Annotated in this window: 52 protein-coding genes and 1 riboswitch (2 of these 53 cut by a window edge); of the genes, 25 read left to right on the top strand and 27 right to left on the bottom strand. The window is 43.6% G+C overall.

The annotated features are described in order from the left end of the window. The 3 genes from AFM12_RS06580 to secDF form a co-directional block, all read left to right on the top strand. Positions 1-209, top strand: partial view of a hypothetical protein gene (locus AFM12_RS06580; RefSeq protein ID WP_131458234.1) — the final stretch only. 211 nt of this gene lie to the left of the window's left edge; the window shows 209 of its 420 coding nt (coding positions 212-420); its start codon lies off the left edge, out of view; its stop codon occupies positions 207-209. Between the two features lie 79 nt (positions 210-288). After that, a complete protein-coding gene (locus tag AFM12_RS06575; RefSeq protein WP_131458232.1) occupies positions 289-636 on the top strand; it encodes a hypothetical protein in 348 nt (115 codons plus the stop codon). Positions 637-773: 137 nt separating this feature from the next. Beyond that, positions 774-3,725: a protein translocase subunit SecDF gene (gene secDF / locus AFM12_RS06570; protein WP_055145595.1), complete on the top strand. Its 2,952-nt coding sequence runs from the start codon at positions 774-776 to the stop codon at positions 3,723-3,725. A 71-nt stretch (positions 3,726-3,796) separates the two neighbouring features. Here secDF and AFM12_RS06565 read toward each other — a convergent pair whose 3' ends face one another. Both AFM12_RS06565 and AFM12_RS19975 read right to left on the bottom strand, forming a co-directional pair. After that, on the bottom strand, positions 3,797-4,399 hold the full coding sequence (locus AFM12_RS06565; protein WP_157687313.1) for a porin family protein: 603 nt from the start codon (positions 4,397-4,399) through the stop codon (positions 3,797-3,799). A gap of 104 nt (positions 4,400-4,503) precedes the next feature. Continuing rightward, a complete protein-coding gene (locus AFM12_RS19975) occupies positions 4,504-4,638 on the bottom strand; it encodes a hypothetical protein (RefSeq protein WP_262489872.1) in 135 nt (44 codons plus the stop codon). A 141-nt stretch (positions 4,639-4,779) separates the two neighbouring features. On the opposite strand from AFM12_RS19975, the gene AFM12_RS06555 reads away from it, so the two are divergent. Further along, on the top strand, positions 4,780-5,403 hold the full coding sequence (locus AFM12_RS06555) for a hypothetical protein (protein WP_055145587.1): 624 nt from the start codon (positions 4,780-4,782) through the stop codon (positions 5,401-5,403). After that, positions 5,403-6,095, top strand: a complete 693-nt coding sequence (locus tag AFM12_RS06550) for a nucleotidyl transferase AbiEii/AbiGii toxin family protein (protein WP_055145584.1) — start codon at positions 5,403-5,405, stop codon at positions 6,093-6,095. Before AFM12_RS06555 ends, AFM12_RS06550 begins: the two co-directional genes overlap by 1 nt. A 2-nt stretch (positions 6,096-6,097) precedes the next feature. On the opposite strand, the gene AFM12_RS06545 is transcribed toward AFM12_RS06550, so the two are convergent. From AFM12_RS06545 to mutL, 5 genes are all read right to left on the bottom strand, one after another. Continuing rightward, positions 6,098-6,895, bottom strand: coding sequence for an AAA family ATPase (locus AFM12_RS06545; protein WP_055145581.1), 798 nt, complete (start codon positions 6,893-6,895; stop codon positions 6,098-6,100). Then, positions 6,895-8,826: a 1-deoxy-D-xylulose-5-phosphate synthase gene (gene dxs, locus AFM12_RS06540; RefSeq protein WP_055145578.1), complete on the bottom strand. Its 1,932-nt coding sequence runs from the start codon at positions 8,824-8,826 to the stop codon at positions 6,895-6,897. Before dxs ends, AFM12_RS06545 begins: the two co-directional genes overlap by 1 nt. Before the next feature lie 100 nt (positions 8,827-8,926). Then, positions 8,927-9,835: a rhomboid family intramembrane serine protease gene (locus AFM12_RS06535; RefSeq protein WP_055145575.1), complete on the bottom strand. Its 909-nt coding sequence runs from the start codon at positions 9,833-9,835 to the stop codon at positions 8,927-8,929. A gap of 15 nt (positions 9,836-9,850) precedes the next feature. Further along, positions 9,851-10,522, bottom strand: coding sequence for a rhomboid family intramembrane serine protease (locus tag AFM12_RS06530; protein ID WP_082391227.1), 672 nt, complete (start codon positions 10,520-10,522; stop codon positions 9,851-9,853). 15 nt (positions 10,523-10,537) lie between these two features. Then, on the bottom strand, positions 10,538-12,400 hold the full coding sequence (gene mutL / locus AFM12_RS06525) for a DNA mismatch repair endonuclease MutL (RefSeq protein WP_082391226.1): 1,863 nt from the start codon (positions 12,398-12,400) through the stop codon (positions 10,538-10,540). Positions 12,401-12,618: 218 nt separating this feature from the next. On the opposite strand from mutL, the gene AFM12_RS06520 reads away from it, so the two are divergent. Genes AFM12_RS06520 through AFM12_RS06510 form a run of 3 tightly spaced genes read left to right on the top strand, consistent with a single transcriptional unit; the run spans position 12,619 to position 18,916 of the window. Then, a complete protein-coding gene (locus tag AFM12_RS06520) occupies positions 12,619-14,688 on the top strand; it encodes a hypothetical protein (RefSeq protein WP_055145567.1) in 2,070 nt (689 codons plus the stop codon). An 8-nt stretch (positions 14,689-14,696) separates the two neighbouring features. Next, the gene (locus tag AFM12_RS06515; protein ID WP_157687311.1) at positions 14,697-18,344 is read left to right on the top strand and encodes a hypothetical protein; all 3,648 of its coding nucleotides are present in this window, start codon (positions 14,697-14,699) and stop codon (positions 18,342-18,344) included. Positions 18,345-18,391: 47 nt separating this feature from the next. Further along, complete coding sequence (locus AFM12_RS06510) at positions 18,392-18,916, top strand: DUF2911 domain-containing protein (RefSeq protein WP_055145562.1); 525 nt, start codon at positions 18,392-18,394, stop codon at positions 18,914-18,916. A 128-nt stretch (positions 18,917-19,044) separates the two neighbouring features. On the opposite strand, the gene AFM12_RS06505 is transcribed toward AFM12_RS06510, so the two are convergent. Beyond that, positions 19,045-19,665: an OmpA family protein gene (locus AFM12_RS06505; protein WP_055145559.1), complete on the bottom strand. Its 621-nt coding sequence runs from the start codon at positions 19,663-19,665 to the stop codon at positions 19,045-19,047. A gap of 150 nt (positions 19,666-19,815) precedes the next feature. Between AFM12_RS06505 and AFM12_RS06500 the strand changes: the two genes are divergently transcribed. Further along, positions 19,816-20,193 carry a hypothetical protein gene (locus AFM12_RS06500; RefSeq protein WP_055145556.1) on the top strand — a complete coding sequence of 126 codons (378 nt, stop codon included), beginning with the start codon at positions 19,816-19,818 and terminating at the stop codon, positions 20,191-20,193. A gap of 66 nt (positions 20,194-20,259) precedes the next feature. On the opposite strand, the gene AFM12_RS19680 is transcribed toward AFM12_RS06500, so the two are convergent. The 5 genes from AFM12_RS19680 to AFM12_RS06480 form a co-directional block, all read right to left on the bottom strand. Continuing rightward, positions 20,260-20,418, bottom strand: a complete 159-nt coding sequence (locus tag AFM12_RS19680; protein ID WP_157687308.1) for a hypothetical protein — start codon at positions 20,416-20,418, stop codon at positions 20,260-20,262. 127 nt (positions 20,419-20,545) lie between these two features. Continuing rightward, entirely contained in the window at positions 20,546-21,568 is a 1,023-nt protein-coding gene (locus AFM12_RS06495; RefSeq protein ID WP_055145553.1) for an MlaD family protein, read from the bottom strand. 6 nt (positions 21,569-21,574) lie between these two features. Beyond that, positions 21,575-22,342 carry an ABC transporter ATP-binding protein gene (locus AFM12_RS06490; protein ID WP_055145550.1) on the bottom strand — a complete coding sequence of 256 codons (768 nt, stop codon included), beginning with the start codon at positions 22,340-22,342 and terminating at the stop codon, positions 21,575-21,577. A gap of 15 nt (positions 22,343-22,357) precedes the next feature. Further along, entirely contained in the window at positions 22,358-23,140 is a 783-nt protein-coding gene (locus AFM12_RS06485; protein WP_055145547.1) for an MlaE family ABC transporter permease, read from the bottom strand. Positions 23,141-23,276: 136 nt separating this feature from the next. After that, positions 23,277-24,113: a DUF547 domain-containing protein gene (locus tag AFM12_RS06480; RefSeq protein WP_131458228.1), complete on the bottom strand. Its 837-nt coding sequence runs from the start codon at positions 24,111-24,113 to the stop codon at positions 23,277-23,279. A gap of 182 nt (positions 24,114-24,295) precedes the next feature. Between AFM12_RS06480 and AFM12_RS06475 the strand changes: the two genes are divergently transcribed. Beyond that, positions 24,296-25,261, top strand: coding sequence for an endonuclease/exonuclease/phosphatase family protein (locus AFM12_RS06475; protein WP_055145541.1), 966 nt, complete (start codon positions 24,296-24,298; stop codon positions 25,259-25,261). 59 nt (positions 25,262-25,320) lie between these two features. On the opposite strand, the gene AFM12_RS06470 is transcribed toward AFM12_RS06475, so the two are convergent. Beyond that, complete coding sequence (locus AFM12_RS06470; protein ID WP_055145538.1) at positions 25,321-25,791, bottom strand: hypothetical protein; 471 nt, start codon at positions 25,789-25,791, stop codon at positions 25,321-25,323. Positions 25,792-25,937: 146 nt separating this feature from the next. On the opposite strand from AFM12_RS06470, the gene AFM12_RS06465 reads away from it, so the two are divergent. Both AFM12_RS06465 and AFM12_RS06460 read left to right on the top strand, forming a co-directional pair. After that, positions 25,938-26,648 (top strand): OmpA family protein, encoded by a 711-nt coding sequence (locus tag AFM12_RS06465; RefSeq protein ID WP_055145535.1) that lies wholly within the window; start codon positions 25,938-25,940, stop codon positions 26,646-26,648. Positions 26,649-26,827: 179 nt separating this feature from the next. After that, positions 26,828-27,166 (top strand): response regulator, encoded by a 339-nt coding sequence (locus AFM12_RS06460; RefSeq protein WP_082391225.1) that lies wholly within the window; start codon positions 26,828-26,830, stop codon positions 27,164-27,166. 63 nt (positions 27,167-27,229) lie between these two features. Here AFM12_RS06460 and AFM12_RS06455 read toward each other — a convergent pair whose 3' ends face one another. Continuing rightward, positions 27,230-27,805: a DinB family protein gene (locus AFM12_RS06455; RefSeq protein ID WP_055145529.1), complete on the bottom strand. Its 576-nt coding sequence runs from the start codon at positions 27,803-27,805 to the stop codon at positions 27,230-27,232. Positions 27,806-27,918: 113 nt separating this feature from the next. Continuing rightward, positions 27,919-28,308 carry a DUF4890 domain-containing protein gene (locus AFM12_RS06450; protein ID WP_055145526.1) on the bottom strand — a complete coding sequence of 130 codons (390 nt, stop codon included), beginning with the start codon at positions 28,306-28,308 and terminating at the stop codon, positions 27,919-27,921. A 210-nt stretch (positions 28,309-28,518) separates the two neighbouring features. Here AFM12_RS06450 and AFM12_RS06445 point away from each other — a divergent pair, with 210 nt between their 5' ends. The 8 genes from AFM12_RS06445 to AFM12_RS06410 all read left to right on the top strand — a co-directional run bounded on the left by AFM12_RS06445 (position 28,519) and on the right by AFM12_RS06410 (position 39,335). Further along, positions 28,519-31,662 carry a PVC-type heme-binding CxxCH protein gene (locus AFM12_RS06445; RefSeq protein WP_055145523.1) on the top strand — a complete coding sequence of 1,048 codons (3,144 nt, stop codon included), beginning with the start codon at positions 28,519-28,521 and terminating at the stop codon, positions 31,660-31,662. Positions 31,663-31,672: 10 nt separating this feature from the next. After that, complete coding sequence (locus AFM12_RS06440; RefSeq protein WP_055145520.1) at positions 31,673-32,626, top strand: ThuA domain-containing protein; 954 nt, start codon at positions 31,673-31,675, stop codon at positions 32,624-32,626. Positions 32,627-32,681: 55 nt separating this feature from the next. Further along, a complete protein-coding gene (locus AFM12_RS06435; protein ID WP_055145517.1) occupies positions 32,682-33,569 on the top strand; it encodes a sugar phosphate isomerase/epimerase family protein in 888 nt (295 codons plus the stop codon). Positions 33,570-33,656: 87 nt separating this feature from the next. Then, positions 33,657-34,826: a mandelate racemase/muconate lactonizing enzyme family protein gene (locus tag AFM12_RS06430; protein WP_055145514.1), complete on the top strand. Its 1,170-nt coding sequence runs from the start codon at positions 33,657-33,659 to the stop codon at positions 34,824-34,826. Between the two features lie 2 nt (positions 34,827-34,828). Beyond that, a complete protein-coding gene (locus AFM12_RS06425) occupies positions 34,829-35,320 on the top strand; it encodes a VOC family protein (RefSeq protein ID WP_055145511.1) in 492 nt (163 codons plus the stop codon). Further along, positions 35,317-36,270 carry a 2-hydroxyacid dehydrogenase gene (locus AFM12_RS06420; RefSeq protein ID WP_055145508.1) on the top strand — a complete coding sequence of 318 codons (954 nt, stop codon included), beginning with the start codon at positions 35,317-35,319 and terminating at the stop codon, positions 36,268-36,270. Before AFM12_RS06425 ends, AFM12_RS06420 begins: the two co-directional genes overlap by 4 nt. Beyond that, positions 36,267-38,870: a c-type cytochrome gene (locus tag AFM12_RS06415; protein ID WP_055145505.1), complete on the top strand. Its 2,604-nt coding sequence runs from the start codon at positions 36,267-36,269 to the stop codon at positions 38,868-38,870. Before AFM12_RS06420 ends, AFM12_RS06415 begins: the two co-directional genes overlap by 4 nt. A 30-nt stretch (positions 38,871-38,900) precedes the next feature. Then, on the top strand, positions 38,901-39,335 hold the full coding sequence (locus AFM12_RS06410; protein ID WP_055145502.1) for a DsrE/DsrF/DrsH-like family protein: 435 nt from the start codon (positions 38,901-38,903) through the stop codon (positions 39,333-39,335). A 144-nt stretch (positions 39,336-39,479) separates the two neighbouring features. Here AFM12_RS06410 and AFM12_RS06405 read toward each other — a convergent pair whose 3' ends face one another. From AFM12_RS06405 to AFM12_RS06395, 3 genes are read right to left on the bottom strand one after another with little or no spacing between them, the layout of a single operon-like run. Further along, positions 39,480-39,935, bottom strand: coding sequence for a barstar family protein (locus tag AFM12_RS06405; protein ID WP_055145499.1), 456 nt, complete (start codon positions 39,933-39,935; stop codon positions 39,480-39,482). Positions 39,936-39,960: 25 nt separating this feature from the next. Continuing rightward, complete coding sequence (locus tag AFM12_RS06400) at positions 39,961-40,320, bottom strand: guanyl-specific ribonuclease (RefSeq protein WP_082391224.1); 360 nt, start codon at positions 40,318-40,320, stop codon at positions 39,961-39,963. Between the two features lie 4 nt (positions 40,321-40,324). After that, a complete protein-coding gene (locus AFM12_RS06395; RefSeq protein ID WP_055145493.1) occupies positions 40,325-40,621 on the bottom strand; it encodes a hypothetical protein in 297 nt (98 codons plus the stop codon). A gap of 116 nt (positions 40,622-40,737) precedes the next feature. Then, positions 40,738-40,835: riboswitch (TPP riboswitch) on the top strand. 101 nt (positions 40,836-40,936) lie between these two features. On the opposite strand from AFM12_RS06395, the gene AFM12_RS06390 reads away from it, so the two are divergent. Further along, positions 40,937-43,192: a TonB-dependent receptor gene (locus AFM12_RS06390; RefSeq protein WP_082391277.1), complete on the top strand. Its 2,256-nt coding sequence runs from the start codon at positions 40,937-40,939 to the stop codon at positions 43,190-43,192. A gap of 92 nt (positions 43,193-43,284) precedes the next feature. Here AFM12_RS06390 and crcB read toward each other — a convergent pair whose 3' ends face one another. Next, on the bottom strand, positions 43,285-43,644 hold the full coding sequence (crcB, locus tag AFM12_RS06385) for a fluoride efflux transporter CrcB (RefSeq protein WP_055145490.1): 360 nt from the start codon (positions 43,642-43,644) through the stop codon (positions 43,285-43,287). A 139-nt stretch (positions 43,645-43,783) separates the two neighbouring features. Between crcB and AFM12_RS06380 the strand changes: the two genes are divergently transcribed. Both AFM12_RS06380 and AFM12_RS06375 read left to right on the top strand, forming a co-directional pair. Continuing rightward, positions 43,784-45,121 (top strand): APC family permease, encoded by a 1,338-nt coding sequence (locus AFM12_RS06380; protein ID WP_055145487.1) that lies wholly within the window; start codon positions 43,784-43,786, stop codon positions 45,119-45,121. Then, a complete protein-coding gene (locus AFM12_RS06375) occupies positions 45,121-46,086 on the top strand; it encodes a polyprenyl synthetase family protein (RefSeq protein ID WP_055145484.1) in 966 nt (321 codons plus the stop codon). The genes AFM12_RS06380 and AFM12_RS06375 overlap by 1 nt, the downstream gene beginning before the upstream one ends. A 34-nt stretch (positions 46,087-46,120) precedes the next feature. Here the strand turns inward: AFM12_RS06375 and AFM12_RS06370 are convergent, their stop codons facing one another. From AFM12_RS06370 to AFM12_RS06340, 7 genes are all read right to left on the bottom strand, one after another. Further along, positions 46,121-46,504 carry a DUF3037 domain-containing protein gene (locus AFM12_RS06370; RefSeq protein WP_055145481.1) on the bottom strand — a complete coding sequence of 128 codons (384 nt, stop codon included), beginning with the start codon at positions 46,502-46,504 and terminating at the stop codon, positions 46,121-46,123. After that, positions 46,494-47,252 (bottom strand): HipA family kinase, encoded by a 759-nt coding sequence (locus AFM12_RS06365; protein ID WP_055145478.1) that lies wholly within the window; start codon positions 47,250-47,252, stop codon positions 46,494-46,496. Before AFM12_RS06365 ends, AFM12_RS06370 begins: the two co-directional genes overlap by 11 nt. Continuing rightward, on the bottom strand, positions 47,252-47,962 hold the full coding sequence (locus AFM12_RS06360; protein ID WP_055145474.1) for an ATP-binding cassette domain-containing protein: 711 nt from the start codon (positions 47,960-47,962) through the stop codon (positions 47,252-47,254). Before AFM12_RS06360 ends, AFM12_RS06365 begins: the two co-directional genes overlap by 1 nt. Before the next feature lie 12 nt (positions 47,963-47,974). After that, a complete protein-coding gene (locus AFM12_RS06355; RefSeq protein WP_055145471.1) occupies positions 47,975-48,616 on the bottom strand; it encodes a GDSL-type esterase/lipase family protein in 642 nt (213 codons plus the stop codon). Next, on the bottom strand, positions 48,589-50,583 hold the full coding sequence (locus AFM12_RS06350) for a 1-acyl-sn-glycerol-3-phosphate acyltransferase (protein ID WP_055145468.1): 1,995 nt from the start codon (positions 50,581-50,583) through the stop codon (positions 48,589-48,591). Before AFM12_RS06350 ends, AFM12_RS06355 begins: the two co-directional genes overlap by 28 nt. A gap of 244 nt (positions 50,584-50,827) precedes the next feature. Beyond that, the gene (locus AFM12_RS06345) at positions 50,828-52,624 is read right to left on the bottom strand and encodes an acyl-CoA dehydrogenase FadE (RefSeq protein WP_055145465.1); all 1,797 of its coding nucleotides are present in this window, start codon (positions 52,622-52,624) and stop codon (positions 50,828-50,830) included. Positions 52,625-52,737: 113 nt separating this feature from the next. After that, positions 52,738-54,666, bottom strand: a complete 1,929-nt coding sequence (locus tag AFM12_RS06340) for a 3-coathanger stack domain-containing protein (RefSeq protein ID WP_082391223.1) — start codon at positions 54,664-54,666, stop codon at positions 52,738-52,740. 96 nt (positions 54,667-54,762) lie between these two features. Between AFM12_RS06340 and AFM12_RS06335 the strand changes: the two genes are divergently transcribed. Together AFM12_RS06335 and priA are read left to right on the top strand one after the other, a co-directional pair. Next, positions 54,763-55,665: a DMT family transporter gene (locus AFM12_RS06335; RefSeq protein ID WP_055145459.1), complete on the top strand. Its 903-nt coding sequence runs from the start codon at positions 54,763-54,765 to the stop codon at positions 55,663-55,665. A 30-nt stretch (positions 55,666-55,695) separates the two neighbouring features. Continuing rightward, a protein-coding gene (priA, locus tag AFM12_RS06330) for a replication restart helicase PriA (RefSeq protein ID WP_055145455.1) crosses the window boundary here: on the top strand, positions 55,696-57,671 show its 5' portion. The gene runs 511 nt beyond the window's last position; 1,976 of the gene's 2,487 nt are visible here — the first part of the coding sequence; its start codon is at positions 55,696-55,698; the stop codon falls past the right edge of the window.

Raw genomic sequence — 57,671 nt, 5'->3', positions numbered from 1 at the left:
TTTCTTTTTCTGATGGATCTCAATTTGAGAAGGAAGAAGGTGTTTTACAGGCTTTGCAATACAGTGTGGAGAACGGTCAAACAGTGGAGCCAACTCCTCAAAAGCTGAATGATACCCTTTATGCGTACTATTTTTTGCTGGACTGCGACTCACTCAAAGCCTTTAAAGTAGAGGTATCAAAGGGTGACTTAATACGGTCGATGGATTGATTTGAGAAAATTTCTCAACCGATTAAATGGTACACTTCTTGACATTTTCTTAGAAAAGATTGTAAGTTTGCCGCCTGAAATGAAGCAAAACAAGCACATATTCAAAGCCTTTGGTCTCTTTTTGAGCCTCTTTATGCTGACTACGGTTTTCACTGGAAATCTGATAGAGCAGCAGGTAGTGGCAGAAAGTCAGACGCAGGCTAATGATGAGCAGGATGAGCAGCAGGCTCACTTTTCTGAGCTTTCGTCAGATTATGTAATTCCTTCATTTGCATTTGATTTTGGTTCCGACTTTGTGCTGGTACCTGCAGCAGACTTCGCTGTTCTGCTCATTGAAAACACTTTTAAGGCTGTTTCAAAGCCTGTTTATCGAATTTCTTATTTCGAAAAACTATTTGAGCATCATATCGCCATAAATGCTCCCTGATATTGTGGCATTGAACTTCTTCAATGCACTCTCTTCGATATTACTTACTGACCAATAAACATTATAATCGACTGTACCCGGCAGTTGATTTATCACATTAAAATCGTCTTTGTTCGGGACCAAAGACATCATTTACTATGAGAAACAGAGGTGGAATTTTGGCACTTGTCGTCATATTACTTTCCGTGAGTGCCTACTATCTGATCAGAACATTTAAAGCAAACAGTATTCGTAATGATGCTGAGGCTGCAGCCATGACGGTTGATGGCAATATTGACCCACAATTAAAGCAGCGTTACCTGGATTCCTTGTGGAAGCAACCTGTATTTTTAGGAACTACTTTAGAAGACCTGACAAAACAGGAGCTTGGTCTTGGCCTTGACCTTCAGGGTGGTATGCATGTTATCCTGGAGGTTTCTCCTAATGATATCGTGAAATCACTAGCCAGCGGAACACGTGATCCTCGTGTTGGACAGGCCATTGACAATGCAGCAGAGAGAGCAGTAACAAGCTCAGATCATTTCGTTGATCTTTTTGTGGAAGAATTCAAAAAACTGGCTCCAAACACCAGCCTTGCGAGAATTTTCTCAACAGCAGCTAACCGTGGTGAGTTAAGCCTTAACTCTTCAGATATTGATGTATCAAATTATCTGAAAGCTGAAGTAGACGGAGCTTTTGACCGTGCGTTTAACATTATTCAAACACGTGTAGATAAGTTCGGTGTAGCTAACCCGAACCTTCAAAAACTGCCGGGTACAAACCGTATTCAAGTGGAATTGCCGGGTATTGATAACCCTCAGCGTGTTCGTAAGTTACTGTCTGGGGCTGCCAAGCTTGAGTTTGTAGAGGTTTATGAGCCAAACGAAATCGGGCCATCTCTTGATGCGTTTTCCGGTTACCTGAATCAGCAGGATCTTGAAGCAAGATTAAGCAGCATTGAAGACAGAGCTGACGAGCAGGAGGCTGCTACAGACACTTCGGCTTTAGCAAATGACCTTGCTGCTCAGTTAACTGGTTCTGGTGCTGACTCTACAGGAGCTGCAACTGATTCATTGTTCAACAGCAATTCATTGAGCAATTTGTTTATCAACACGGGCAACGGTCTTGCTGTTAGAGTTAAAGACACTACCCGTGTAAATGAACTATTGAACAGAAATGCTGTAAAACAGCTTTTCCCGAACGACTTAAGTTTTGTTTACGACGTTAAGCCTTTCATGAATACATCAACTAATGAAGAGTTGGTGAGTTTGTATTTTGTGAAAAACCTTGGCAATGCTCCTCTGGAAGGTGATGTGATTACAAACGCCCGTCAGGATTATGATCCTACAACCGGTCGCCCTGATGTTAGTATGCAAATGAATGCTACTGGTTCAAGAAAGTGGAGAGAGCTTACTGCAGCTAATGTAGGCCAGCGAGTAGCTATCGTTCTTGATGGTTTTGTATACTCTGCACCAAACGTAAATCAGGAGATCACTGGTGGCAACTCGTCTATTTCCGGAAACTTTACGCTTGAAGAAGCCAGTGACCTTGCAAACGTATTGAAAGCAGGTAAACTTCCTGCCCCTACCAACATCATTGAGGAGGCCGTAGTAGGTGCCTCAGTAGGTAGCAGTGCCGTACGTGCCGGTGTTATTTCATCAGTAGTTGGTTTGTTGGCGGTACTTATTTTCGTGTTGATTTACTATAATAAAGCCGGTTGGATTGCCAACGTGGCTCTTGTGGTTAACCTTGTGTTGCTTTTGGGTGTGATGGCCTCTTTTGGTGCTACCCTTACACTACCAGGTATTGCGGGTATGGTACTTTCAGTAGGTATGTCGGTGGATGCCAACGTACTGATCTATGAGCGTGTGAAGGAAGAGCTTAATGAAGGCAAGCCTTTTGCAACTGCAGTAAGAAACGGTTTCAAATTTGCGATGCCGTCAATCATTGACTCCAACGTAACGACGTTGATTACGGGTATAATCCTCTTCATCTTCGGTACAGGTCTGGTACTTGGTTTCGCAACGACTCTTTTGATCGGTATCTTCACTTCCCTTTTCTGTGCAATTTTCATCTCAAGATTGATTTTTGAACACTATATCAAAAAGGGTAAGACAGTTACTTTCTTTACCAACTGGTCTGAGAAACTTTTCAAAGACACGAACATCAACTTCGTGGATAACCGTAAGAAATTCTACATGGTTTCTGCGGCTATTATCATTGCCGGTGCTATCTCTATTGGTATAAGAGGTTTTGGTCTGGGTGTTGATTTCAAAGGTGGTCGTACGTATGTAGCCAAGTTTGAAAACACTGTAGCTACCGAAGACGTAAGAAAAGCCATGGAAGACGCTGGCTTTACGGCTGAGGTGAAAACTTTCGGTGGTTTTGATCAGGTTAAGATTACAACGGCTTACCAGATTGAGAATACTGACCCGAACGTAGAGCTTGAGATTCAGGAGCAAATCAACGGTGTTGTTGCCAATATTGACGGTAACGCTGGTGAGGTAGTGAGTTCCTCAAAAGTAGGACCTACTATTGCAAACGATACGATTTGGTCTTCATTGAAAGCCATTTTCTACTCCTTGATTCTGACGTTTATTTATATCTACATTCGTTTCCGCAGTGTGGCCTTTAGTTTTGGTGCTGTGGTGGCGGTGTTCCACGATGTATTGGTGATTTTGGGTATCTTCTCCATCTTCAATGGTATTCTTCCATTCTCATTGGATGTAGATCAGGCCTTTGTGGGTGCGGTATTGACTTTGATGGGTTACTCCATGAACGATACCGTGGTAGTGTTTGACCGTGTTCGTGAATACCTCAATGATAAGCGTAAAGCCAATGAAAGTATCGCAACGGTTATCAATAATGCCTTGAACAGCACATTAAGCCGTACTGCGGTTACGGGTATTGCAACGCTTTTGGTACTCCTTATCCTTTTGATTTTCGGTGGTGAGACCATCCGTGGTTTCATCTTCGCGATGTTCCTTGGTGTAATTGTGGGTACGTACTCTTCACTTTATATTGCTGCTCCTATTGTAGTAGATGCGATGCAAAGACAGCTAACCAAAGAGAAAGAAGAAGGACTTAAAGCAGCGGAGGCAAAAGCCTAAGTTTATCAGCCTTTTAAATTGAAAATCCCTCATCCGGTAACGGTTGAGGGATTTTTGTTTGTCAATATCTTTTAATTCAAAGGGAAGCTTAGTCCTGCATTCAACCCAAAGCTTCGGTTTTTGATATTGATAATATCTGTTTTGTAAATGTTAGCGAAGCTGCCCCCAACATAAAACTCAGAGTTTAACCAAACTCTCGGGCTAATCTTCCAATTAAAACCGAAGGCTCCTTTTCCTCCGAAATCCAAAGAGTTAAAGTTTTCAGTAATAAATTGATTATCTGTCGTATTACTTCCTGTAGCGTTCATCAGAAAGCCCACATATGGCCCAATCATCAGCTTAGGCCTGAAATCATTTCCGCGGTCATTTAGATACCACACTCCGTAAAGGGGTACCTGAATGTAGTGCATTTCAACTCGCTGGTCAAAACCATTAAAGAGGGTTCCCATTTGACTATAGGTAGCCTCGACCTTGATCCCCGTTCTCTCCCTGTTTGAATGGTTCAGAAATAGACCAAGGTTAACGCCAGGCTTGTAAGTATTAAGTGGCATATCGACCAATGTTGCAGCATTTAGGCCGACCATTGGACCCCAGGATGTATCCTGAGCTTTTGAAATAGAAGTAGAAAAAAGAAAGGCGGTAAGTACAGCGATTCCGGTAATTAACTTTTTCATGATTTGTGTTATTTGTTTGATAACACACCAAAAAAGCACGTACCATGGCATTTCTCTATAAAAAAGTGTGGAAAAGCTACCACAATTCTTTTAGAAAGGGACTCTCACAACCTCCTCAAAAACGCCTCCGGCCTGTCCAGAAACTGTTTCGTGATCTGATAATGTTCGGTTTCGCGGTAGCTAACAGGAGTGATTTGCCCGTCTTTAAATTCAAGGATATCCGCTTCGGGCTTGGCCATGATGATGGGGAATAGTGTTGACCATTTGTGATATAGAATTGATTACTTCGGTGAAAACCGTATACAGGAGTTGAGTTATTTTAGACGAAGCTTGAATTTGTGATTCGCAATTTGCAAATTGCGAATCACAAATAAGTAAACATGAGAAAACATAGTGGAATGCGGCCTCAGGACGTCCTGATTATTCTGGCAATTCTGGCAGATTGGAAAAAAATTCGGGTATGGAACGAATCCCAAAAAAAATTATCGAAAAAAGGGGGTGCTTCAGATTCAAACCTTGAAATACACTTTGCAGACCTCTCGCCTTTTGCCAACATTCCCGTTACAAATAAAGAAATGGCATATAATTTACAGTTAAGTGAATCTGAAATTTCTGAATCGCTACGCCGCTCTGAATATTCTGGTTTAATACGTGATGTAAGTATGAAGTCTGTAAACAAACAGGCTTTTTTAGATTTTCTAATCTATGGCCTTAAGTATGTTTTCCCAACAAGACCTTCAGGAATTGGCCGTGGATTTGCTACCGCCCATTCGGCACCTCCGTTGAAGGAAAAAATATTTTCCGATGAAAATTATGTCTGGGAGCATCCAGAGGGTAATGTGAGGGGGTTAATTATAGAGCCTTTATATAAAACCGTACCGAATGTAATTAAGAACAAAACTCACCTATATGAACTACTGACTTTAACGGATGGCCTTAGAACAGGCAATACCAGGGTTTTCAACCTTTCAGCAGAATTGCTAAAAAATAGAATAATGGAGTAATGGTGAATAACTACAAGAATATTATACGCCTGAAAGTTGTGGCAAAAGCTCTCTCTGAGCTTAAAAATAAAGCCGTTTTTGTAGGTGGGGCTGTGGTTGAACTTTACACTGATGATCCTGCAAGGGGAGAAGTAAGGCCTACGGATGATATAGACGTTCTTATTGAAATTATAAACCGATCAAACCATGCTATTCTTGAGGAAAAACTAAGAGCAATTGGTTTTAAAAATGATATGGATTCAGGAGTCATATGCCGCTACAAATACCATGACATAGTTGTAGATGTGATGCCGGAAGATAGTAATGTTCTTGGTTTTACGAATTCATGGTACAAAGAGGGACTGAGGAATACTTCGACGATAACTTTTGATGAAGATATTGAAATCCTGATTTTCAATCTTGAGTATTTTCTGGCATCAAAGTTTGAGGCGTTGAACTCGTTTCGTCACGGTAAAGATTTCCGATTTAATAGTGATTTTGAGGACATCATCTATGTTTTTGATAATCGGTTAAACATTATTGAAGAGCTTCAATTAAGGGAAAATCCGGCGATCGGATATCTTAGAATTGAAATTAGGAGCTTATTGGAAAGACCGAATATTGAGGAGGAAATTATAAGTAATATTGAACCCTCAAATTCCTCTTTGAGAGCAGGTAGGATAATCCAAATTATGGAAACTTTTATTCAATAACTTCACAACCCCCTCAAAAACGCCTCCGGCCTGTCCAGAAACTGTTTCGTGATTTGGTAGTGCTCGGTTTCGCGGTAACTAACCGGGTTGATTTGTCCTTCTTTGAATTCAAGAATATCGGCTTCTGGCATGGCCATGATGATGGGGCTGTGCGTGGCAATGATAAACTGGCAGTCCTGCGTTTCGGCTTTTTGGCGGATGAGGGAAATCAATGAAAGCTGTCGTTGTGGAGAAAGGGCAGCCTCGGGTTCATCGATTAGATAAACGCCTTTCGCCGTGATTCTGGAAAGGAAGAATTTCAGGAAACCTTCGCCATGGCTCATGGCGTCAAGGTCCCCGCCATACCTGTTGATCAAAGCTTGCTTTTCTCCTTTGAGTGGGCCAAGTGCCAATGTAATATCGCCGCCCTGCCAGGTGTTTTCTATGTCCTCTATTTCTCGGTTGAGTTCGGCAATTTGGCGTTGAATATTTTTGACAAACCCTATGAAGTCTTCAGCTCTGGAGAAAAAGCCGTGTGTGGTCTTGATGGTTTGACCTAAGCTCAGAAATCTTCCGAGAAATCGGGCAGCTTCCAGTGAGGGGTCAAAATCTACACTTTCTGAACCAGCGGCTGGTAACCGCATTTTCGCTGCTATAGCTTCAAGCAGTGTGCTTTTGCCAGCTCCGTTTTCACCAACAAAAAAGGTGATGTTCTTTTTGAATTGAACAACACCCAAATTTTGAATCAATGGTAGATTAAATGGAAACTCCTGCGACGGAGGATAATTTCTTATACTGACTGACTTTAATAGAGGAGGCATCAGGCCAGCATTTTGGCCGAAACCATCTCCCGAACAGCATCCGCTATACCTTCTGCATCAAAACCACATTCTCTTTGAAGCTCCAGTTGCTCGCCATGCTCTACCAGTCTGTCAGGGATACCAAGGCGTTTTACCTGAGCCGAATAACCGTTTTCAGCCATAAACTCAAGTACAGCAGAACCCATACCACCTTGCAGGCAGCCATCTTCCACGGTGATCACTTTATTGAAATTTTGGAAGACTGCATGAAGCATTTCTTCATCCAGAGGCTTCACAAAACGGAGGTCGTAATGAGCGACATCAAGCCCCTCTTTTTCCAGTTCTTTGGTGGCTTCGACGGCGTAATTACCGACATGACCAATTGTTAGAACAGCGACATCTTCACCATCCTTTATTTTGCGGCCTTTGCCGATTTCTATTTCACTGAAAGGCTTTTGCCAGTCTACCATCACCCCATTACCTCGCGGGTATCGAATGGTGAAGGCATCTGTTCCGTTCTGAATTTTATCAAGCGTTGCAGTGTACATGAGATTACGAAGCTCTTCTTCATTCATCGGAGCTGAGACGATCATGTTCGGGATGCATCGCATGAAGGCAATGTCATAAGCACCATGGTGCGTAGGGCCATCAGCACCTGCAAATCCAGCTCTGTCCAGACAGAAAATCACAGGTAATTTCTGAAGGCAAACATCATGAATCACCTGATCATACGCCCGCTGCATAAAAGTGGAATAGATGTTGCAAAATACCGTCAGTCCTTTCGTAGCCATACCGGCCGAAAAAGTGACGGCATGTTGCTCTGCTATAGCCACATCAAAGGCTCTGTCAGGCATGGCTTCCATCATTATATTGAGTGAAGAGCCAGAGGGCATTGCGGGGGTAACTCCTACAATTTTTTTGTCTTTTTCCGCTAATTCCACAATACTTTTCCCGAATACAATCTGGTATTTCGGAGGTTGCGGAATAGGAGAGTTTGATTTCTTAATTTCACCGGTCAGTTTATCAAAAAGTCCCGGGGCGTGCCATTTGGTTTGATCTTTTTCCGCTGGTTCATAGCCTTTTCCTTTTTTGGTTAAGCAGTGCAAAATCTTTGGACCAGGGATATTTTTCAAATCCTCCATCACATGTACCAGATGGTCAATATCATGCCCATCAATAGGGCCGAAATAGCGGAGATTGAGAGCCTCAAAGAAATTGCTATTGCCTGTTACGGCTCCTTTGAGAGAAGTTTCAATTTTTGAAACAATTTCACGGGCACTTTTACCGAAAGTGCTCATTTTGCCGAGCAAATTCCAGACTTCATCTTTGACCTTATTATACGATTTTGAGGTCGTAATATCCGTCAGATATTCTCTCAAAGCCCCTACGTTAGGGTCTATGGACATGCAGTTGTCATTGAGAATGATCAGCAAATTGGCATCCTGAATAGAGCCGGCGTGGTTCATACCTTCAAAGGCGAGCCCGGCGGTCATGGCCCCATCACCAATAACCGCGATATGTTGAGCATTTTTGTCGCCATTGTGAAGTGAACCCACGGCCATTCCTAAAGCTGCGGAAATGGAGGTTGAGGAGTGCCCTACTCCAAAAGCATCGTACTTACTTTCTGAAATCTTCGGGAAACCCGAGAGGCCACCATAAATACGATTCGTATAAAATTTATCTCTTCTACCAGTTATGATTTTGTGCCCATAAGCCTGGTGGCCCACATCCCAGATGAGCTTGTCATCAGGAGTATTATACACATAGTGCAATGCCGCAGTCAATTCTACCACTCCTAAACTGGCTCCAAAATGGCCACCATTGATAGAGACCGTGTCAATAATGTATTGACGGAGTTCATCACAAAACTGAGGTAGTTGATCTTTAGAGAGTTTCCGAAGATCTTCCGGTGTGTTAACCTGAGCTAATAAATTACCCGGCGTTACGAGCATAATTTTATGGTTTTATCGGGGCCTTAAAAGCCTTTTATTGAGACAAAACTACGAATAAACGAATGTTTCAATACCACCTCAAAATAAAAAGCCCAAGACTTTAGCTATTTGAAGCTCTAAAGAGCCGTTCTTTTTCTTTTTTGGTCAGGCTCTCATATCCTGAAACACTTATTTTATCGAGCAGGGCGTCCACTTCTTCCTGATCAGGGATATAGCTTTCTTCCTGCTTGACATTATAATTTCCCTGCTTACCAACTGTGGAATGACTGAACTTTTTGGACTTATAAGCTCTTTTCGGCGGTTTACGGGTGCTGATGCTGCCGATCCAATCCTGTACAGCCTCAATTGGTGACCCCAGATCAATACCGAGTCTCAGCATTTTGATGTATAAGTATCCAAGCCCGGCTCCACCCAGATTGAGAATTCCGGAAGTCGGATTGAAAAAAGAGAACACCAGAAAGGCCAGAGCAATGTATTTTATTTTGATGTAGAATCTTCTGAAAAAGTAAAACTCATAATCGGGAATCAGCGTAACAGTGGCAAACATGACGGCGTAAACGGCAGCGTTAGAGCCTGTCACCAATGAGCTCATGCTCACCGTGGCATTGGTCATATTGATTAAGTTGTACGATACGAGGTAGAAGACCCCGGCAAAAATGTAACCTAGAAAATAGATGTTAATGAGCTTACGACTACCGATGAAATCTTGGACCAGAAGGCCGAACCAGTAGAGAGCGATTGAATTAAAAAGCAGCTGCAGAATGGAGCTATTGATAAATCCGTAGGTAAGTAAAGCCCAGGGGTGAAGTAAAAAGCCCGGAACATCAGCACTGAGACATAGGTTCTCATTCATGCCGTCGGCAATAGGCTTTGTTTCGGCGGAGACAGAGAGGGTAAGTTTGACCAAAAAGAGACCTATGAAAACAAATAAGTTAACCAGAATCAACTGAATACTTGAGCTGTTTCCTCTGCTAAAAGCCTGCCTTATGTCATCTCCAATACTCCCCATTCTTTATTAGAATTTTTACCATCTACGGAAACTCGGGCCTGATCGTTGATCAAACCCAAAAAACTTCAGAAGGACGAATCCAGTGATTAGACCACCAATGTGTGCAAAGTGGGCTACCCCCTGCTGAAGGCCTGCTGTACCTGCGTATAGCTCATACAGACCATATAAAATTACAAAATATTTGGCTTTGATAGGAACCGGGAAAAATAAAAGCATCAATTCGACATTTGGGAACAACACTCCAAAGGCCACAAGGATACCAAAAATAGCTCCGGAGGCTCCTACCATAGGCGTAACGGCCTGTCGCCAATAAGGCTCAGAGGCTACCACCATTTGAGTCATTTCATAGGTATTGAGCAGCGAATTCAGTACCGCCGCTCCAATTCCGGTAATTAGGTAGTATGTTAGAAACTTTTTAGAACCCATGTAGGTCTCAAGGGTAGAGCCAAAGATGAAAAGCCCAAACATATTGCTGAAAAGATGACCAATACCTCCATGCATAAACATGTAAGTGATGATTTGCCAGAAATGAAAGTTAGGATTCAAGAGCTGATCATTGCCAGGCAAAATGGGATTGAAAAAGGAAAAATTTGCGAAGAAGAACTCTCTCGCTAACATCGATAATAAAAACACTGCGATATTAGCTATCAGCAGATTTTTGACCATCGGAGTTATTCTGTCAAACATAATTTTAAGTATTGTTTAAAAACCGCCTGAGCCTGAAATGAGTTCGGCTATTTCTTCCAACGGTATGATTTTCATTATTTTCTGACCACCAGGCGTGTAAGTGGGCATGCTACTCTCAAAAAGGCGGTTGATCAGACTGCTGATTTCACGCTTGTCCATTTTTTTGACAGAGCGGGCGGCCGTTCTTTTGGCAAGTGAACGGGCAAGGTTTTGGGTTTTATCCAGTTTCAGGTCGGTTTGGTTTTCTTTAAACTGTCTGATGAGGTCATGCAATGCCGCTGCCCCTTCTTCATCACCCAGCTCGGCCGGGATACCATTGATGATCAAACTATTTTTGCCAAAAACCTCAAAACCAAAGCCCAGAGCATGAATTTCTTCTTTGAGTTCTTCTGCCAGAGCAAACTCTTCCGGTTTGAGATTGAGTGTTTTTTGAAAAAGCAATTGTTGCGAAGCTCCTGATCTGTTCGCCAGGTTTTTCTCGTATTGCTCAAAAAGAATTCGCTCCCAGGCTGCCTTTTGGTCAATCAGCAACATCCCGCTTTTAACCTGTAATACCAGATATTTCTGATGAATTTGCACAGCATCCACCTCCTCGGTTTCGGGTTTAACAAACTCGCTTTGTTGTTTTACCGGCTCTGTATAGTCTGAGGTGCTGAAGTTGGCCTTTGAGCCCATAGAAACCTGTGGAGCCGAGCGTTGAAAATTGGCAGCACTTTCAAGGCCTTCATATAGTTTCTTCCAATCGCTGTTTGCAGCAGACGATTTCTTATTTTCAAAATTGCCAATGGCTGAGCCGGACTGCTGAAAGGCTGTCGGTCTTTTCTCGGGCAAGGGCTGAGAGGTGAGATTGGCAAAATTGATATCTGACTCAAAATCAATACTTGGCGTCAGGTTGTAAACACCAATGGCTTGCCTCACCGCGGATCGTAAAATGCTGTAAACTGCTTTCTCATCATCAAATTTGATTTCCGTTTTCTGCGGATGGATGTTAATATCCACGTGTGAGGGGTCAATCTCAATATTGAGTACATAAAACGGGTGGTGACCATCCGGAATAGTCCCCTCAAAAGCTCCGGTGATGGCGTGGTGCAGGTACGGACTTTTGATAAACCTGTGATTGATAAAAAAGTACTGATCGCCACGGGTTTTCTTGGCGGCCTCAGGCTTGCCCACATAACCGCTGATATTTACATAGGATGTGTTCTCCTCACAGGCCGCAAGCTGCTGACGATAGTTTTTCCCGAAAACGTCAACAATACGTTTAGCTAGTTTGGCCTCCGGCAATTTATAGAGTTCTATGTCATTATGATAAACCTCAAAACCAACCTCAGGATGAGCCAAGGCTACCCGCTGAAATTCGTCGAGAATGTGCTTCATTTCCACCGGATTGGTTTTGAGAAACTTGCGGCGGGCTGGTACATTGTAAAACAGATTTTTTACCATCAGGTTAGTGCCCACCGGGGTAGAAACTGGCTCCTGACCTTTAAACTCCGAGCCCTCAATGCTGAGGCTTGTGCCAAGTTCATCTTCTTCTCTCCGTGTGCGAACCTCCACCTGGGCTACAGCAGCAATAGAAGCCAGTGCCTCGCCACGGAATCCCATGGTTCTGATGGCAAAAAGATCTTCAGACGTGCTGATTTTTGAAGTGGCATGCCGCTCAAAACTCATCCGGCAATCAGTGACTGACATGCCGACACCATTATCTATAACCTGAACCAGTGTTTTGCCAGAGTCTTTGATGATCAGTTTGACCATTGAAGATTTAGCATCAATGGCATTTTCAAGCAACTCTTTTACCACAGATGCTGGCCGCTGCACTACCTCACCTGCAGCTATTTGGTTCGCAATATTGTCTGATAAAAGATGAATGATGTCCATGATGTGCTTTCGCGTCAGCAGGTTTATTACAAAGGTGGGGAGTATAGTTCTTTTTCTTTAAGCAGAGTCTCCTTTTTTATAAACATATCCTTCTTGGGGATGTTGACAATTTTATTACAAAACATTTTTTTGTAACTTATCTGCTCAAAGTGAATCACTTACCTCTGCTCATTGAGTAGAAATATTTTCAAGAAAGCTAAGAAAACCAGCCGTTAACTATGAAAACTATGCCAAGACCTCCGGTCTCACTGGCGACTATTTTTCTTCTGTTTTTCGTGTCTGTTATAGCTCCGGCTCAATCTGAGAAATCAGACGCCCTGGTCTCGATACAGAAAAAAATAAATACACGCCTTTACACCATGTTAAAGCTCTCTGAGCAATGGCATGGAGAAACCCCTGATGTTCTGCAAGAGGATAAAATCAGGATTATTTCTCAATCAGCTGTTCTTATTAATGATCCTGCAAACCCAGTACCCTTGCCAGATGAAATTCTTCAAAATCAGGAATATGAAATTCTCGATTACCAAAACCGCTATTATCAGATAGAAACCACCTCCGGTCAGCGTGGATGGCTTTCTGAATTGTATGTAGAGCGTTTTGCCGAAAGTGCCGGTGCCAATGATTTGGGAATAAGCTTGCCCTCGGGCTCTAAGAAGGCGGCTCTGCTCGGTATGGCCAATGAAACTTATGCCTCCATCATACAACTTTACGAGAGTGCTGAGAAGCTAGCCAAAGATACCGACGATGGAAATTCTGAAGTTTTTAAAGCTATTCAGCAAAAGAAACGGTACTCAGACCTTCTTTACGCACGTGATTTCGAGGGCTTTTTGGTTGAAGAAAAGGTTGACAGTCAAATAGCTCAAAGGGTTTCGGTTAACGGCCGATTGGCTTTTGGAACATCTAGCTTTAACCGTTCGTTTGCCTCTTCTGCTGACGAATTGCAAAAAACGGGCAATACTGATTTGGGCTTACAACTTGCCTACAAACTCAACTCCAACAGTGCTCTGACCCTGGAAGGCGGCACAAGAAAAGAGGCCCTACAAAGTATTTACAGGAACTCGTATGGTGGTGCGGGCTACCGTTTCTCTTCTGACGGCCGTACACTGAACGCCGGCCTAAAACTCAATAACTACAAGGATGATTTTAGGGAGATCAATAATTATCAAAGGCTGAATTTATTTGCCAACGCCCGAGAGGAATTGTCTGAAAATCTCAGCTTGTCTCTACGATATCAGTTGCTCAATAATCGGTTTAATAATCGTGTCGAAAATAATTACACGAGGCACGCTCTCAGTTTTGGGGCTTTAATGAACACCGGGGTCAATCAATCCTTGAACATTGAAGCCAATGCTGATCTGAGTAACTCTTCAACGTCCTATTTTGACTATAACCGATATAAACCCCAGATAACGTATCAAAGTGGAAATGAGCTGGGTAAGTCAAGAAACATTACCGCTTATGCAGAAGTTTTTCAGTTTAATCTGGTGCCTTTGAGAAGTAATAACAAGTACTTTTTTGGTATGCGGGGAAGTAAGCCAGGAAACAACGCCGGAACATCCAATACCTCAGAGTTTGCTTTCTTATACCGCCAGTTTCCGAATAACGCACGAACCGATTTTTATCAAATTAACCTTGGTAAGGGGTTTAGGGCATATGGCTCAGGAAACAAGCAATTGAACACTCAGCTGGTGGCTCGTTACTTCCCGAATAATCAGGATTTTTCACATGCAGATTTGCATATGAATTACCAAAGTAACTCAAAAACGTATTACAGTTTCACAGGGAACATTCGCTATTGGTACCCGGGAGCCACCAATTTTATTACAACGGATATCTATGCTAAAGTGGGGGTGAAAGTACAGTCGTTTAGTATTTCGCCATTACTAGGGTTACACAATAACCTTGACCTTAAAGCGGATGAAATAAGCTTGAAAAATGACAAAAATAGCCTGCGAGCGGGGCTTGAGGTGAGAGGGGAGCTATTAATTGCACAAATTCTCCGATGGAAAATGAGAGGTGCTTACGAGTACGGTTTTGTGAATAACGCGGCCGTGGAGTCTATTAATAATGTCGGAGAAATTGTCTTTGGTGAAATCTATCAGCGAAACCCGACAAGCCTTCAGCTTCAGACCGATCTTTCAGCCAAAGTGATGAGGCAGACTGAGGTCTTCGGCACATTAAGATACTTTACCTATAACACAGATCTTACCAGTCAGTTTACCCGAACGCCGGTTCTTGGAAATGACCGATTCACGGCACAATTAGGACTGAGGTTTGGCTATAATTAATTACCGTTATGAAACTGAGATTGAGAAATATAATATACCCCATTATAAGCTTCTTTATTTGTTCTTTGACGGTATATGGACAAGGTGTGGTTGAAAATAATTTTGACCCCGAAACCTTTAAGAACAAGGCTGCGGAAGAGATAAATGCCAAAATTCAGGGACAGATAGAAGAATGGCTAGATTCAGGTTACGGTTCTGCGGAAGATATTGTCATGGAGCAAACGTACTGGAAAGATATGCTGGCCCAGTACGAGGCTTGGGGGATTGACCCTGAAGAAACCCCCACAGATTATTTCAATAAGGCAAAGGAAATTTACACCAACATTAAGGAAGACCCTGATTATGACCCCAAAGCAGATTTAAGCGGAAGACTTCAGGATATGATCAAAACCCGTGTGGAAAATGAAATCGGGAATGCTTTTGACAGTGTCATTGACAAGGAAAGCCAACAAATATATTCCGACCTGCAGGGACTGTATAACCATGCCAATGCTAAAATCCTGAAAATAGCAGAGGGTCTTGAAAAAATAGGGGAATGGGATGAAGAGGCCCCTGATTTTGAATCAAAACTGGAAGCCGAAGTACGTAATTGGGGGTTTAAAGGGCCTATCGCGGATTTTGTGGGAGATATGGATAACATATACACCCAAGTCAATGATCAATATGGAACTCAGATTAATATGGCGGGAAATCTGATTTCTCTTTTGAATGAGGATGATCCTACCGGCCGCATAGAAGGTCTGTTTGAATTTGGAGCAAATTACGGAGGGGAAATTCCTATACTCGGTGATATAGTCGCTAACCTTTTTGAGGTGGGTAAAGAGCTTTTGGCAGCGGCAAAACGAGCAGGGGGTATTCTGGAGAGAAACTATGGGCAGGGCTGTATGAATAATCAGGGAGAGTATAATTCTCTTACCACAAAGAAAAAGCAGTTCAGAGATAAATTTCCGAATGTCGTTTCGGCCTGTCCACTCTCTTATTCCATCAGTAGTGGCCCATATTATCACATATATGAAGAGAACAAGAATCTCTATTTTTATTTCAACAAAAGCTGGCATGGTGCCCCGGCCACCAGTGGTAAAAATGGGGCAGATGATGTTTGGGCTATTATCCAGTGGCTGAGACGAATAGGAAATGAAAATTACTATGACCTGGCTACCATCTATTCCATTTATGTTAAAGAGCCAGGTTTTGCGAAGTATCGGGAACAGATCAATGAAAAAGCGTCGGCTATCCAGCAAGGTGTAAGAAATAGCCTTCAGAATATCAGCTATTGCAATGATGCCGATCTGGAAAAGTATCTTTTTGATGACATTGACCTTAATTGGATCAGACGCCTCCTGGGGAATGACCAACTTGACTTTTCTCGTGCAAAAACCTTTGACGATGGATTAATAGAACAAATGGAAGACCAATTGCTGGAAAACCGCTATTTCCGGGCCGGGGCTAGTAATAACCTGAATCAATTAGACGCCATCATTGAAAAGCTCAAAAAGAATATTCCGGTTTATTTCAATGGACGGGTCATTTCCAGTGGTACTCAGAAACCTCTTGAAGGAGCTACAGTTACTCCTCCGTTTCCATCTCTGGTGATGTTTACCGGTGATAATTGCCGTAAACTGACCACCGATGAAAACGGTCGGTATTCGTTCTATATGAGAATGGATCCTGATCAATACAGGCGAGTAGGTATATTGACTTCTTATGAAGGGGTGAGTACTACTCCGGAGTTTGAGTTAGAGCTTCCTTCAAGAACATATTATCAGTTCACGCTCCGGATAGATTTGGGAGAGGAAGAAGAGCTAATAGAGCAGGAGAAGTGTGAAGAAAAAGAAGGTTATGTCTGGGATTCAGAGAACCAGATTTGTGTAGCGGATGTGGCCTGCGAGGTAGAAAATACAGTCAAAGTTTTAAATGAAGCAAAAACAGGGTATATCTGCGATTGTGCATCTCCAAATAAATGGAATGAGGATCAAACGCAATGCCTGACTCCTGAGCAACAGGCAGTGAGTGAGACAGATAGTGTGCCCACTGATACCTCTTGTACAGAACCATTCACCGCCTGGAATTCTGCTACCGAGACCTGCGATTGTATTGAAGGGTATACCCGTAATGACCAGGGAATTTGTGTGCCTGATGACGCTGAAATTCCTGAAGGTCAGGCTACTTTAACCGTAAGTCCGTCATCAGTAAGGATTGATGTTTCAGAGGAGGTCAGTTTTCAGGTAACTTACACTGACTCTACCGGAGAAAGCTTTGATGTTACTCAAGAGGTGAGTCCTCAACCCTTTTTTCCGGGCAAAGAGGGAGTTCATCAAAAGACCTTTACCTATCGGGGAGTCTCTGCCTCCGCCATAGTTGCAGTAGGTGGCTGTGCCGACCCTAATGCTGAGGAAATTGATGGTGACTGTCAATGCAAAGAGGGCTTCAGTCCTGATTTTCAGGGGAATTGTCAACCGGAAGGGGATGTATTCACCGCTATTAGTATCGACCCGGCAGAGCAAACAATAGGCGTGGGGGATAACCCTGGGTTTGTGGTTATTGGTGTCAATGCACTTGGTGAGACTTTGGATATCACCAACAGGGTCAGCCTTTCAGGGGCTAGTGGTATTGGAGATGTTTCAGGAACGTTCACAATTTCGGCAACAATACAAGGGTTATCGGCGGAGGCTCAGGTCAATGTCAATGAATGTGGCGACCCCAATGCTGAATTGAATACAACGACCGGGAACTGCGATTGCAAAGACGGATACCTTCCTGATGAAAACGGGAAATGTGTTTCGGATGAAGAGTTAAAAGAGGAATTGGAAGAAGAGGCTCTTGAGGAGTGTGAAAACCTTGCAACGTTGGCTTCAGAATATTCTTCAGTTATAGGTCAAATCAATAGTTTCCAGAGTGATTATATCGGCTTTAAAAATCGTTTTCTGAAAGAAGTGAATGACAGGGCATCAGATCTTTGTCAAAATCAAATGGCCGCTTTTGCTTACGCTCAGGCTTTGAGTGCTTATGAAAATCTGCGAGGAAGTATTGATCAGGGGAAAGAGTTGTATTTTCAATTAAGCTATCTCAGCCAATGCCCTTCTTACGAAGCTGAAACCGGGCAGTATAATCTGGGTTCGTATGACCTTAATGCTCTTTTAGATCAGATAAGCGGTCAGGAGAGTTCTTTGGCAGAAATGAACAGTCGAATTAAAGAGAATGGCTGTAACGAAGAAGATATCGCTGACATTGGTCGCACCGTGGTGGACAGTGACAAAGACCCCGAGCTGATAAGCATGGGCGGTACTGGAAATGAGCTTTCTGGTGACGGAAAAGACAATGATGGAGAAGGCCAGGAAGATGAGATACCTGTAAGTGCAGAACCCGGTTATAATGTGACCATTGTAATTTATGATTCCGGGTCTGCGAAAGATGATGTATTCTCTTTATACATTAGCGGAGCGGGTGATTTTGGAACAACTCCCGAGGGAGGTTTGAGAACATACCCTATGCAATTACCACCGGGAGACTATGTGGCATCAGTATCGGTTTTGGAGGACGGTGGAAACGTTGGTACTTATACCATCAATATTTTTGTTAATGGAATGTCCGTTTTTTCTACCTCCAATAATACCGACGAAGGCGTTACAGATTCTTTCAACTTCTCTGTGAATTAATTAGAGTACTTTGTCGTTTCTTGAAAAACAATAATAATCCTTCCCTCATGCCTAAACTACTCAAAATTCTTCTGGCGATAGCCGCCGTTTTAGTTGTACTCTTTTTTGTGTTTAAGAACTGGACCAAAAGCCATAGTCCGGGAACTTCTACCGAGCTGACCTCGGGTGATTTAAGCGTTAAAGTTACCTACTGCCAACCTGCTGTAAAAGGAAGGGTTATCTTTGGTGAGCTTGTGCCCTATGATCAGGTTTGGCGTACAGGAGCAAACGAGGCAACTTTGATCAATTTTAGCAGAGATGTTGATTTTGCCGGAGCCAGTGTGCCTGCCGGTGAATACACGCTTTGGACTATCCCTACACCAGGAGACTGGACCATAATTCTCAATAAACAAACCGGTCAGTGGGGTACTAATTACAGTGAAGAAGATGATCTGATAAGAGTGGAGGTTCCTGCTGAGCAAACCTCTGAAAGTCGGGAGATGTTTACCATTTCGATGTCACTTGGAACTGAGGATGAAGTTATCATGAACCTCAACTGGGATAAAACCTCAGTGGATGTGCCTATAAAATAGAAAATTAGCGATACTGCCCGAATAGGCTAGTTATTATTGCTCTATTGCGATCCAATGAGCTCAAAAAAATGAAATGCCGCCTCAGGTTAGATACCGGGGCGGCATTTTGTAATCATACCTCTGTCACCTTATACTCTTTTGGGAATAATCAGAAATTCTACCACACGATCGTCATTTTTTACACGGGCGTTTCTGTTCATCTCCGAAGAAAAACTTACCCCCAGGTCGTCAATTAAGATTCGATTTTTGTCAATAGAAGACTTTGAAATAAACTTGGCGACTTTGACGGCCCTCTTATGAGCCTCATTCGCTGAATTGTCATCGGCAGAATAATTGGTTTTACCTGCCACTATCACAGTTCCCTCAAAAGTATTTAGTGCTTTTACCAGCTTCTGGTAATCAGACTGAGCCTTATTGCTAGGCACGTAATCGCTCAGGCCAAAAATATCACCCCGCTCAAAGGACACCACAATGCCTTTGTCTGCCAGATAAGCATGGCCCGTTTCGCCCATGTAAGTGTTTATTTCATCAATCTCAGCCATCAGGCTTTTTTTATCAAAAACGGCCATATCGAGGTTTGCGACCTCATAAGCGTTTTCCACTGTCTGAAACTCATCATCTGAATCCAGTACGTCCACTACTTTGTAGCTACTATTATCTGTTTTTGGTGTAGTCGTTATTGCGTTTCTTCCGGTACTACAGGCACATATGATCAGCCACAGGCCCGCACTCATTATCATCTTGTTCATAATCTTACCTTTTCTATTTTGAGTTTAACATCTGCAAAATCAATTGTTTTGCTTCAGAAATCTATATGAAAAGACTGTTCCATAGATTCCACAGTCTGAAGGGGCGGAACAGTCTTTTTTGATTCACGGGTGAACTAAAACAAAACGATTATGAAAAAGGTAAAAGTATTAAGTGTTGGATTTGTAGCTATGCTCATCACGGCAACAGCTTGTAATAACAACACCACTCAAGATGATGTAGAAGACACCATGGAAGAAGTGATGGACGAAACGCAGGACAAAATGAGCGAACTGGAAGGTGAGCTCAACGATGCCATTGAAGAGCTCAATGACAAGATTGAAGAAGCGGAAAACAGCGTGGATGACGATAACGCGGCCAATAACGTCATTGATGAGTTAAACTTGCAGAAAGAGAAACTTGAGAAAGACTTATCTGATTTGAAAGACAACGCCGTCGAAGATTGGAATACGTTTGAAGCCAAGGTAAAAAACGAAAAAGAAGAAATAAAGACTGATATTGAAAGCTAAGCCTTGAGATTTACAATCAAAAAAAGCTCGCAGAAATGCGAGCTTTTTTTGTTAAGAGCGTAGGTTTTATTTCCGAATAAATTTTTTCAACTTATTGAAAAAAAGCTTCTTACGTAGAACAAAAATCTTTTCCTCATTACTTTCTGTACCCATATCACCCTCAACGCCGGCTACTTTTTTGCCTTTGAGTCCTAAGAGAAATAATGTGGTAAGAAAAATGAGCATTTTGTTAAAATTTATGTTCTTCGTTTTGTCTTCTTAGATCAAATAAATATTCCATGCTGTTTTTGACCAGATGGGCAACTCAAAATGTAGAATGCTATCTGATTCTGGGGAATTGATTCCCTTCACCTCATTGAACGGAAGTAAGTCGTGCTCGGTCTTCAGCCTCTTTACGTGCTTTTTCTTTCTTTCTGAAATACCCTCTGAAGAAAATGCTGTGTTTTAAGGCCTCCAGGTTATCATCCAGTTTTTCAGTACCGCTTTCTACATTCACCAGCGTGCTTTTCATGTAATCGGCCATTTCAGGGTCATGGAGCAGCACACCCAAAGCACTACTGTCGCTGCTGAGAATCTGACTCAAATCCTGATTGACATTGGCCACAAGCTTATCGGCTTTTTGAGCTGTACTTTGAAGAGAACTGCTTCCCTTTTCCAGATTAGAAACGGTATTCTGCAGTGCTGGCATGATTGAGTTATCATGAGATAGCTGATATGGAAGGTACTCCGGATTTGTCAGCGTAGAGCTGAACTGATTTAGGTTTTTGCTCATTTCATTGATGGCATATGAGCTGACTCTAAGCTGCCCGAGGGTCTGATCTATTTGTTTATATAGTGATTCATCTTTGATAAGCTTTCCCAGATTCCCCTGCCCTTCCTCTATTCCGCCAATCAGTGATTTCAAATCCTCAGTGATGGCCAGTATATTTTTATTGTTTTCCTGAAGCGTTGCCAGCATATCCTGCTGCGTATCTTCTTTGCTGATTTTAAACTGGTGATTATTTTCTATGGCTCCCGCAGAAGCCGAGCCTCCACTAATCACCAGCAATGGATTGCCGATAAGGCCATCAGAGCCGATCTTCAAATCAGCATCTTTATAGATGTATTTTTGAGATTTCTGTTCAATCAGAAAGGTGACTTTTACCCCTTCATTTGGTACAAACTCCAGATCTTCAACCGTGCCCACTTTTACTCCTGAAAACAGTACATTGTTTCCTTTAGTAAGGCCTGATACGTCCTGAAAGACCGCAAAGGCCTCAATTTTCTTGGTAAATATTTTCCGCATATTGCTGATCAGAAGCACACCAGCACCGAAAATCACCAGGCCAATAATCATAAACAGGCCTACTTTTGCATTTCTTTTCGCTGTTTCCATGTTTGTCTAAATTTTAATGGTTTCTTGCTCCATGAAGTTGTAGTCATAGAACTGTTTTACTTTGTTTTCTGCATGGCTGTTAAATACTTCACTGAAAGTCCCTTCTTTTTGAAAAGAACCTTCCAGTAGTAAAGCCACCCTGTCACCGGTTTGCTTGGCACAGGTAAGGTCGTGAGTAATGATAATGGAGCTGGCCTGGTATTCCTCCTTTACCTCCAATATCAGATTATTGATTTCCACACAGGTGATGGGGTCAAGCCCCGCTGTAGGTTCATCATAAAGAATGAGTTCGGGGTTCATGACAATTGTACGGGCAATGCCAATTCGTTTTCTCTGACCTCCCGATAGCTCAGCAGGCATTTGGTTCTTTGTTTGTCTCAGCCCGACAGCCTCCAGCACCCGGTCGGTTCTTTTTTCAATTTCTTGTCTGCTGATGGTTTTCAAGGCGTATTTGAGCGGAAACTCAATATTTTCTCCGATGGTCATGCTGTCATACAGGGCACTGTTTTGAAAGCAAAAGCCTACTTTGAGTCTCAAGAAAATCAGGTCTTCTTTGGTGATGGTGTTCATATCAAAACCCAGCACATTCACCTCTCCGCTATCAGCTGTAATTAGTCCCGAAATGATTTTGATTAGTACAGATTTACCGGTTCCTGATTTACCCAAAACCACCAGATTTTCACTTTGATTGAGATCAAGGTCAACACCCTTTAGCACGTCTAAATCGCCAAAAGATTTGTAAAGGTTTCTGATTCTCAAAACGTTCTCTTTCATAAGTTGAGGTTGGTTTTATCTCAAAGAATTTGTGACCTGAACCACAAAAATCTCAATGAGAAAAATGATAAATATTGATTTTACAACTCCGGCATTTGCGGCCTTACCTACACCCAGAGTTCCCTTTTCTGCATTATACCCGCTATAGCAACCCACCATGCCTATTGTAAAACCAAATAAGATGGCCTTTACCAGGGCGGAGCCCAAATCCAGAAAGTTTATGCTGTCAAAAGCGTTTATGATGTAAGCGTTAAAATTGGTTTGCTCGTTAAGGTAGATATTGATGAAGGAGCCGGTCAGCCCAACAGCCGCAGTGTAAAAAGATAAAATAGGAATAGTGATAGTGGCCGCAAGCACTCTGTTCACCACCAAAAAGTTGAAAGGATTTACAGACGATACTTCCATCGCAGCTATTTGCTCAGTCACTTTCATGCTTCCCAGCTCAGCTCCGATGTTTGAACCCACTCTGCCAGCAGCGATAATAGAAGTGACAAGCGGAGCCAGAGCCCGAACCATAGCAATGGCCACAAGGCTGGGAAGCCAAGACGTGGCACCAAACTCCTGAAGCGAAGGCCGTGATTGCTGTGTAAAAACAAGCCCGGTCACAAAACCGGTAAGTGTGATCAAAGGAAGCGACCGCAACCCTATCTGGTAGCATTGATTAAACAGCTCTGTCCAGATTATATTTTTCAATGAAAGTTCGCTGAAAAAAGTAATCACAAAATCAACTCCGTTTTTGAAGTTGACGATTTTCTCATCAATCTGCTTACTTATAAATACATCCTTATTTTTGCCCATTTATGCTCCTTTTGAGTTCGTCTTTGAAATGTTTATACCGCTGATGAAAGCGTGGAGGGCGTAGAGAAAAATCCACAATAAAAGCCGGCGAACGCTTTGTCCACCGGCTTTTGATTTATAATTGAATCACCTTCGGTTAGAAGGATCCGTTGAGTTCCCAACTGTAATCTGTATAGCTGAACTTGTCCATTTTCTTATCTACCTTATCATCAGAGTAGGTGTTAATCCATTCAGCGATTCCCATTTTTCTTTCAAAGTCTTTGCTGTACCATTTAAACAGCGGCGAGATTTTCACCTCATTATTATTGATGATGTTCTTCTCCTCATTATTGAGAAATACCTCCGCTTCCTCTTCAAGCTGCTTATCCAGCTTTTTGGCCGTGTAGGCCTCGTTTCTCAATCTCGGGCAAGACTTTGCGGCACATACCAGGGCAAAGTGATATCTGGGGTCTTTTTTAAAATCCTTTCTCAAAATGCCATGTTCGATATTATTGAGATCGTACTTTTTACCCTCAATCTCAATAAACTTGATATCCCAAGGAGTATTTACAAAGGGGATCTGAGCTGCGGGCCCGATATCCTTGATACTGCTTACTCCTTCATTGTCCAGAATTAGTTTTATTGTAAATGCATTGTAGGCGTTTATCCAATACGCCATTTTTTCATCTTTTGACCAGTTTTTTGCCGGGCCATTAGCTGAAATCTCTTTGAGATACCCTTCCAGCTTTTCTCTGTCCTTCTTCATTCCGCCATAGTCTACCATGCCTTTGTCATCTACATGATCTTTCAGGAGCTCATCCCAGGCAGATTCTCTGGCATAACCGCCTTCTTCTTTTTCTTCAATGTTAACGGCCTTTGATTCCTCTCCGGCTGGTTGTTCTGTTTGATTTTCAGTCTTCTCTTCTGTTTGAGTTTGCTCTGCATTACATGCCGAAAGCAACAGTGGTACGATTAAATAAATCAGCTTTTTCATAATTTGTGTTTTACAGGGCTTTGCGGCCCAATTCAATTTTCCAATAGTGGAAGTGGTCTATGAGCAAAAAGAGTTATTCCTGTATCATTCAGGCTCCATAACCGCTATATGCGGGAATGCTCACCTCATATGGGTCAATAGTTCTACAGAATTGATGGTTCGAAAATTTTATATTGCCATATATGGAAACTCTTTTACTCTACGTGGCAGTGGCTCTGGCCCTCGGTACCTTTATTCCGGAAACAGGTAACGACTTCTGGCTCATTCGCGGACAGGATTACTTCAAATCATTTTACGCTGTCCTAAATCTGACATTGATTATCTTTTTGTTGTTTTCCGATCATTTTGGTTGGAAAACTTATCTGGCTATTCTGTTAGCTGTGATTAGCTTTTTCTTTTGCCTACTCAGCATTATGCCTTTTTTGGGACTTGCTAAAATCACCGTTAAAGCCACCGAAGAAAAGATTAACAAAAACACCTTAAGTATCTATGTATCTAATGTTTATCAGAAGAACCGGGAGTACGACAGGTCAATTGCTAAAGTCAAAGAGCTGGATCCCGACCTGCTGTTTTTTCTGGAAACTGACCACGGCTGGGATCAGGCCCTCAGTACCATTTTATTGGATTACCCATATGTTCTAAAAGAAGTTAAAGATGACACTTACGGACTCATTTTGATGAGTAAGTTCCCATTTGATGAAGGCGAAATTATCCACCGGGTGAAAGGTGATATACCATCTGTAGAAGTAAGTTTTAAGATGGGCAAACTACCCGTAAAATTATATGGTCTTCACCCAAAACCGCCTGTCCCGGGAGAGGCTCTGAATGCCAAAAAGAAAGATCGTGAAATTCTGAAAACGGCTTTGGCCATTCATAGCTCTGAATTTGAGCACCATCTAGTCATTGGCGATTTAAATGACGTGGCCTGGAGCGGAGTTACCCGAAAGTTCAAACGGCTTACCGGTATAAAAGACCCTCGCCAGGGCCGAGGATTTTACCCTACTTTCCCCACCTGGTCTCCGTTCAGAATTCCTCTTGATCATGTTTTTTGTTCGCCGGCTTTTGAGCTTGTTGAATTTAAACGTGTAGAAAGTGTCGGCTCAGATCACTTCCCAGTTTTTGTGAAATTCTATTTACCGCAGAGTTAAAATGAAAAAAGGCCGCCCTCTCAGGCGACCTCCCCATCCATAGCTATAAAACAGGTTCTTTAAAATGCCAACCTGCCTGTGGCTCCAAAAACCGGAAGAGCCACACCGGTGTAGTTCACAAAATTAAATTCGGGTTTCCAGTCAATGCTCAGGTTAAGAGGAATCTCCCTGAAGGTATGCTCTAGTCCCAGGATACCATCAGCACCTACGTGAAATTCACCATCAGGCCCCGGGCGATCGTTTCTCCAGTTTCTATCTGGAGAGGCTCCCAGGTGAGCACCGGCTCCATAATACCATCTCCACTGGTTAGTCCCGAAGGCGGGGTTATGCCACTCATATAAAAGTGTTGCTTTCAAGCCATTGCCAAATCCACTGAGAAGGCCCTCGGCAGCTTCATTATTACCTGTAGCAAATTTCATTGATATGGCAGGCCCATCGCTGAAGCGAACACCAAAGGCGGCCTTGTATTGTGCGTTTGAAATTAAAGTGCTCGCCAGCATAAGGGAAGTAAGAATTACTAACTTTTTCATAAAATTCTGTTGTTTTAAAAACACTCACAAAACATTATACCTCCACACTTTCTTCACGTTTGAGGCACTAATTCTACATCATACTTAGCAATTCCCCACAGGAACACACTTTTCAAACCCGATTCACAGAACCAAAAAATACAATTATGAAAAAGTTAAGTTTAGTTGCATTGGCAGTATCGTCTGTTTTGTTTTTACCAGCCTGTAATTCTGAGGCAGACTCAGAAACGGATACTATGGAAATGGACGAGACTACTGAAATGACAAGCGAAGTCGAAAACAAAGAAATGCAGGTAGCTACCGGACAGGAAGAGTACACTGAAGTGGCTTTGGTGAGTGAGTTTCCATTGGCTGACACAGTTCTTAAATACTCCAGTGAAGGCTCTACGAATTACAAATTAACCAATACCATGGGACATCACGCTGAAATGATCAGTTCAAATTTGAATGGCAGAGCATCGGTTTTGCAATATGGAGAAGGAGTAATTGTTGCACTTGATCAGGGAGATATTTTTGAGTCAGATGAGTTTACACTCAATGAGAAATCAAAAGATGTATTGAGATCTCTGGCTTATAACCTGAAGCAAATGCCAGACACTTACATTTTAGTTGCAGGCCGTGCCGATAGCGATGGCTCAGCGGAGCATAACGACAAACTGGCTTATAAAAGAGCAGCGATGGCCGCTAATTATCTTCACGGATGTGGTATAGATGAAAACCGCTTTTTTGTGAATAGTTATGGCGAGAAATACCCGGACTTTAAAAACAATACCAGTATCAGTAAAAACAAAAACAGAAGAGTGGATTTTCTGATTATCCCATCCAATGAGTTGAGAAACGAAATGGCAATGCGATAGGCAAGGATTAAAACCAATATTGAAGGAGATGAGCTAAGCTTATCTCCTTTTTTAGTTCACAATTAGTCTTTTGGAATGGTTTTTTGATTCTGAATACCGAGAACAGTGATTCTCTGGCATCATAAGGTAACATGAATCAAAGCCTAACCAGAGAAACTTAATCTACAACAAACAGGAAAATGAAACGTGTGCTTATAATAGATGATGAGGAGGATATTTGCATTTTACTGCAACGATACCTAAGTAAGAACTCAATGGATGTTTCTTACGAAAACACCCTTACAGATGGCCTTACGGCTATAAAAAGGACAAAACCGGATGTTGTCTTATTGGACAATAACCTGCCGGATGGTTTAGGAATCAATCATATCAACAGTATAAAAACGCAGTTCCCGGAAATTAAGGTTTACATGATTTCGGCCTATAGTTCCCTGCAAAATGAAGCTACGCAAAACGGGGCTGACCGGTTTATTCCAAAACCTTTTGAGCTTTCTACCATTGTAAACCTGATTAAATAATTCTACAATCTTGAAAAGCCAAAGTGTAGAAATGTAGAAATTTGTCTACACCTCTACGACTGCTTATTCGCTTACTTTACCAGTTAAAACGCCGGCTTTACTATTATACGGATTACCCGATGACCTTCTGAAAGTTATCACCTGACCCACGTGCCAAACAGCATCTTCCAGAGGTCCATTGATCAAGTTCCAGAATGGATACACGGTTTCGCTATTTTCAGATTTAAAAACCATTTTTAATTCTTCAAGCTCTGTTTCTGGGTGCTCACGCAACAGGTTTGCGGCTAGCTCAAGATTTGATAAAGTCTCTTTTCTTAACTCCTCAAAAGTCTTCTCAGGCCGTGGGCCAAATGCTGTTGGCACATTGAAAATTGTATTTTTTGAGACATTCACCAGTCCGTTTATGTGCTCAATAGTCTGAAACGTGGTACGCCCACCTGCCGAAGGCTTATAATTTAAATCCTCTTCACGAAGCCCCTCTGTGGCCCAGTAATACCGAAAGGCAAGCCCTTCAATCATCCTCACTACGACATTATTCGCCGAAAAACTTTCAGGGTATTCAGGAATCTCCCGATAAGGTAAGTCTTGTGAAAAAGAAGCAAATGAAAGAAAGGTCAAAAGGGTCAGGTATTTCAGCATTTCAATATTGATTTTGAGGAAAGGTCGTAAAGTTTAACACAAACGTCTCAATCTTCAGCTGAATTTTGACACAAAAAACCCTGCGATTTCTCACAGGGTCTGTTCCTTATGCTCTATTTTCTATGATGGCCTCCGCCATCTCTTCGCTCCAGTCGGTGTTTTTTAAACTGTTCTTTCCGCTCCTCGCGTTTGGCCTCAAGAGATGCATACTGTTCAGCAGTCAAAATCCCTTTGAGTTCTCTTTGATAAGTATCACGTTCAGCTTTCATTTCTTCTCTACGAGACATCATTTCTTCATGGCGTTGCTCCATTTTTGCCGATCTTATTTCATGGAGAGAAAGTACCTTCTGGTATTGTTCTTCGCTTAATCCCAGCTCTTCTTTCATTTTCTCAGCACTTTTTTGAGCTCGCTCTTCAGGTTTTACATCTTTTCTGGCTCCACGCTGTGCATACGTTCCAAAAGCCAGGGCCATCAGGGCCGAAATCATCATTAGTTTTTTCATAATACGTTGTTTTTTGTTGTTCGCTTCTTTGACTTCAGGCTACCCAAAAGGTTTGTCAGCTAAAGTATTTGATCGACGCTTACAGGCATTTATTCTATCAAATGCCTGAATTTCATGTGCCTTCTGCAATCAGAGTGGAGTATATGAAGCTAAATCTCGCCTTTCTTCTTATTTTAGAAATCCTTTATTCAACTCAGGACGAAAACCCTAATGTTAAAACAATATAGCCTAAAAAACTCTGGACTGAGTTTTCTGACCCTCGCTTACCTTTTTTTGATGTTTTCTTGTCAACCGGAAAAAGCACTTCAGCTGGAGCAAGGCAGTCACATTACCCTTATTGGCAATAACCTCTGCTCACGTATGATCAATTTCGGATATTTCGAGACCGAAATGCACATGCGATACCCAGAGAAAGACCTGTACATCCGTAACATGTGTGATGGTGGCGATACTCCGGGTTTCAGGCCACATTCGGGACGGGTTTCGCCGTGGGCGTTTCCGGGTGCTGAGAAATTCCAGACTGATCTGGCTCAAAACTCCGGTAGCCAGGGACATTTTGAAACACCTGATGAATGGCTGAGCAAACATAAAACAGACATACTTATCGCCTGCTTTGGTTTCTCAGAATCGTATGCCGGTGAAGCTGGGCTTGAGAATTTCAAAAATGAGCTGCAGGCTTTTATAGACCATACCAATTCCATGGTCTATAATGATAGTATTGCTCCGCAACTGGCACTGGTTTCGCCAATTGCGTTTCAGGATCTTTCTGACGAATTCGATCTGCCGGATGGTGTTGAGGAAAATAAAAACCTTCAATTATATGCCAAGGCTATTGAGGAGGTTGCAAAGCAAAATGATGTTCTCTATGTCAATGCCTTTAGTACAAGTAAAGACTGGTTTTCTTCTGAAAAACTGACCATAGATGGCCTTCAGCTTAATGATGAAGGTTATCAAAAATTCTCTGTTCTGCTGGCCGATAAGGTCTTTGGTTCTGCCAATAGAAAAGGAGACCAAAACTTATATGATAAGGTCAAAGAAGCGGTTCTGGAAAAGAATTACTTCTGGCATAATGATTACAAAATCCCGAACGGGGTTCACGTTTACGGAAGAAGGTACCGGCCATTTGGCAATGAAAATTACCCGAATGAGCTAACGAAAATCAGGCAGATGACGGCTATCAGAGATACGCTCATCTGGAAAACGGTAAAGGGTGGAGAGTATGATCTGGCTAAAGCCGATGCTCATACTCAAACGCTGGCCACCATTGAAACCAATTTTACCCTGCCGGGAAAAGCCAGGTACCTTTACGGAGAAGAGTCCATGAGTCAATTTCACATGGCTCCCGGGTATAAAATTGAGCTATTTGCTTCTGAGGAAGATTTCCCTGAGCTGGCGAATCCATCTCAAATGTCTTTTGATAATAAAGGCCGGCTTTGGGTGGCTGTAATGCCCACGTATCCACATTATAAACCTGGTGACCCGAAACCAAACGACAAACTGATTATTCTCGAAGATACAGACGGAGACTACAAAGCCGACAAGCTGACGGTATTTGCGGATAAACTACACATTCCGGCGGGTTTTGAGTTTGCTCCTACTCCTGACGGAAAGAATGGGGTTTACATTTCACAAGGCACCAACCTTAAATATTTTGTAGATACCGATGGCGATGACAAAGCCGATAAGGTTGAAATAGTGCTCAGCGGCTTTGATGACCATGACACCCATCATGTGATCAGTGCTTTCTGTGCCGACCCTTCAGGAGCCATCTACATGGGCGAAGGTGTTTTTCTTCATACCAACGTGGAAACTCCATACGGCACTGTGAGAGCTACCAACGGTGGTTTTTATCGCTATTCTCCACAACTGAAAAAACTGGAAAGAACGGCTCAGCTTGCTATTCCGAACCCTTGGGGAATTGCTTTTGACCATTGGGGTCAAAACTTCTTCGCCTATACTTCAAGCCCCGATGTGGAGTGGATGATGCCGGGAAGCATCAAGTCTAAATACGGATTAAGTAATCCCCGGTCAAAGAATCTGATTGAAGATAAACATCGGGTAAGACCTACCTCCGGACTTGAATTTGTACACAGCCGTCATTTTCCTGATGAAGTGCAAGGGGATGTTTTGATAAATAATACAATCGGTTTTTTGGGATCCAAGATGCATAAAGTAGTTGATGACGGAACAGGCTATGGTACTCAACATCGCTTAGATTTAGTCCGTAGCGACGACCCCAACTTCAGGCCGGTAGACATGGAGTTCGCCCCGGATGGCTCTTTATATCTGGTAGATTGGCATAATGTACTGGTGGGTCACATGCAGCACAATGCCCGCGATCCGTTGAGAGATCATGTTCACGGAAGAATATACCGAATTACCTACCCGTCCCGCCCACTTGTGGATCCGGCCAAAGTAGATGGGGCATCAATTGAAACTTTGCTGGACAATTTGAAATTACCCGAATACAGAACCCGCTATCGCAGTCGCCGCGAATTGCGTGAGCATAATAAAAGTGATGTGCTGAGTGCCATCAAAAAATGGGTAACTGATCTTGACAAATCGGACACGCAGTACGAGCACCATATACTGGAAGCATTATGGGTGACATGGGGACTCAACGCTGTAGATCAGGATTTGCTCAATGCACTTTTGAATGCCAAAAGTTACAAGGCCAGAGCTTCAGCCGTTCGCGTTTTGAGATATACTGGCCATCAGGTCAAAGATCAGGTAGCTCTGCTCAAAAAAGCCGCTGCAGATGAGCACGGGAGGGTGCGTCTTGAGGCTATGGTGGCCGCATCTTGGCTTGATAATGAAACAGCTAAAGAAGTTCTGGCCATAGCTGCCCAAAAGCCACTTGACGACTGGATGACTGCTCAGCATGATGCTATTTTGGCACATATGGAGCCTTATATCCCGAAAGAAAAAGAAGACGGCCCTATGCCAGCTATGCTCTCTTCTGAAGAGCAGAAATCTTTCCTTTCGGGAAAAGAAATATACAGTCGCGACGGCTTCTGCGAAACCTGCCACCAGCCAGATGGAAAAGGACTTGAAAGTTCGGGTTTCCCGCCGCTGGCCGGAAATGATTGGGTGCAAGGCGATGAAGAACGACTCATTAAAATTGTACTTCATGGCCTGTATGGTCCTATTGAAGTGGCGGGTAAAAAATACCCCGGTCAGGTACCTATGACACCTTTTGGCGGAATGCTAAATGATCAGGAAATTGCCGATGTGCTGACTTACATTCGCAGTTCCTTTGGCAATTTATCAAAGGCCGTAAAACCGGAAACGGTGAAAAAAGTAAGAGAAGCTACAGCAAACCGAAATGGATTTTACACAGCAGAGGAGCTCTAAACAAAACCTAATGAAATACTTTTTAACACTACTTATATTATCTCTCATCTTTGGCTGCCAGCCCGAAAAAGAAGATACAGAAAAGCCCAAAGTGGTATTCGTCATCGGCGATGAAGAATACCGCTCGGAGGAATCAATGCCCATGCTGGCTAAAATTCTGAAAAGAGAAATGGGTGCCGAGATTTCTCTTTGCTTCTCGGTGGATTCTGCCGGCTATATTGACCCCAACCGTCTTGACCACATTGAAGGCCTTGAGGCTCTTAAAGACGCTGATCTAATGGTTATGTTTGCCCGTTTCCGTGAGCTTCCGCCAGAAGAATTGAAATATATCACTGACTATGCAGAAAGTGGAAGACCAATGGTAGGTTTCCGAACAGCAACGCATACTTTCTTATACAAGAATGACACCACTCAAAAGCAAATGAACAATGAATGGCCAACCAAGGTTTTCGGGCAGCAGTGGATCACTCATCACGGGCATTTTGAAGATGGTCATGGCAAACTGACCGAAGTCAGTATTCTACCGGAAGCTGATACTCCTATTCTCAATGGCGTAGAGCCCTTTGAGGCTTACTCCTGGCTCTATCACGTAGATGGCGGGGACTGGAAACTCGCGGGAGACAGCAAGCCATTTCTGGAGGGAAGGTCGCTGAAATCAAACCATGAAATGAATGGTGATTTAGACAAATATCCATTGACAAATCCTGTAGCATGGACAAAGACCTACACTGGGACCTCAGGCAAAGCGTCACGGGTATTTTTTACGACCCTGGGCCACCCTTTTGATTTCAAAATTGAGAACATGCGTAAACTGGCACTGAATGGAATCTATTGGGCTCTGGGTCATGAAGATGAAATTCCGGAAAATGGGATTAACGCTGAACTTACAGAACCTTACGAGCCAAATAACTCCGGCTTTGGCAATGAATTCAAAACTGGAATTAAACCGATCTTAATACCATAACATACGATACCCGGCACCTGAGCCTGTCGAAGGGCCGCGAAACAACCTATTGAAAATGAAGATTTCTATTCACAATTGGATGCGGGCTGAAACCATTGAAGACACCGTGAACCGCATCGCTAAAATGGGCTATCATAGTCTGGAAATTCAGGGTAGTCCTGAACTATACGATACTAAAAAAGTTAAGAAACTGCTGGATGACGCCGGTCTTACCTGCTGGGGCTCCGTAACGCTGATGCTGGAGCAACGTAACCTTCTAGCCAAAGACAAAAAACAAAGGGCAGACTCCGTACAGTATGTCAAAGATGTGGTCCGTATGGTGAGCGAGCTAGATGGCAAAATGGTCTCAGTGGTGCCCGGCACTGTTGGTAAAATCATCCCAGATGGTCGCCCGGAAGAAGAATGGGAATGGGCCGTGGAAGGCATGCAGCAGATTTATGAGTATGCCACCGGAAACGGCATTCTGATTGGCATTGAGCCCATCAACCGCTTTGAAACCTATTTTATCAATCGCGGAGATCAGGCATTGGCTCTTGCCAAAGCAACTGGAGAAAAGTGCGGAGTTTGTCTCGATACCTTTCACATGAATATTGAAGAAACCGACCCGCTGGCGGCCATTCGCCGAGCCAAGGGACGGTTGGTAGGTTTCCATGTGGCTGACAATAACCGTATGGCTCCCGGCATGGGTACCATCGACTGGAAAGCCACTGTAGAAACGCTTCATGAGATTGGTTATGACGATGTTCTTTCTGTGGAGTTCAGTCCACCATTAGATAGAACACCGGCAAACCCATACCCGAATTCTATTGATGAGAGCCCCGTTGGCCTAAGCAAGGAGCAAAAGAAATTTCTGGAAGACCACGGTAGCTCTGCAGTCACCGAGGAGTTCTATTCAATGCTCACTCAGAAGTCGATTGATACATTAAGACCTTATTTATCATAACAAAAAAAAGTTTGTCAACGGCCCTTCGACTCACAGAGTCCTGTGGACAGACTCAGGGTCCGGAAAAACGATTTGAAATTAGATTGAATGAAAATTACCAATATTGAAGCCTTTTGGCTTCGTTGCCCTATTCCAAAAGAAAAACAACATACTTCAGACTATGGTCTGCTGACAGATTTTGATATGACCCTCGTGGTCGTAACCACTGACACCGGCCTTCAGGGTTTTGGTGAGGCTAAAGCGGCTGTAGGTTCCTCTGGTTCCTGTGCGTCTATCGTCAGCTGTATAGAAAATGAAATCAAACCCGCTTTGGTGGGTCAGGATGCAGGCCAGATCAGCCGGCTTTGGGAAATTATTTATAACGGTACACGTGATCATTATGCTCTTGATCGTGGTCGAAAGTTCCCGATCTTAGGTCGTAGAGGCTTGACCATTTCAGCCATGAGTGGTGTAGATACCGCTCTTTGGGATATCAAAGGAAAACAGTTGGGCGTTCCGGTCATGGATCTTCTGGGTGGAGCTTGTCGGGATAAAATGCCAGCCTACGCCAGTGGTGGCTGGGCTTCGGCAGATAAAATTGGTGAGCAGCTTTTGAGTTATACGTCAAAGGGTTTCAAAGGCGTTAAAATGCGTGTGGGGGTTATGGACAAAACCGTGAAGGAAAGTATCAAACGCGTTCAGGCCGCCCGTGAGGCCTTGGGAGATGATATTCTGCTTATGACTGACGCCCACGGCACCTTCAGTGTGCCTGAGGCCAAGAAGTTTTGTCGCGGTGTGGAAGATTGTGACTTATACTGGTTTGAAGAACCGGTAAGCCCGGATAATAAACAAGGTACTTCTGAGGTTCGTGCGTCAACAAGTATTCCGATTGCCGCAGGCGAAAGTGAATATACCGCATTTGATGTGCGTGATATGATTGACCTTAAAGCTCTGGATGTAGTTCAGCCTGATTCTGCCATTATTGGCGGAATTACTGAAGCTCATCGGGTATCGGCTTTGACTCAGGCTTATCAGCTGGAACTCGCTCCGCATTGCTGGGGATCGGCCTTCTCTTTTATGGCAGGGGTTAATGTCGCCTTTGCGTCTCCTTCGGCCGTGGTGATAGAGTTCTCATCCGGCGGAAATCCGATGATGTATGAGCTCGTGAATGAGAAAATTGAAGCAGTAAATGGGGACATTTTAGCACCGACAGCTCCCGGACTGGGCCTAAGTCCCAACTGGGATTTTGTAAATGAGTATAAACAAAAAATTAACTAGCTATGGCAAAGACTATTGGAATAAATCATGTGACGTTGATTGTAAAAAATCTTGAAGAAGCCTGTGCATTTTATGAAAATGAACTAGGTCTGGAAGTCATTCCGGCCTTTTTATTTGATTATCCCACGGCCTTTTTCAGAGTGAACGAAACCGAACAGTTGCATCTGACCGAGTGGGATGAGGAACCTTCATTCAGAGGGCATGTCTGTTTCCACATGGAAAACATTAATGAGGTCTATTGGAGAATGAAAGAATTGGGAATCATTGACATCAGCCCATGGGGGAAAGCCCGTGTTCTGCCGGATGGCCCTTTGCAATTTTTCATTCGTGATCCTTCGGGGAATCTTGTGGAACTATCCTGCCCTCCGGGAACCAAAATTGATCCAAAAATCCTCGAGGACGATCTTTATCAGGATGGTATCTATGTCTCTGGGCGAAATGATTTCAGAGGTTATAAATCCAAAGATGCTACGCTTTACCACGAATCTAAATGAGTAAAATCGTACTTCTGGAAACCTTGGCTGAGCCGGCAATGGCCATTCTTCAAAAGGCAGGAGATGTAGAACTTCTGACAGCTTATGATTTCAATATTGAAAGCCTTGATAAGCAAAATGTTGAGGCGGTCATTACCAGAGGTAAAGGGCAGATTACCCCTGAGTTTATGGACCAATTACCACAGCTTAAAATGGTGGCTCGTGCCGGTGTAGGTCTGGATAACGTGGATATCAATTATGCCACTCAAAAGGGTATAAAAGTTTTGAATAACCCGGGAGTAAACTCTCAAACAGTGGCTGAGCATGCCATTAGCCTCATGCTGATGCTTCAGCGAAATATGTTTCAGGCCGTTTCAAAAGTAAAAGAGGGTAACTGGAGCTGGCGTAACGAGTTCTCTGGCGACGAAATTTATGGTAAAACACTAGGAGTTTTGGGTATGGGGACTATAGGACAAAAGGTGGCCAAAATCGCTGAAGCGATGGGTATGAAAATCATATACTCTGACCCGGTAAAGCATTATCTGCCATACACTTACGCATCGTTGGAGGATGTTCTAAAAGAAGCCGATATTCTCACCTTGCACGTTCCTCTTTTTGATGAAACCCGAAACCTGATTAATGAAAAGACGCTCTCATTGATGAAGAAAACAGCTTTAATTATCAATACGGCACGTGGGCCCATTATTGATGAAAAAGCGGTTTATGAGGCTTTGGTCAATCAAAAACTGGGTGGTTTTGCCGCCGATGTAACCAACCCCGAACCACCACTGGAAGGCAGCCCGTTTATTGGTTTGCCCAATGTTTTAATTACTGCACACCTGGCCAGCCTAACAGACAGAACCTACCATAAAATGTGTGTGGATGCCGTGCAAAACGTACTGGCCTTATTAAGAAATGAAGAGCCCCAGGAGGGCTGCATCTTCAATAAATTACAATTGACAAACGCATGAAAACCTTTTTGAAAACGAGTCTGATTCTTCTGGCCATCGGCTTCCTCAGCCTGTGGGGGTTCCGGCCAGAAAATGCCGACACCTTAAATCTTAAACTACAGCCTGGTTTTAAAGCCGAACACATCTTTTCTCCTTCTGAGAACGATATGGGCTCATGGGTGGCCATGTGTTTTGATGATAAAGGTCGTATGATCACTTCAGACCAATACGGTGGTTTATTCAGGTTGAAAATACCTGCTATTGGTTCGTCAAATTTGCATCCTGAAATTGAAGAAATAAAGCTGCCACTTGGGCAAAGTATTGGTACAGCTCATGGCCTTTTATATGCGTTCAACAGTCTCTTTGTGATGGTCAATAACCGGTCAACAAAAGATCTTCCTCAAAAAAGCGGCCTGTATAGATTGACTGACACCGATGGTGATGATGAGTTTGACAAATTAGAACTCATGAAAAGTCTGGTGGGCGATGGAGAGCACGGTCCGCATAGTATTGTACTTTCTCCTGACAAAAAATCGCTGTACGTTTTGGCAGGAAATCACACCGATTTTCCGGAAATGGACGAGCACTTACTGCCCAAAACCTGGGATTATGATAACCTTTTCCCTTCAATTCCTGACCCTCGTGGTCATGCTAATAACCGCCATGCCCCGGGGGGCTGGCTGGCTAAAGTGGACCCGGAAACTAATCACTGGCAGTTGGTTAGTGCCGGTTATAGAAATGCCTTTGATCTTGCTTTTAATGACGCTGGAGACCTTTTTGTGTATGATGCCGATATGGAGTGGGATTTTGGATTGCCTTGGTACAGACCAACCCGTATTTGTCATGCCACAGCAGGCAGCGAATTCGGCTGGCGTACCGGTAATGGCAAATGGTCACCTGATTTTGAAGATAGCAGACCAGCCGTTGTGAATATCGGGCAGGGTTCGCCTACTAATTTGATTTATCTCAAGAACGCCAGATTCCCGGCAAAATATAAGCAATCGCTTCTGGCTTTTGACTGGTCCTTCGGTATCATGCATGCCATCCATCTCAAACCCGAAGGGGCGACATATACTGCGGAGCGTGAGGAGTTTCTATCCGGCGTGCCTTTACCTCTGACGGATGGTGTTATTGGCCCTGATGGTGCATTATATTTTATGACCGGAGGTCGCCGGTTACAGTCTGACCTTTACCGTGTCTATTATGAAGGTCCTATGGGGGCTGAAGTTGAGAAAACTCAAATCACAGCGGAAAGTAAGCTTCGTCAAAAGCTGGAAAGTGAGTTTTTGAATCAAAATGAAGGAAATATTGACTTGGCCTGGCAAAACCTTGATCATGCTGACCGGGCCATTCGGTACGCTGCCCGAATTCTGCTGGAACATCAAAATGTAGAGGACTGGGCCTCTAAAATTGCTTCAGAGTCGTCAGCGGATAAGAAGATTTCAGCTCTTTTGGCTTTAACCAGAAGCTCATCAAAAAGTGAATTTATTTTTAATGAGCTCGGAAAAATACCGCTGTCGAACTTATCGGAAGATCAGCTTCTTGACCTTTTGAGAGCGTATGAAGTTTTCCTATATCGAATGGAGGTGCCGGATGATGCAGCTAAAGGTCCACTTGCCAAAAAGTTAAACACAATTTATCCAAACTCTTCAGCAGCCATCAATCGTCAATTGGTGAATATTTTGGTCAAACTCGATGATGACCAGGTGGTTAAGAAGACCATAACTTTGATGAAAACGATAAAAGAAGATCAGCAAGCCGGAGGCCAAACAGCCACAAGCTCGGCCGATTTGATTTTACGGAATCCTCAATACGGGCTTGATATTGCCAAAATGCTTGAGAAAGTACCGCCGATGCAGCAAACATACTTTGCTGTGGCATTATCAAAAGCGAAAAACGGTTGGAATAATCAATTGCGTGAAACGTATTTCAAATGGTTTAAAGAGGCTTTCAGTTACCGTGGTGGTAATAGTTATATCGGGTTCATCGATAGGGCTCGCAAAATGGCTCTTGATAATGTACCTGAAAAGCAAAGAGAAAAGTATGATGAACTCTCTGGCGGTGGTATGCTGACCTCTTCAGGTAACGACCTGAAACTCGAAGATTACCCTGAGGGCCCTTGGAGGGCGTGGAATATGGATGAAGCCTCGAAGGTGGCCACCGAAGAGCTTAGTCAAAGAAACTTCAAACGGGGGAAAGCTATGTACACCGCCACCACCTGCAACCGCTGCCATGGCATGCAGGGCGAAGGGGGAAACATCGGGCCGGACCTCACCAGAGTTGGCACCCGCTTTAGCAAAGAAGCGATTTTAGAGGCGATCATTGATCCAAGTAAAACGATTTCAGATCAGTACGCAGCTACTGAATTTCAACTCAAAAACGGCGAAACCATCATCGCCAGGATTATCAATGAAACTGATAAGGCCTATTCCGTCTCCCAAAACCCATACACGCCTGATTATCTCGTTGAAGTCAAAAAAGCGGATATTGAAAGTATGGAGTATTCGAAGGTTTCGGTGATGTTACCCGGGCTTATCAATTCACTGAATGAAGAGGAGTTGAAGGATTTGCTTGCCTATTTGGTTTCTGGAGGAAACCCGGAAAGTGAGGTGTTTAAATAACGAGTTATCTTTGAAAAAACGCTTTTGGAAATGAAGACAATTATAACGCTTGTATTTTTCGGCCTGGCCATTTCTCAGTTTTCAGCGAATGCACAAAGCTTGAATATTGAAGAAGTGGAGAATTCCATCAAACCTGATGGGAAATATGCCATTCTGGCCTCAAACCGACGAATTTTTGAGTCCAGTGTTAGAAATGGAGAAAACTTTAGGACAAAGTTTACGGATTCTGAATTTCAGATTGTGGTTGTTGGACCCATTGTTAAGGAATTAGCTGAAGATGAAAGTTTGATTCCTTTCGTTGAAAAATGTAAGACCAATGGAGTCAAAATAGTCCTCTGCCAGGTAGCTATGGCCCATTTGGGGGTAAAGAAAGAAGATTTACACCCTTATATTCAAACCACCGTCGGAGCTTATCAATACATGTTTGGCTTACAGGAGAATGGGTTTAGGACATTGATGCCGTAGGGCTGTGTCCTAAGCCCTGAATTAAGAAGGTTTGTAACTACAGATAAACAAACACAGGAGGCGTTTATTAGGGAGGCAGCAGAATAGAGTGGATGAAATCCGAATGAATCCTGGATATCTAACTAACGAGCTTCACATCTTGATTTAACCAAAAAGGTCAGCCAGAAAATCCTCCATTCGCTCACTCTCTGAGAAGCCGATAGCCAGTTCTTTTTTAGGAATGAAGTAATCCTCTTCTTCTTCTTCACTATCTGCATTGATTGTTTCTTTTTCGGCATCTTCATCCATGAACTTCCAATCTTCGCAGGTGGCATCAAGCAACTCTAATAGGGTTATTACTTTTTGATCATTACGTTCATTAAGCAGAAAGTCAGAAGAGTTTTTGAAGTAAAGCAAAATTCTTTCGTCCTCAATCCAGGAGAGGTCGTTTATGATCTCATCAAAGGAGTCAAGGTTAAACCCGAAATAGTCAGGAAAGTGCAAGACCTCAGCCAGTGTTTCGTAGAAGTCACGAAGCGTTTTACAGCGTTTGGCGTCTATTTCAATCAACGAAAAGTCATCAAACTGCTTCGGGCTGTCAGTAATAAAGAGATTGTTCATCAGTGTATTATGAATAGAAAAATTTTCATTCAGGGTTCATTAAAATAAAACTTTCATAGTGGTCTGGTGTATAATATCCAAGGCCGGTAGAGCTCGTTACGATTCGCTCGGCTCCACGATTTTGACCTTTCTTTTTGGGATAAATATCCCACTCCTTATAATTAATTCGTTGTCCGTTTCCTGTTTTTTGAGGCAGTCGTTTCTCGTAGTTCCCAAATCGTCTTCCGCCAACGTAGCCCTTAGGAGCTTTATCATGCTTTTTGACATAGGCCCAGGTCTCGTAGGCTTCCTTTGGTATAATATCTTGTTGGTTTTGCCCGGTATCGGGCAATTTGCAACTCAAAACCGATAGAAAGAGAAATGCAAAAGAGAGAAGGCGAAGCATGGGTTTAATTCAGAGAGAAGGCAGGCACCTGTATGGCCCCGGCATGATTAAACATGAGTTCGGTAATAATATAATGCATATCCTGAATCAGCGGAAACTCATTGATCACATCCAGCACAGCAAATTCGCTGTCGGCGTTCAGCACCATCCATAGCCTGGCCCGGTCCATAGAGAGAGCGTAAGAAATAATCTTACCTTCTTCCATGAGCTCATCTACCACCATTTTTTGCAGAGGGATTTTCGCAAGAAATTCCTCTGAATAGGGTGTTGGTAAATCAAACTCGACCATGTACTGTGTCATACAAAAATTGGAATAGTGAAACTTCAAAGTGGAATTCTACATTCCCGATAGGGTTTCGTCTTAATTCTTTACCAATTATAACGTATTGCGATGAGAATCGGTTTATCTTTGCAAAGAAATCTCAAAAGGGGTGCCTTAACAAAACGGGCTGAGATCATACCCATAGAACCTGATGCGGTTAGAACCGACGCAGGGAATTTGAGAAGAGTTAGTGGACGCACTGATTCCTCAATACTATTTCAAAATTTTTGTCAACCAAAACGACAGCGATTTTGCTCCTTGATTGCTTCGTAATAATTCTTGGAAAGAATAATTATGAACAACAAAACCAATTTTAACAAACTCAAAACGGGCTTTGCAATTGCAGCCTTTTTATGCTCAAAACCTTCTGCCGCACAGGTAGATACACTTTCGTCTATTGACCTGAGTGAGGTGGTGGTTAATGCCACCCGTGCCAACGAAAAGACCGGTATGGCCTTTTCTACAGTTCGTAAAAAAGAACTGGAAAAACAGAACCTTGGTCAGGACATTCCTTTTCTTCTCAATCAACTGCCTTCGGTGGTAATTACCTCAGACGCTGGGGCGGGTATCGGTTACACAGGTATCCGAATAAGAGGTACAGATGCCACTCGAATTAATGTGACTCTGAACGGAATCCCCTATAACGACTCCGAGTCGCAAGGTGTTTTCTGGGTAAATATGCCTGACTTCGCTTCCTCAGTAAGTAGCATTCAGGTGCAGCGTGGAGTGGGAACAAGTACCAACGGAGCAGGGGCTTTCGGAGGTACTGTCAATGTCAATACTTTGCAACTGAATCGTGAGGCATTCTCTGAGATTAACACCTCCATTGGCTCCTTCAATACTAAGAAAATTAACGCATTGAGTAGCACAGGTCTTATCAAAGACCATTTTGTGATGGACGCCCGTTTCTCAAAAATTGTGTCTGATGGTTACGTGGACAGAGCGTCCTCTGACCTCAATTCGTTTTACCTGAGTGGAGGTTTTTATGACAAACAGAACTTTGTCCGTCTTAATGTTTTCGGCGGCAAAGAGAAAACCTATCAATCCTGGTACGGTGTGCCGGAGGGGCTTGCTCTAGGCGACCGAGACAAATTCGATGCTTTCGTCGCCAATAACTGGCTTGACGAACAAACAGCGAATGAAATCTGGAATACCGGACGTACCTACAATTTCTACAGCTACGATAATGAAGTTGATAACTATCAACAGGATCATGTGCAGCTGATCAGCTCTTTTAAAATTGGAGCCAACTGGCGATTCAATCCCACTCTTCATTATACGTACGGAAGAGGGTATTACGAGCAATACCGTGACGGAGCGGCTTTTGCAGATTACGGTTTGGAAAATGTAACTATCGGTGAAACGACGATTGAAGAAACCGACCTGATCAGAAGAAAATGGCTTGATAATCATTTCTATGGGGCCGTTTGGTCACTTGATTACGAAGGGAAAAGTAGTAAGCTCACGGGTTCTTTTGGCGGAGGCTGGAATCAGTACGATGGAGATCATTTCGGGGAGATTATCTGGGCTCAGTATGCTTCAAACAGCGAAATCCGAGAACGTTGGTATGAGAATACCGGTGTCAAAAAAGACTTTAATATCTACGGAAAAGGGTATTATCAAATGACAGCCAACTGGAATGTTTTTGCAGACTTGCAATTCCGTGCCGTTGGTCTTGAAATAGACGGTATTGCTGATGCTTTGCAAAGTGTAAATACTTCAAATTCTTTCAATTTTGTGAATCCTAAGCTAGGGACCAATCTTGTTTTTGATCAATACAGTTCAGCATATGCTTCTTTTGCTGTAGGCAACAAGGAGCCAAGTCGTCAGGATATTGTAGACGCAACTTCCACAGTTGGTGCACAGGCTCCAAGGCCTGAAACACTTCATGACTTAGAGCTAGGCTATCGTTTTTTAAAGCCCAATACGCAGCTGGAGCTGAATGGGTACTTGATGAATTACAAAGATCAGCTGGTCCTTACCGGTGCCATCAATAATGTTGGTGAGGCCGTAAGAGTGAACGTGCCTGAGAGTTTCAGAGCGGGCATTGAACTTCAGGCAGCTCAGAAACTTGGTGAGAAAATATTGCTTTCAGCCAATATGACTTTGAGCCAGAATAAGATCAAAAGCTTTACTGAGGTAGTACCAAGCTATGATGATAGTCCAAACGAGGTCAACACCTTTGAAAATACAAACATTGCTTTTTCACCAAATATCATTGCTGGTGGTATGTTGAGATTTACACCGGTTAAGGAGCTTGAAATTGCATTGCTTCCAAAATATGTTGGCAAGCAATATCTGGACAACACTTCAAATGAAGACCGTGTGATTGCTGCTTATTTTGTCAATGATTTAAGAATCAATGCCAATCTGAAAAGTGCTTGGGCCAAAAACATTGGTCTGAGTTTATTGGTCAATAACCTTTTCAATACAAAGTATTCGTCCAATGGTTATACGTACAGCTATCTCTATGGTGGTAAAATAACGGATAACTTCCTGTATCCGCAGGCTGGTACTAACTTCCTGGCGGCGGTGAAATTGAGGTTTTAATGAAAAATTGTGGCACGACTAAACTTGGAAGAGCTAGGTCGTGCCACGATTATTTTCACAGCGGGTCTGATCTGTTTCTCTTAGATTATGCTTCATCTCCCTATAGCCATCCCCAAGCCAATAGCTCCAAGGCAAAGGAAAAGATTCAGGCCAATATGAAGCAAAGCTGTACCATATTCGGCGTTTTGGAGTAACTTAAAAGTCTCATTACTGAACGTAGAGTAGGTACTGAATCCACCGCAAAATCCGATGGCTATCATAGGTTTCCAGACCTGCTCTGACTGAAAGGTTTTCACGGCCACAAATCCTAATATCAAACTCGCCAGCACATTGGCAATGATGGTTCCGAAAGGCAAATGATGCGGCAGGTTATTGACACTAAACCGGGCAATCAGGTAACGGGCAATGCTGCCTGTACCGCCGCCGATGAAAATATACAAGAGCGTTTTCATGTGTTAAATTTATATCTTCAAAGGTCAAATGGAGCCATTGGCGATTAAAATATTCATTGTCTTAGAGGAGCTATGATTATTCCAATCCTGTCAGAGGCCATGCCGAAAAAACTTTGTTAATTGTTCAAAACTAGTGAAAATGACCAATTCCTCTTCTCCAAAGTCTAACCAACTGCTTAAATTACTGGGTGTGGGATTCGGTATTGCTGTTACGGTTGGTGGTACCATAGGCACCGGCATTTTACGTAAGCCCGGGCCGGTAGCTCAGCTGTTGGGTGACCCTGTATTGATCATGGGTGTATGGGTGGCCGTAAGTCTGTACGCTTTTCTGGGGGTCCTATGTGCTATTGAGCTTGGAGTTGCTTTGCCGAGGGCCGGAGCCTGGTATGTCTATGCCCGTCGGGCATTTGGTAATTATGTGGGTTTTTTCACCGGTATTACGAGTTGGCTGGGCACGGTGACCTCTTTGGGTTTCGGGGCCTTTACCATCAGTGAATATCTTGGTCTTCTTTTTCCGTTGGTGAATGAACATCTGACGGCATCATCTATCCTGATTTTGATTGTTTTGACCGGTTTTCACATGCTGGGAACCAAAGTCGGAGGGAAGTCGCAGGAGGTTGTTTCGGCCATAAAAGCATTGGCCCTGCTGGCTTTTGTAATCTTTTGTTTTGTGAAAGGAGACGCCGTTTGGTCTGACCCTTCGGCTTTGCAATCTGCCGCAAAAGGAGGACTTTTTGTAGCTATTCTGGGAGCTATGCAGGCCATTTTTTACACCTTTGATGGCTGGCATACGGCGGCCTATTTTGCCGAGGAAAATACGGATAGCACCAGAAACTTACCCAAAGCAATGATTGCCGGCGTACTCACCATTATTGTGATTTACCTTTTGGTCAATGCCGCCATTCTTTATGTTTTGCCTGTTGAGCAATTGTCTCAAAGTAAGTTGGCCGCTGCAGATGCCATTGGACTTCTGGCCGGAGAGGGCTCTCAAAAAGCGGTAACGCTCTTTCTTTTAATTTCCATTCTTGGCCTGATGAATGCTCAGGTGATGTTTGCCCCAAGGGTTCTTTTTTCCATGAGTCGCGATGGATTGTTCTTCAAAAAAGCTTTGCAAATCAATGGACTGGGCACTCCGGCAATTGCCTTGTTGATTACCGGTCTTTTGTCCGTTATTTTAGTGATTTCGGGGAAGGAGACTTCAGGCCGCTTGTCTGACATAGCCACATTCTTTTTTGTATTGTCCTACACCATGGGTTTTGCTTCACTATTGCGATTGAGAAAAACCGAACCCGATTTAGAACGACCGTTCAAAGTACCACTTTATCCTTTTTTGCCCTGGTTTATGCTGATTTGCTCCATCGCCTTTTTGCTGGGCACCGTTTTTGGCGATTGGCAAAACAGTAAATTCGCGATCGTTTTTCTTTGTCTGACGTATCCGCTTTATTTGCTTCTCAAAGCAAAAGAACAAAGCTCCTGATGGCCTTAGAGAAATACCTTGAAGTACTTCAAAACGAACTTGATACTTACCAATACGGCGAAAAGCCGAAGGAGCTGTATGAGCCCATTGAATATCTGATGAGTCTTGGAGGCAAGCGTCTTCGACCGGCTCTTACTCTGATGGCCTATCACTTATTTGAGGATGATTGGCAAAAGGCTCTCAAACCGGCTATGGCCGTGGAGGTTTTCCATAATTTCACGCTGATGCATGATGATATCATGGACGAGGCTCCACTTAGAAGAGGACAGCCTACCGTCCATGAAAAATGGAACCGTGATGTGGCCATTCTTTCCGGTGATGTGATGCTGGTGGCGGCCTATGAACTCCTGTCAGAAAGCCCCGGAAATGATTTCAAAACGATCCTGAAACGTTTTAACCGAACGGCGGCAGAAGTTTGTGAAGGCCAGCAGATGGATATGAATTTTGCGGACCGCGAAACGGTAACGGAGGAAGAGTATATTGAGATGATTAAACTCAAAACCTCTGTTCTGCTCGGTTTTGCCTTGGAATTGGGAGCTCGCTCGGCTGGCCAGCCGGAAGAGGTTGTGAATCAATTGTATGAGATCGGGGTGAATTTGGGTATTGGCTTTCAGCTCAAGGACGATATTCTGGATGTGTACGGCGACCCCATCAAATTCGGGAAGCAGATTGGTGGGGATATTATCGAAAACAAGAAGACCTGGCTGATGCTTAAGGCCCTCGAAAAATCGGAAGCTGACTCGGCTCTTCACCATTGGATCAGGGCCGAAGATTTTGAGCCACAAAAGAAAGTACAGGCCGTCATCGAAATCTATAATGCTCTTGGCATCAAAGAACTCGCCGAAGGAGCGATGACGAAATGTTTTAACAAAGGTTTTGAAGGAATCGAAAAGCTGGAAGTTCCTGAGGAACGGAAGGCCATTCTTCGAGGTTTTGCAGAGTGGTTGTTTGGGAGGGACCGATAAAACCCTTTGCAAGGACTTCAATCCATCGGATCAGTTACAGCACCATCTCCTCAAAAATCCGGTCTAAGGTTTTTTTCGGATTTTCTGTATACCCTGGGTGAATTTCAGAGGCCTGAATAATGGTGCTTCTTTTGGCGGTGAGCCAGCGAAAACGGGAGGCCATATCTTGCTCCCCGATGAGCCCGGAGTCTTTTTCACCTTTGACAATTTTTTGAAAAGCGTCCAGATTTTGTTTGACATCTTCAAGCGTATGATGCTTTGAAAAAGAACTGAATTTATTTTCGTCTACAGCATATCTGAAGCCCAGGAACCGCATCGCCTTGCAAAACAAAACCACGCCTACGTTCATGCATTCCCCACGCTCTACCTGCGGGTAGAACCGAACAATGGCGTATTCGTAAACCTGCTTATCTGGCATTTATGGCTTCGTTTAAAAAGGCTTCACTGTTTGTTCTGCGAGCACCTAAAAAATCAAGGTAAAGTTCTTTGCTGATAGTGTCATCGGTTTCCAGCCATTCTTCAGGAATCAGTTCAACCACGGCCTTGATATTTTCCTCTGAAATGGCCGCGAGCATGTGTTCATTCACCTCTTTCAATTGAGTGGCTTTGTTCAGCAAAACATGATCTTTGATATTGATAAAAGGCCTTTGACTTTGCTCTTTCCAGGCCGACGGGTTATGGTGAAAATACAAAGAAGCACCGTGATCAATCAGCCAGATTTCGTCTTTCCAATTCAGTAGGTTGGTGTTTCTGGCCGTACGATCGATGTTCATCAGAAAAGCATCAAGCCACACAATTTTGGAGGCGAGAGTTTCATCAATTTCGTGAGCTACCGGGTCAAAGGTGATGGCTCCCTGAAGGTAATGAATCCCGAAATTTAAGCCTACACTCCATTTGAGAAGGTCTTGTATTTCTTCATCCGGCTCGGTGCGGCCATAGCCATCGGGCAGGTAGCCGAAAACCACCTCCGGCACTTTCAAGCCAGCCAGCCGGGCCAGTTCGGCTCCGATCAGATCGGCGATCAGAGCTTTAGTGCCTTGTCCTGCCCCTTTGAATTTCAGGGCATATAAAAATCCGTCGTCGGCCTCCACAATGGCCGGTAATGAACCACCTTCACGTAGAGGTGAGATGTATCGGTCAATATGTACATTCCTGATTTCAATCATCAGTTTCCCGTCAGACTCCTGAAGACCTCTTCCATACTTTGTCCGGAAGCTTTGAGCTCGGCCAAACTTTGATCAGCTACTATTTTTCCGCGATTGATGATGATGGCTCTTTCGCAAATCGATTCCACCTCCTGCATGATATGAGTACTCAAAATCACTGTTTTGTTTTTGCCGGCCTCTTTGATCAGATTTCTGATTTCCACCAGTTGATTCGGATCAAGACCAGTTGTCGGTTCATCGAGAATCAGTACTTCGGGCTCATGAATAAGAGCCTGAGCCAAGCCGACACGTTGGCGATAGCCTTTTGACAATTGTTCAATTTTTTTGTGCTGCTCTCTGTCTAAACCGACCAATTCAATGACCTCGGCTACTCTGTTTTTGAGTGTTTTACCTCGTAAACCATGTAAAGAACCCGCAAATTCGAGGAATTCTTTGACATACATCTCCAGATAAAGTGGATTATGCTCCGGCAGGTAACCAATGCTGTTTTTGACGGCTATTGGTTCTTTAGAAACATCAAAACCATTGATGAAAGCTTCACCTTCTGTGGCCTGAATATAGCCGGTCAGAATCTTCATCGTGGTGCTTTTTCCCGCACCATTGGGGCCTAAAAAACCGATGATTTGTCCTTTCGGAATATCGAAAGAAATGGCATCGATAGCCTTCTGGCTACCGTAGGCCTTGGTGAGTTGTTTGGTTGAGATAGACATTGCCCGCCTAAATTAGTTATTCTCTACCAAATCAGGTGCCTCAAGACCCAAATGCTCTCTGACAATGCTTGCCCAGATGCTGTAACCCTGCTCATTCATATGCAGCTCGTCTTCTGTGAAAAGTTCAGGGCGAACCGCTGTATTTTCCAGCATTGGGTTATGGATATCCAAAAAGTACCGTAGTGGCTTGTCTCTTAAAAAAGCTTCAGTTAGTTGATTTGTTCGTTGAATAACATCCAGCTTTTCTGCCCTGATAGGACTGGGTTTGATACTCAGAAAGGTAAGCGGAACTTCAGGAAACTGCCGGTCAACTTTCTCAAGGAAAGATTGGAATCGCATCAGGATTTCTTCAGGAGCGATATCTTCGGCGATGTCGTTATCTCCGCAGTAAAACATGATTTTCTGAGGCTGGGTTTTGCCCAACAGCTCCTCGTAGTATTTGATACAATGAATGATTTGAGAACCCCCAAAGGCAAGATTAAGACAGGTCAGCTCCGGTATATCCTGTTGCAAGGTTTCCCACAGCCTGAACGAGCTGCTTCCGTAAAATACGATTGGGTTTTCGGTGTGGTTTTTTAGCTTTTGTGCCGCCAATGCGGTCACCTCTTCTCTAAACTCGTCTTCCATTAATCCTGTGCTAATGCGTTTAACCATGAGTCGGCGTTGGCCAGCTCCACGGCTTCATCAATATATGTTCTAAACTCCTTTTGATACGCCTCCAAAAACGCTGACATTTCTTCTCTGTTTTCCGGGTCAGCTACTTTTTCAGAGATTTTGAAAGGTTTTTTTATGACTGCGGCAAAGGTGGTTCTATTTAACCTTTTGTCAAAATTGGCCACCGCCACGGGAACTATGAGAGGTTCTTTCTCCATTTTGGCTGCCAGTAAAAATGCTCCGGGTTTGAATAGTTTCGGAGAGTTTTCGGTGGTGGAGCTCGTGCCTTCCGGTGCAAGCATAATACTTGTGCCTTCTTTCAGGTATTTGCCGGCCGTTTCAAAAAAATCATCCCGTTGCTTTTTGCGTTCCTCTTTGGAGTCAAACTTACTGCCAGACTCCCTTGTAAAAACCGGAATATGCCCCAATCGTTCGTAATAATACTGATGCCCGTATTCTTCCCCGCGTGGTATTCTTACAACACGTATTCCGGGATTTTTATACTTTTTATAAAGAATAACCGAGGAAATAAAGTGCGAGTCAAGCGTTAGTTGAAAGCGATTTGGCAGGGTGTTATACACGTGATTTTCAAGATGGTTATAAATAAAAATCGCGGGCACATCGGGTAGGTTTTCCCACCCTTTGACCTGATAGGAGGTATGTTCAAAAACCTCCAGAAACTGCTCTGCACAAAGCTCTCTAACCTCCTTGCTAGTGTAGTAAAAAGGAGCATTAGCTACCTCTGAATACACTCTTAATAAACCGTTATAGAAATCGCTTTCGCGTACCACCTCTGTGAGGATGTCAAGGGCCGAGTTGGCAATTCTCCGCTCCAGTGAATTTCCACTCTCGGCGAGTGTTCGCAAAGAAAAAATAGCGTCTTGCAAGCTGATGGTGCTTTTGAGCAAATGAGGAACCTTGTGAAGGTCAGAGGTGACATCAAGCTGAGTACAATTTTGCTCGATAAGATTCCTGACGGCGGCGATTTCACCGTCAAAGTTTATTCTGATGAGCTTGGCTCTGGCTGATCTCAGTCGATTGCTGTAAAACCATAAAAGTCGCAATTGAAATCGAATGGCTAACTCGGGGTTCTTTTTCAGATATGATTTCAGCTTTTTAGCGTCAATTCTGAAAACGGTACTCGGAGCTAAAGCAATGCAGCTCAGATAGTTTGTTTGATCATCAGAAAAACAATTTGTACTGATTAGGTAGCCGTCGTGATTAATGATTCGGTGATCCAGTTGTTTTTGATCGGGATCAAAGGAATAAATCAGAGCAACTTTTCCCTGCATGTGAACGTCAAAGCTCTCTGCAGGGCTGTTTTGATCAAAAAGTTTTTGACCCCTCTCCAAATTATATTTGATGCCTATTGACTCAAATTCCTTCAGCTCATCCTCTTCAAAAACTTCAAAAAACGGGGATCGGTTAAGTAAGTCAAGTGTATCTACGCTAACCCCTTGCTCAATACTTTGATAGGTTTTAAGCTTTAGTAAGCTTTGGTCGGCTACAGGTACCAGCTGAGCCAGCATTTGCCAGGTATCCAGTAACATGTGTTGGGCCTGACCAGCAATGAACTGCAAAAACGGGAGAGCACCTTCGGCATCTTCTTCAAAAAGGGTTCTGAGAAACTCATGCTCCCAGCAAACAAAAACCGAATCAGCATTACAGGTAACCGTGGTGGCATAGCGAAAAGGCTCTTTAAAACCAGACCAACCTGCCGGTGTAAATTTGTGGTTGCTTTGCCCAACCAGCAGCTCCTCCATTTCGTTTTCAACTTTCAGGGAGAAAGCGATGGCTCCGCTCAGGAGAATGTAAAATGTATCACCGGGGCTATACTGTGCCGTCACAATATCCTCCTCCTGCATCTCCACGATCCGGGACTCAGACATCAGTCTTTCCCTGAAACTTTCGGAGAGTTCGTTCAGAAAGGGCAGGTCAGTTAAAATATCGGTCGCAGTGTTAGTCAAATCTAAAGTGGTTTTGTCCTGGCAGAATATACCAGTAAGTAATTTAGTCCATATATGGGATAAGTACAATTTCTGTCGTCTTAAAACGACACTTCTATTCTTTCAGGCAAAAGGAATGGTGGAATAGTACAATTTGACTTATTGTTCGATTTCGTTTGTAACAGATACACTTTTGAAATAAAAAGGCCGCCCCTTTCGGAGCAGCCTTGCGTTTGTTGTCTTATTGAAGTGCGTCTTGCGACGTTTAGAAAATATATTTGCTTTCAGCGAGCATGGCATCGGCCACGCGTCTTCTGGCATCTTTTGTATTGAATGGTTCTATTTTAGTGAAACGTTTAAGACCCATGAGCATAACTCTCAGCTCATCACCTTCTGCGAAGGCCTGAATGGCCTCACGACCTACCATATTGCATTTTGCAACGGCATTGTGGAGGTAGATCATCATCATGTCTTTTTCAAGGGAAACGGCTTCCTCTCCTTTGATACCGATGAGTTTCTCCACGCGGAGAATCGCTGACTCTACCGCGTAAATTTCAATCAACATATCGGCACTGTTCATGAGGATTTCCTGCTCGTGCGAAAGCTTCATCATGAATTTCTGAACAGCGGCTCCGGCCACCATCAGTACGGCCTTTTTGAGATTCTTCAGCACATTCTTCTCGGCCGCAAACATGCCTTCGTGATCATCACCAAAAGATGGGATTGACATAATCTCTTTTGCCACGGCTCCGGCTGGCCCCATCAGATCCATCTCGCCTTTCATGGCTCTTTTGAGGAGCATATCCACGATTAGCAGACGGTTGATTTCATTGGTTCCTTCAAAAATCCGGTTGATTCTGGAGTCACGATAAGCTCTGTCCATCGGAGCATCGGCTGAGTAGCCCATACCGCCGTACACCTGTACACCTTCATCCACCACAAAATCAAGAACCTCTGAACCGTGCACTTTCATGATGGCACATTCGATGGCAAATTGTTCCAGAGCTTTCAGTTTGGCTTCTGCATCTGATTTACCTTCAGCTTTGAGTTTTTCGATAAGGTCATCGATGTTCTGACCGGCACGGTATCCGGCCGCTTCACAAACCCAGATTTTGCTGGCCATTTCGCCCAGCTTATGTTTGATTGCACCAAATCGACCGATGGAAATCCCAAATTGTTTACGCTCATTGGCATAATTGACGGCCTGAGTGAGAACGCCTTTGGCTCCGCCAACAGCCGCAATACCAAGTTTAATACGACCGATATTGAGAATGTTTACCGCAATTTTAAAGCCTTTTTCACGGTCAGAAAGCATATTCTCTACCGGCACCATACAGTCATTGAAGAAAATCTGGCGGGTATCTGAGCCCTTGATTCCCATCTTATGCTCTGGCTCGTTCATGGTGATGCCACCGTATGATTTTTCAACGATGAAAGCGGTCAGGTTTTTATCATCCTCAATTTTGGCAAAGACAATAAACAGGTCTGCAAATCCACCATTGGTGATCCACATTTTCTGCCCATTGATTTTATAGTGTTTACCGTCAGCGGTAAGTTCAGCTTTGGTTTTTCCTGAATTGGCATCTGAACCTGAATCAGGCTCTGTGAGGCAGTAAGCGGCTTTCCACTCACCACTGGCCAGTTTTGGCAGGTATTTTTGCTTTTGATTTTCATTACCGTAATAAAGAATCGGAAGTGTACCAATACCTGTATGAGCTGACTGAGCCACAGAGAAGGAGTATCCGGCTCCCAGAACTTCAGCTACGAGCATTGACGTATTGAAATTCATCCCGAAACCCTCATACTCTTCAGGTACCGCTGTTCCCAAAAGACCAAGCTCCCCGGCTTTGTCCATCAGTGAGGACATGAGCTCCGGTGTTTTGGCTTTATCTATTTCATCAAGAATGGGGTGAACCTCGGTTTTGAGGAAATCGCTGCAGGTTTCAGCGATCATCTGCTGTTCTTCATTGAACTCTTCAGGGATAAAAATATCGCTGGCTGAGGTCTCTTTGATGAGGAACTCACCACCTTTTATAGCTTCATTTTCGGCGACTGCTGACATATCAAAAAATTTACGTTTGCGAACAGGTAGTATGCATGCATACCATCACAAATTAACGCAAATAAATAATGTTATGCAAGCATACTATATGAATTTTTCGAGAAGGTTTTGGGCTATGGGCAGTCGGAGATACTGGCCTTAAATAAGGCTCCGTTTTCTGCCTTAAAGCCCGGATTTAGCAGAACAGATTTGCTGGCGGTATATTCAATATCACCGGTGGGTTGGTTGACCATTTGCACACTTTCTATCGTCTGCTGGCTTTGATAGGGGGCTTCGGCGGTATTAACTGAACCCGTGAGACTTAAGGGGTCAGAGAAACAGGAAGAAACGACTACCTCTGTAGTAGCGGTGCTGTTGCTAAGGCAATGCAATGTTTTACAGGCCAGGGTATAAGAGGCTGTGGAGGCAGGTGTCAACAGTAGAGGACTTCCCGTATCCGTGGTACTCCAAAGGTAGGTGCCGTTGCAATTACTCCCTGTTAAGGTCAACGTATCGCCGGGTCTAACCTGGGTGGCCGAGGCCGTAAAGCTTGGGTTAGTCGGTAGCGTTAATGATGTCAAATCGATGATTGGGCTGAAAAGGATCTTTTCTGACGTTGCTTTTCTAACATTGAGGGCGTATCGACCGGGGGCTACGGTGATGCTACTGGTGCTGTCATATCCCCAGTTAAGTCTTTGGTAATTTGCTCCGGGTAAAACAGTATGACTCGTACAACAATTTCCAAATTCTCCCCGGGCTTCAGAATCTGTATTGTCTCTGTTTGACCATGCATGACCAGCGTAAGAACCAGGAGCTGTTAAGGTAATTGGTGTTGAGGGTGTACCAATATTGCAAGTAAAAGAAGGTTCAATTAGGTCTGCTGCCAAATATGGCGTTGAAGAGCTTAAAAAACCATTTGTCAGATAGTTGACCCAGTAATTTGCGTGTTCAATGATCCCGGCATCGGTATCCATATGAATATTGTCTGACCGATAGGTATTGCTACCGTCTGTAATGTTATCCGTTTCAGGTCCATTGAAAACATGTGGATCGTTATCAATTGTATTCTGCTGACCAGTAATCACATTCGCAGCGGTAGTTACTGCTCTAGAAGCCCGGGCGACCATCCAGGTTAAGTTACTCAATTCTGAATGTTCACGCGTTTTGGCTATTACCTGCTCAAGATATGACTGGTAGGTTCCTGAAGCAGTACCATGATCAGCCTCTCCCTGATGCCATAAAACTGACCGGATTCCGGTTAGACCAGAGTACATACGCATTACAATGGCCAAAGCTCCGTAGGGGTGATCATATTGTTCCTCAACAAAAAATGAAGGAGAGGTCAGCGGTTCACTATTGGCAGACTCTTTCCACCATTGAACTTTGGTCCCACCAAAAGCCGCTCCATAAAATAGTACCGGAACATTGAGTGAATCAATTAAATATTCTGACACCTTCCCCCAACACCAGGGGGCAGATTGAAAGGGACCTATAAAAAGGGTGTCATTTGCCACATCTGACGCGTTCATCTGAGAGAAACCAATGGGAAGCAAATCGTACGTATTGTACCCATTGGAGAAATGCATGACGTTAGAGCGGTCGTCGTTGGAATCGTAACCAATTCCGGTAGGGTAGCTTCCGACAGAAGGGTCTACGTAATCTGTGATTCCTGAGGCATTTGATTGCCCCGCAACCACAAAAACCTCTCCGATGCCAACTCTTTCTCTGCCCACGGAGTCAATTTCAACACCATCTTTATAGGCTTTGATACCCAGTTTATACCAGCCACCGTTTGCCAAATATTTACCATAGAAGTAAGGCTTGTCGTCCCGGTAGTCAATGGTTTGCCAGGTGCCCTCTGTCCCTTGTCCGACTACCCTCGGGAAAACCTTGGCCATGATGCTATCATACTCTGCCGTGAAATTGCCTGTGATATGAAGGTAAGCCTGATTCGAATTATTCCTTTGGTAGATCATGCGTTCTACCGGGAGAGAGACAGTAATCTGTGCAATAGAAACCATTGAACAGAAGGAGATTAAGGCCGTCGAAATTAACTTTTTCATGATCGAATGGCAAAAATAGCGGAAACTGCCCACCAAGCGGGATATTTAAGACCAATTTTGATTTTAAGGGTTTAAAAGCTTCTATTTTTGCCGCCGATGGATCAGTCAAAACTCAGGCAGGGTGTCCTGTACATGCTAATTGCTTCTTTTTGTTTTGCTCTGGTGGGTGCCTGTACCCGCCTTCTTCGGGATTCTATCAGCTCAGTAGAGATTGTTTTTTTCAGAAATCTCATTGGCGTTTTGTTCATTGGTTATTCTGTATTCAAAAGACCTTTGATTCAGGAGGGAGGCAAACCCTTTCTGTTGGTTTTCAGAGGGGTGATCGGTACCATTGCACTTTATACTTTCTTCTACAGTATTACACAGATAGGGCTTGCTGAGGCCATCACCTATCAGCAAACATACCCGATTTTCATTGCTGTGTTCTCGGTTTTTATTGCCGGTGAAGGGTTGAGAAGGAAAGAATGGCTGGCGGTACTTTTGGGCTTTGCCGGCATCTGCTTCATTTTCGTACCCCAAATGTCGGGCGGGCTTTTATCGGCCAGAAGCCACATTATTGGAGTAAGTAACGCCATTTTAACGGCCTTTGCCTACATGAGTATCAGAGGCCTTAGTGGGTACTATGATGCCCGCAGCATTGTTCTCTCTTTTATGATTTCGGGCATTGTGCTGCCAATTATTTCAATGGGTATCGGCGAGTTTTATCAGCTCCCGGCACTTGATTTCCTGATTGCTGAATATGTGACGCCGCACGGAACAGACTGGGCCTGGATTTTGGTTTTGGGAGTGGCGGCCATGATCGGTCAGATATACCTCACCAAAGCCTTCAGCTATGGCAAGGCTGGGATTATCTCGGCGGTGGGTTTTAGCAATATCATCTTCTCGGTCATTTTCGGGGTCTTTTTGGGTGATCCAAGCCCGGGCACGCTGGCCTTTATCGGAATCGTCTTTGTCATTATTTCAGGGACATTGATTTCGTGGCAGGCCAAAAAGAAATAGATTTATCTTTGTCAAAAACCGACTTCTTCATTGCAATCAGGCGAATTATTTAACTCTGAAACCATTTTCACGGATGTGTTGCTGCCGGTACCCATACCGCAGGCTTTCACCTACCGTGCTCCGCGGCATCTGTCCGAACAGGTGCAGGTTGGTAGCAGGGTGATTGTGCCTTTTGGCAAAAACAGGGTATTGACAGGCATCATTTCTAAAATTCACGGTACTCCGCCAGAGAAATACAAAGCGAAATACATTGCTGAACTGATGGATGACGAGCCGGTGGTGACGCCGGAGCAGCTTTGGCTTTTTCAATGGGTGGCTGACTATTATATGTGTCATCCCGGAGAGGTGATGAACATGGCTTTGCCCTCTGGCATGAAGGTCAATAGCGAGTCCAGAATTCAGCTCAATCCAGATTTTGAGTCGGAGGAGTTACTTGAGGATTTTGAGAAAGAAATTCTCAAAGTGGTGGAAGAAAAGGAGTCGCTTTCATATGCTGATCTGAGTAAATATCTGGAAGAGAGCAGTGTCAATAAAGTAATCAAAAAGCTGATTGACAAAGGTGCAATTCTGGTGTATGAGGAGGTCAAAGAACGTTATTCGCCTAAAAAAGTCAAAAAGCTTCGGCTTGCTGCGAAATATGCCAATCAGTCTGCCGCTCTCGCTTTAATTGATGAATTAGAGGGCAAAACCAAGCAGCAGGAGGTTATTCTTAAATTCATTGGACTGTTGCCTCCGGATAAAATCAGGGAGAAAAACCTTCATGGACTTGACAAAGCCTTTTTCAAAGAGCTCTCGGCTTCCTCTCTCAAAACACTTATAAAAAACGAGGTTTTAGAGGAGTTTGAAATCACCGTATCTCGTTTTGAAAAATATGATGCCGATGAGATGGCGACTATCACTTTGACCGAGCCTCAGCAAAACGCTTCTGACCAGATTATGGAGGCTTTTGCTGAGCAACAAGTGGTCCTTTTTCATGGGATAACCGGCAGTGGTAAAACTGAGATTTATATAGACCTTATTGACAAAGTTTTGAGTAGTGGCTCTCAGGTTTTGCTGATGCTGCCTGAGATTGCGTTGACCACTCAAATTGTGAGTCGATTACAAAAGGTGTTCGGAGATAAAATGGGTGTATATCACTCAAAATTCTCCGATAACGAACGGGTGGAGGTTTACATGGGCGTACTGAAAGGTAATTACCAGTTTGTGGTGGGGGTGAGGTCTTCCATCCTTTTGCCGTTTACCAATCTGGGTCTTGTGATTGCTGATGAGGAGCACGAAACCAGCTATAAGCAGTTTGACCCCGCTCCAAGATATCATGCCCGTGATGTGGCCATTATGCTGGCTCACCGGCAGCATGCAAAAGTATTGCTCGGCTCGGCTACTCCGTCGTTTGAGAGTTATTGGCAGGCCAAAAACGGCAAATATGGTTTGGTGGAATTGCACCAGCGATTTGGGAAGGCCACCTTGCCGGCATTTGAGGTCATAGACATGAAAGAGGAGCGAAAGGCTGAGCGGGTGAACAAAGGTTTCAGCCAGTCTTTTCTGGAGGCGTTGGAAGCGAATATTAAACGGAAAGAACAAACCATCATCTTCCAGAACCGTCGTGGCTATGCTCCTTACATGAACTGTGAGGAGTGCAACTGGATAGGTCAATGCCATCAATGTGCTGTAAGTCTTACGCACCATATGTATGAAAATACACTGGTGTGCCATTACTGCGGTTATAAGGAAACAGCCCCGAAAGTTTGCCCGGTTTGTGAGTCTACGAAGCTGAAATCGGTGGGTGTAGGTACGGAGAAAATTGAGGAAGACCTTCAGGAGCTATTCCCCGAAGCCCGTATTCTTCGGATGGATCTGGACACTACCCGATCTAAAAATGCCTATCAAAATATCATCAGCGAATTTGCTGAAGGTGATGTGGATATTCTGGTGGGTACTCAGATGATTTCAAAAGGTTTGGACTTTGATAATGTGAGTCTGGTAGCGGTTTTCAACGCCGACAAAAT

Origin of the sequence: Jiulongibacter sediminis, assembly GCF_001306455.1 — a bacterium.
Lineage (GTDB): Bacteria > Bacteroidota > Bacteroidia > Cytophagales > Spirosomataceae > Jiulongibacter > Jiulongibacter sediminis.
This window is presented reverse-complemented; position numbering and strand designations above follow the sequence as displayed.

Bases quoted from the DNA above. Each gene is read 5' to 3' on its own strand.
- AFM12_RS06575 (WP_131458232.1), top strand. From the start codon at position 289: ATGAAGCAAAACAAGCACATATTCAAAGCCTTTGGTCTCTTTTTGAGC.
- secDF (WP_055145595.1), top strand. From the start codon at position 774: ATGAGAAACAGAGGTGGAATTTTGGCACTTGTCGTCATATTACTTTCC.
- AFM12_RS06565 (WP_157687313.1), bottom strand. From the start codon at position 4,399: ATGAAAAAGTTAATTACCGGAATCGCTGTACTTACCGCCTTTCTTTTT.
- AFM12_RS19975 (WP_262489872.1), bottom strand. From the start codon at position 4,638: ATGGCCAAGCCCGAAGCGGATATCCTTGAATTTAAAGACGGGCAAATC.
- AFM12_RS06555 (WP_055145587.1), top strand. From the start codon at position 4,780: ATGAGAAAACATAGTGGAATGCGGCCTCAGGACGTCCTGATTATTCTG.
- AFM12_RS06550 (WP_055145584.1), top strand. From the start codon at position 5,403: ATGGTGAATAACTACAAGAATATTATACGCCTGAAAGTTGTGGCAAAA.
- AFM12_RS06545 (WP_055145581.1), bottom strand. From the start codon at position 6,895: ATGCCTCCTCTATTAAAGTCAGTCAGTATAAGAAATTATCCTCCGTCG.
- dxs (WP_055145578.1), bottom strand. From the start codon at position 8,826: ATGCTCGTAACGCCGGGTAATTTATTAGCTCAGGTTAACACACCGGAA.
- AFM12_RS06535 (WP_055145575.1), bottom strand. From the start codon at position 9,835: ATGGGGAGTATTGGAGATGACATAAGGCAGGCTTTTAGCAGAGGAAAC.
- AFM12_RS06530 (WP_082391227.1), bottom strand. From the start codon at position 10,522: ATGTTTGACAGAATAACTCCGATGGTCAAAAATCTGCTGATAGCTAAT.
- mutL (WP_082391226.1), bottom strand. From the start codon at position 12,400: ATGGACATCATTCATCTTTTATCAGACAATATTGCGAACCAAATAGCT.
- AFM12_RS06520 (WP_055145567.1), top strand. From the start codon at position 12,619: ATGAAAACTATGCCAAGACCTCCGGTCTCACTGGCGACTATTTTTCTT.
- AFM12_RS06515 (WP_157687311.1), top strand. From the start codon at position 14,697: ATGAAACTGAGATTGAGAAATATAATATACCCCATTATAAGCTTCTTT.
- AFM12_RS06510 (WP_055145562.1), top strand. From the start codon at position 18,392: ATGCCTAAACTACTCAAAATTCTTCTGGCGATAGCCGCCGTTTTAGTT.
- AFM12_RS06505 (WP_055145559.1), bottom strand. From the start codon at position 19,665: ATGAACAAGATGATAATGAGTGCGGGCCTGTGGCTGATCATATGTGCC.
- AFM12_RS06500 (WP_055145556.1), top strand. From the start codon at position 19,816: ATGAAAAAGGTAAAAGTATTAAGTGTTGGATTTGTAGCTATGCTCATC.
- AFM12_RS19680 (WP_157687308.1), bottom strand. From the start codon at position 20,418: ATGCTCATTTTTCTTACCACATTATTTCTCTTAGGACTCAAAGGCAAA.
- AFM12_RS06495 (WP_055145553.1), bottom strand. From the start codon at position 21,568: ATGGAAACAGCGAAAAGAAATGCAAAAGTAGGCCTGTTTATGATTATT.
- AFM12_RS06490 (WP_055145550.1), bottom strand. From the start codon at position 22,342: ATGAAAGAGAACGTTTTGAGAATCAGAAACCTTTACAAATCTTTTGGC.
- AFM12_RS06485 (WP_055145547.1), bottom strand. From the start codon at position 23,140: ATGGGCAAAAATAAGGATGTATTTATAAGTAAGCAGATTGATGAGAAA.
- AFM12_RS06480 (WP_131458228.1), bottom strand. From the start codon at position 24,113: ATGAAAAAGCTGATTTATTTAATCGTACCACTGTTGCTTTCGGCATGT.
- AFM12_RS06475 (WP_055145541.1), top strand. From the start codon at position 24,296: ATGGAAACTCTTTTACTCTACGTGGCAGTGGCTCTGGCCCTCGGTACC.
- AFM12_RS06470 (WP_055145538.1), bottom strand. From the start codon at position 25,791: ATGAAAAAGTTAGTAATTCTTACTTCCCTTATGCTGGCGAGCACTTTA.
- AFM12_RS06465 (WP_055145535.1), top strand. From the start codon at position 25,938: ATGAAAAAGTTAAGTTTAGTTGCATTGGCAGTATCGTCTGTTTTGTTT.
- AFM12_RS06460 (WP_082391225.1), top strand. From the start codon at position 26,828: ATGAAACGTGTGCTTATAATAGATGATGAGGAGGATATTTGCATTTTA.
- AFM12_RS06455 (WP_055145529.1), bottom strand. From the start codon at position 27,805: ATGCTGAAATACCTGACCCTTTTGACCTTTCTTTCATTTGCTTCTTTT.
- AFM12_RS06450 (WP_055145526.1), bottom strand. From the start codon at position 28,308: ATGAAAAAACTAATGATGATTTCGGCCCTGATGGCCCTGGCTTTTGGA.
- AFM12_RS06445 (WP_055145523.1), top strand. From the start codon at position 28,519: ATGTTAAAACAATATAGCCTAAAAAACTCTGGACTGAGTTTTCTGACC.
- AFM12_RS06440 (WP_055145520.1), top strand. From the start codon at position 31,673: ATGAAATACTTTTTAACACTACTTATATTATCTCTCATCTTTGGCTGC.
- AFM12_RS06435 (WP_055145517.1), top strand. From the start codon at position 32,682: ATGAAGATTTCTATTCACAATTGGATGCGGGCTGAAACCATTGAAGAC.
- AFM12_RS06430 (WP_055145514.1), top strand. From the start codon at position 33,657: ATGAAAATTACCAATATTGAAGCCTTTTGGCTTCGTTGCCCTATTCCA.
- AFM12_RS06425 (WP_055145511.1), top strand. From the start codon at position 34,829: ATGGCAAAGACTATTGGAATAAATCATGTGACGTTGATTGTAAAAAAT.
- AFM12_RS06420 (WP_055145508.1), top strand. From the start codon at position 35,317: ATGAGTAAAATCGTACTTCTGGAAACCTTGGCTGAGCCGGCAATGGCC.
- AFM12_RS06415 (WP_055145505.1), top strand. From the start codon at position 36,267: ATGAAAACCTTTTTGAAAACGAGTCTGATTCTTCTGGCCATCGGCTTC.
- AFM12_RS06410 (WP_055145502.1), top strand. From the start codon at position 38,901: ATGAAGACAATTATAACGCTTGTATTTTTCGGCCTGGCCATTTCTCAG.
- AFM12_RS06405 (WP_055145499.1), bottom strand. From the start codon at position 39,935: ATGAACAATCTCTTTATTACTGACAGCCCGAAGCAGTTTGATGACTTT.
- AFM12_RS06400 (WP_082391224.1), bottom strand. From the start codon at position 40,320: ATGCTTCGCCTTCTCTCTTTTGCATTTCTCTTTCTATCGGTTTTGAGT.
- AFM12_RS06395 (WP_055145493.1), bottom strand. From the start codon at position 40,621: ATGACACAGTACATGGTCGAGTTTGATTTACCAACACCCTATTCAGAG.
- AFM12_RS06390 (WP_082391277.1), top strand. From the start codon at position 40,937: ATGAACAACAAAACCAATTTTAACAAACTCAAAACGGGCTTTGCAATT.
- crcB (WP_055145490.1), bottom strand. From the start codon at position 43,644: ATGAAAACGCTCTTGTATATTTTCATCGGCGGCGGTACAGGCAGCATT.
- AFM12_RS06380 (WP_055145487.1), top strand. From the start codon at position 43,784: ATGACCAATTCCTCTTCTCCAAAGTCTAACCAACTGCTTAAATTACTG.
- AFM12_RS06375 (WP_055145484.1), top strand. From the start codon at position 45,121: ATGGCCTTAGAGAAATACCTTGAAGTACTTCAAAACGAACTTGATACT.
- AFM12_RS06370 (WP_055145481.1), bottom strand. From the start codon at position 46,504: ATGCCAGATAAGCAGGTTTACGAATACGCCATTGTTCGGTTCTACCCG.
- AFM12_RS06365 (WP_055145478.1), bottom strand. From the start codon at position 47,252: ATGATTGAAATCAGGAATGTACATATTGACCGATACATCTCACCTCTA.
- AFM12_RS06360 (WP_055145474.1), bottom strand. From the start codon at position 47,962: ATGTCTATCTCAACCAAACAACTCACCAAGGCCTACGGTAGCCAGAAG.
- AFM12_RS06355 (WP_055145471.1), bottom strand. From the start codon at position 48,616: ATGGTTAAACGCATTAGCACAGGATTAATGGAAGACGAGTTTAGAGAA.
- AFM12_RS06345 (WP_055145465.1), bottom strand. From the start codon at position 52,624: ATGTCAGCAGTCGCCGAAAATGAAGCTATAAAAGGTGGTGAGTTCCTC.
- AFM12_RS06340 (WP_082391223.1), bottom strand. From the start codon at position 54,666: ATGAAAAAGTTAATTTCGACGGCCTTAATCTCCTTCTGTTCAATGGTT.
- AFM12_RS06335 (WP_055145459.1), top strand. From the start codon at position 54,763: ATGGATCAGTCAAAACTCAGGCAGGGTGTCCTGTACATGCTAATTGCT.